Raw genomic sequence first — 57,671 nt, 5'->3', positions numbered from 1 at the left:
CGATCAAGTAGTAGAAGCTCTTTTCGGTTGCGATCATGATACGGTAGTTTCGTGAATTGTCATAGTCGATCAATGATAGAAATTTAACTGGTTCATTTGATTTTACTTCTTTCGGATATCCCGGGATATAGACTCCTGTCCTATCGATCATGTGTACGTGATGTGGAGTAGAGAACAAATACTGCAATTTGCCATTTTTATAATAATCCACTTGATACACAGGACTCGTCAACTGCTCCTCTATGAGTATATCCAAAACAACCTGATTCGTTGCAGAGATCAAATGCAAATTCCCCGTACTATCCTGCACCATCATTTCTAGGGTGCGGTCGTTGTGATTACGCACGGCATAGGGTTTAGAGGTCAGAGGCACTGCAAAATCCATCTCGGCAATCATATCAAATTGCTGTGGTTTTTGATTTTCGATCAGTCTACCAGGATGTTGAAAATGCACATTGGTATAAAACTTATTGTCTACCCCTGTGAACTGTATCGCTGCGTACTCTATCTGCTTCAGTACTGGCTTGTTATCCTCGATATAGCGAGACCAGTCTTCGTTGAGCGTTTGTCCTAATAGCCCCCACAGCCCCGTAGACTTGACGTATATACTGAGATTCGCCCCCTCATTGGTCGATTCCAAAAAGCCATTCGTTTTGATAGATTTCCTCCAAGTGTTCTCCGTATCGATCTCATCGATCATCACCTCCAGCGCGTGCTGACTATTGCCTATGAATACAAAATCACGGTTGACGAAATAGTAGCTCGTCGCAAACCCAGCAAACAAATCACCAAACATACGAGCAGGCAACTCATCTAACAATATCTCACCAATGATGCGATTGGCATACCTTTCATGATAGAATGAGGTATCTGGTCTAGAATCTCTCGCCAGCTCCTCCATATAGTTTTCGGCACGAATTCGGTCTTTGTGTTTGATACAGAAAATCTTTTCTCGATCAAGATTCTTTTTGGATTCTAACACAAAAAAGCCCATTTCATCTCCTATAAAATCGTAAAACTTCTGTACATCGAACTGATACTTGTTCTCTATCTCGCCGATGCGCGTCAACTGACTCGGCTGATGTTTTCTCCAGTAGTTTTTGAGGCCATTGTGCCAGGCATTGACATCCTCAAATGACATGTGCATCACCAATGATGAACGATCTGGGATCACATTTTTCATCTCAAACCCTGTCCCTTTTACTCCAACAAAAGAAGAGAGATAGTTAACATTGGCAGTATCAATATAAGAAAACCCCGAAAAATTGATATCATCTTCACCGATATTCAGATCTAAATAGAGCAGATCCGTCAGCCACTCGATGTTGCTCCCATCTATATCTACAGGATGGACGAAGTGATGAACCAACCGATTAAGTTCCTTCATATTGACATAAAGTCGCCCTTCCCCTACAGCTAACTGTTGGCTGGTCTTCTCCATGTTAAGGTTGCCAGTGTAGGGATTGTGTTTGCCGCTTTCTAGCGTACGTATCGCATCATCCACTAAAAATGGTGAAAAGCTTAGAATCAAATAGTTTCGAAAGAAAATATAGGCCAGTTGTGTCCCTGCTTTTTTAAACTCACTGATGGTGTAGCCCTGGTAGACTCTTTCGCTCTGGACAAATCCTTCCTCTTCGATGAGGTATTTGACCGCTTCCGCTAAAAAATCATGCTGAGACAAGTCTGATACTTCTAAAATATAGAGGTTAGCCAATGAGGCATTGGCTCCCTGATGTACCGAAATCAAAAGATCATTGGCAGCCACGACACGCTCAATATTATAGTCACCACCTATCAATGAATCCAAAGTATCTAACGATGCAGCGGTACGCTGTAGTTCAGGCAAGCTTTTTAGGTTGACCAAGATTTTTCGTTCTTCGTCGCTAGACAGCAGTTTGATCCAGTTGGTAGGCTGAAACACCATGATGGAATGCTGGGGCACAAAAGACCACTTCGTAAGATTGGCATATTGCCAGTGAAAATAAAAGTAAATACCGGATCCTATCAGTACCAGAAAAACAGGAAGGAGGATTAGAGTTTTTTTCACACGCGTTGTTTTCTGCAAATTATCCAGTGTACCATACTTATGCAAAAATGATTTGGGTTTCCCTATCAGTTATTTTCCAAGTAAAACAACAGATGTCCTAGAATGGCGATTTGATACAAATCAACTGCTCTTTCACAAGCACTTACTACGCTGCTTTTCGATTGAAAAGGAATCTCAATTAATCCTTTTTCTTCTTCAGTCTAGACATCACGTCACTCGGCTTATCTTCTTTTGGTTTCTCTGTCGAAAAACGCTGATCACTTGACTCCCTTGGTCTTTCTATCAACTCCTCTTTAGGCCCTTCGACTATAGGTAGTCGTTCCTTTGGTTTCACTTCTCTGGGGGCAGGGCGTTCTTCATCAGGACGTTTACTACCATCATACAGTTCGTACTCTAGCAATCGACAGTCGATCTTCGCATTTTGAAACTCCGTACGGCTTTTGGTTCGTAAGCCAATGGACTTGGCCAAACGAGAGTTCCCCGTAAAGATGTAGCCCATCTTACCCTTGCAGGACTGCTTGAAGAAATCTCCAATGTCGCTGTACACGGACTTGAGCATTTCCTCTTCACCGAGTCGCTCGCCATACTCAGGATTGAGCATCACTAGCCCTGGCCCCTCTGGAACCTGAGATTGCTCAAAAGGCACTTTCTCGAACTCGATCATGTGCTCCACACCTGCCGTTCTGGCATTTTGGCGTGCCGCCTCGATCGCGTCACCATTCCAGTCCGTAGCGACAATCTTTGACTTGATCTTATCCTTCATTTTCACTTTGGCCAGCGCATCTTTCCACAACTGATTGTCATAGCCTAAGATGTGCATGAAACCAAAGTTGCGACGCTTGAGACCCGGAGGCACATCTGCCGCCATCAAAGCTGCCTCGATTGCCAGTGTACCACTTCCGCACATCGGATTGATAAAGCTACCCTTGTCATCATTCCAGTCCGCTGATACGAGACATGCACTCGCTAATGCCTCTATCATCGGTGCTTTGAACGGAATCTTTCGATACCCGTGCTTGGCGATCGTCTCTCCAGATGTATCGATGTAGACATGCACCTTGTCCAAATACCAATAAAGATAAACGACGGTTCTATCTCGTTCCTTACCCGAATCTGGACGCTCACCATTCTCCTCCTGCATACGATCCACGATGGCATCTTTCAGTTTCAGATTGGCAAAACGCACATCTAGTATATAGTCGTTCTTCACAAAAGACTGTATAGACACATAGCCCTTGCCCGGAATGATCTTGTGCCATGGTATCTTCTTCGCCTCCTCATACAGTTTATCCGGGGTGTTCGCGTCGAAAGACTTGATCAACCACAGCACACGCGAGGCGGTGCGCAGGTGCAAATTAAGATCAACGACCTCTTTCCAGCCTCCCTCAACGGTAACACCGCTCTTGTCAGCTCTGAGGATACGATAGCCACGCCCTTCTACTTCCTTTTTGAGAAACGGTGCAATACTCGGCTGACAGTTGATGACTAATTTGGATTGACGCATGAATGCTTGAGTTAAAAATGAGAATGAAGAGAATGAAGAGTTCGAAAGTAAAAAGTGATAAAGTTGAAAGTCGCGAGCAAAAAACTAGTCTGTCCCTCAGTACACTTTGTCACTTTATACTTTCAAGTCCTTTTACTTAGAAAAATACTGATGAAACCAAGCGATCGTTTCGATCCCCTTGTAATAGTTGAATAGACCATAACTCTCGTTTGGAGAGTGGATCGCATCCTCGTCCAAGCCCATACCAAGTAAGACTGTATCAACCTTGAGTACTTCTGAAAAGAGCGCCACGATCGGAATACTGCCTCCATCTCTGGTTGGTATTGGAGTTTTGCCCCAAGCCTTCTCTATCGCTTCGCTCGCTGCTTTGTAGCCTTTGGCATCAGTAGGCGTCACGGCAGGGTTACCTCCGTGATGTGGAGTCACTTTCACTTTGACATAGTCTGGCGCGATGCTTTCGATATGATTTTTGATCAATTCCGTAATCTCGGTGTGCTCTTGATTGGGTACGAGACGCGTAGATATTTTGGCGTAAGCTTTCGAAGGCAAAACCGTCTTGGCTCCTTCTCCTATGTATCCACCCCAAATGCCGTTGACATCCAGTGTCGGGCGAATCCCCACGCGCTCTAGCGTCGTGTACCCATCTTCACCTTTGACCGCTTTGATCCCTAGATCATTCTTGTATGCATCGAGACTAAAAGGCGCTTTGTTCAAATCCTCTCTCTCTGCCTGCGTGAGTTCTACGACCTTGTCATAAAAGCCAGGTATCGTCACCTTGCCCGTTTCGTCCATCAGAGACGAAATCATCGTACAAAGTGTATTGATTGGATTGGCTACTCCTCCTCCATATACTCCAGAGTGGAGGTCACGATTTGGACCCGTCACTTCTACCTCTAGGTAGCTGAGTCCCTTGAGCCCTACAGTGATCGACGGGTGCTCATTGCTGATGATGCTCGTATCGGAGATGAGAATCACATCCGACTTGAGTTTTTCTTTATTGGCCTTGACGAAATCTCCGAGGTTGTCAGAGCCGACCTCTTCCTCTCCCTCGATCATGAACTTGATATTGCATGGGAGTTCGTTACACGCCACCATCGCCTCAAATGCCTTGACATGCATATACATCTGGCCTTTGTCATCGCAAGCTCCCCGCGCATAGATACGCTCGTCCTTGATCACAGGCTCGAAAGGAGGAGAATCCCATAGTTCATACGGATCAGCAGGCTGCACATCGTAGTGGCCATAGACCAGCACTGTAGGTTTGGCTGCATCGATAATTTTCTCTGCATAGACGATTGGGTGACCCGGCGTCTCACAGATTTCGACATTGTCCGCTCCGATCTTCTCAAAATTCGCTTTGAGATACTCCGCTGCTTTACGCACATCGCCTTTGAATTTGGAGTCCGCACTCACGGATGGTATTCTGAGCAAATCAAATAGCTCATCCAAAAACCGCTGCTTATTTTCTTCTAAATATTGTATTGATTTCATATCGGGAATATTTGTTGTTTAATTTCTGTTTGTCTCAATGCTAGACACTAGATACTCTGTACTAATAAAGACATTTCCTGTTGCAGCTTCAGTGCTTCTTCTCTTGCCTTCTCAGCAAAGTCCACACCATTGGATGCGTAGATGATACCGCGAGTAGAGTTAATCAACAATCCACATTGGCTATTCATCCCGTACTTGCAGACCTCTTGCAAGTCTCCACCTTGCGCACCGACTCCAGGCACTAGCAAGAAGTGATCGGGTATCGTCTTTCGAATATCCGTCAGATACTCTGGCCGAGTTGCTCCCACGACATACATCATGTTTTGATCGCTCCCCCATGCTTTGGAAGTCGCCATCACATGCTGATAAAGAGGCTTACCGTCAGCTTCGAGAAACTGAAAATCTTTTCCTCCCTCATTGGAGGTCACTCCGAGCAAAATCACCCATTTGTCCTTGAACTGAAGGAATGGCTTGACCGAATCTGACCCCATGTAGGGCGCGACGGTCACCGAATCAAAATCCATATTCTCAAAAAAGGCTCGCGCGTAGAGCGCCGATGTATTGCCAATATCACCTCGTTTCGCATCCGCAATCGTGAAAATCTCTTTCGGAATATAATCAATTGTCTTTTCGAGGGACTCCCAGCCCTTTGCACCCATTGCTTCATAGAAAGCAATATTAGGCTTGTAGGCTACTGCCAAATCCTTCGTGGCATCTACAATCTGTTTATTGAATTCAAAAATCGGGTCTTCCAACTCCAAAAGGTGAACGGGGATTTTATTGATATCCGTATCCAGCCCTACGCACAAAAACGATTGCTTCTGCTGAATCTGCTCGAAAAGAAATTCTTTGGTCATGCAGCAAAAATAAGAATACCAAAATCAAAAATTAGGGATTCCCTGTTCTAAATAAATCATCCATGGGGCAAACCACGAAGTGTAAACTTTCTAGTCAGCCAATTACTTCATCCCAAGGGCCTAGGAACTCGTCCGCCGTAGCGGAACGCGAAGGAGAATTAAACCCAAAAGGCTATCGCACTGCGATTAAAATAAGTAATTTTGCCCCGATGGATTCGATACTCATACAGCCAAAAGATGAAAATGAGCACAACTACATTCTAGAGTTGCTACAAAACATAGGTGCGCTTCACAAGACCATCAGTGAGGAAGAGACGGAAGAGTTTGAGATGGCCATGATGATGAAGGCATCTATTAGCACTACTGGAATCCTACGAGACGAACAAGAAGCAAGTATCCTGACCAAAGAGCAGATGAACGTCCTCAGAAGGAGTGAGCTAGACATCCAAGAAAAACTCATCATCACCGAATTAAAAATCCAAACCGAAGAAGCAGAATGGTTAAAGGCATAATCTGGACTCTAACCGCCAGACAAGCCCGTCAGGCGATTCTAGAAGATATCTACGCAGCAACAGGCGACAAAAATGAGTGCCGAAAATTCACCCTTCTCCTCAAGGTTCATTTGAAATATATCTCCAAATACAATTTTGCAGGGATAGAGTCCAACTATATCGCCATGCGCGAAACCAACTGTGGTGATTACAAAATCTTCTACAAAATCCGATCTGGCTCTATCAACATCACTGGGTTATTTAAAACCAATCAGGTATAGATAGTGCGCCTCATCCAGCACCCCATACTGTGCAACTACTACGTCACCTACCGCTGCAATGCCAAGTGTGGCTTTTGCGACATCTGGGAGCGACCTTCTCCCTACGTCACCATAGAGCAAGTCGAAACCAACCTTAGATCACTCAAAAAACTAGGGGTCAAAGTCATCGATTTTACCGGAGGCGAGCCACTGCTGCATAGAGATATCGATCATTTTTTCGCATTCGCTAAAAAGCTGGGTTTCATCACCACACTCACCACCAACGGGCTGCTCTACCCCAAACATGCAGAGGGATTAAAAGGCAAAGTCGATATGCTACATTTCAGTCTCGATACGGCTCACAAGGAGAAACATGACACGATGCGCGGAGTAGCCTGCTACGATCACGTCATGGAGTCCATCCAGATCGCCAAATCACTCGGCGAAAGACCCGATATTCTCATGACAGTCTTTGAAGATAATATCGGTGAAATCGAAAAACTGTACACAGACGTGTGTCTCCCCAATGATCTTATCCTAATCCTCAACCCTTCCTTCGAGTACAACGAAGTGGAAACAGGTTCAGGGCTTTCGAATCAATCACTAGAAACTTTGACACGCTGGGGCAAAAAGAAAAATATCTATCTCAATCAAGCATTTATCCAGCTCCGCCGAGACGGTGGCAACCAAACCGAAAAACCCGTCTGCAAAGCTGCTAGCACCACTCTCGTCATCAGCCCAGAAAACGAACTACTACTGCCCTGCTACCACCTAGGTACCAAAGGATTCGCTATAGATGGAGATTTAGAAAAAGTCTACCGCTCAACAGAAGCACAAAAACTAATCAAACTAGAAGGCCGCCTACCCGAGTGTCAAGGCTGCACCATCAACTGCTACATGCAACCCTCTTTTGCTGTAGAGATGAACAAATACTTTTGGCTCGCCCTGCCTAGTACCTTCAAATACAATTGGATCAAAGGCACTTGGAGACAGTTAGTCTAACTACTTCTTGGGCTTCCAAATCCAAATAAATCACCTCATTTGGAACCTTCCATTGTATCCATAGCATCTTCAATACGACCCTCTCATTCTCCATAACGAAGAGAATGTCCTATGAAGACAAAATCATTTACTCGGGAATCCCATTTCACTACTTACTTTTAGGATTTATCTCTTAACTATTCGGTATTAATTCATTTATATTTGTGCCCATAAAAATTGTGACGGAAAATTTAATTTACAAACAATGTCCTTTATCATATTTACTTCAATAGTCGCCTTCACCTTAGTGATTTTGCTATTGGTTTTTGTACTACTTTTTGCCCAATCTAAATTGGTGCAATCAGGTGATGTCAACATCACCATCAATGGTGACACGTCTAACCCTATCGTCACCGCTGCAGGATCTACTCTATTGAGTACGCTTTCTGGACAAAAAATCTTCCTCCCATCTGCATGTGGTGGTGGTGGTACTTGTGCCATGTGTAAGTGTGCCGTACTAGATGGCGGTGGAGACGTACTCCCTACAGAAGTAGGTCACCTCAACCGTACCGAGCAAAAAGAACACGTCAGACTCGCTTGTCAAGTCAAAGTAAAGCAGGACATGAACATCGAGATTCCAGAAGAAATCTTCGGGATCAAAAAATGGGAATGTGAAGTAGTATCCAACTACAACGTAGCTACATTCATCAAAGCCTTTATTGTAAGATTGCCAGAAGGTGAAACACTAAACTTCGAAGCAGGCGGATATATCCAAGTCGATGTACCTAAGTGTGAAGTAGACTTCAGTACTGATATAGACATAGCTCCAGAACCAAATGACCCAGCTGGACCAGACAAGTTCAAAGAAGACTGGGACAAATTCGGTATCTGGGATTTGAAAATGAAAAATGACGAGGAGATCTTTAGAGCTTACTCGATGGCTAACCACCCTGCAGAGGGGAACATCGTCATGCTAACGATCCGTATCGCTACCCCACCATGGGATAGAGCCAAAAATGCATGGATGGATGTAAATCCAGGTATTTGTTCTTCTTATGTATTCTCTAGAAAACCAGGAGACAAAGTAACGATATCTGGACCTTATGGAGAATTCTTCATCAAAGAGACCGAAGCAGAAATGATCTACGTCGGTGGTGGTGCAGGAATGGCACCAATGAGATCTCACCTATTCCACTTGTTCCACACCTTGAAAACAGGTAGAAAAGTAACTTATTGGTATGGTGGACGATCTAAGAGAGAATTATTCTACGAAGAAGATTTCAGACAAATCGAAAAGGAATTCCCTAACTTCCAATTCGAAATCGTACTCTCTGATCCACTACCAGAAGACAACTGGGTAGAGAAAAAAGACATGGATGACACGGAAGGTGACGGTTTCTTGGGATTCGTTCACAATGCAGTAATCGACCAACAGTTGAAAAAGCATGAATCTCCAGAAGATATTGAATTCTACTTCTGCGGACCTCCGATGATGAACCAAGCAGTTCTCAAAATGTGTGACGACTGGGGTGTTCCAGATGAGAATGTATCCTTCGATGATTTCGGTGGGTAAGCTTACCGAATAAAGATTTTCAAAGCCCAGACATTAAGTTGTCTGGGCTTTTTTTGTAGCTTTGATTCGACCATTAACATTATCTAACTCATGGATCTCAAACTCTTTTTCAATCCCATAGACGCTAGCCTCAAATCAGAACAATTCGATAGCGATTCGCTAATACAGTCGATCTATATCAACGAGAGCAAAATCCCGAGTCTGGAATCTATAGATATAGCCATCATAGGCTTGAGCGAGACCAGCGGCAGTGAGAGCATTGCTGACTCGGGACTGAAACACATCCGTCAAAAACTCTATGGATTAAAAAAAGGACAAGGAAGCTGTAACATCGTAGATCTGGGCAATCTAAGAAATGGCACGGAGCTAGAAGAGACCTACAAACGTATTCAAGTAGTGTGTCAACGTCTCATCGAAAAAAGAATACTTCCTATCCTAATCGGAGGATCACATGATTTAGATATCGGGCAATACCTCGCCTATCAAGAGGAAGAAAAAATGGTCAGTGTCCTCAATATTGATTCTCGCTTTGATATTACCAACAAACAAGAGCAAGCGCCCAACCTGAGTCATTTCCATAAGATATTCACACACGAGCCCAATTACCTCTTTAATTTTACACAACTCGGACATCAGTCTTATTTGGTCAATCCCTCTGCAGAACAAGTACTAACCCAACTCGGCTTTCATAGCCTCAGGCTAGGAGCCATGCGGGATGATTTCAGAAGAGTCGAACCTTTGATTAGAGAGGCAGACATGATCTCTTTTGATCTCTCAGCCATACAAAAAATATACTGTCCAGGCGGTGACCAATCGGTCGTATTTGGGTTGACGGGTGAAGAAGCGTGTCAAATCATGTGGTATGCTGGCATGAATGACAAATTGAGTTCAGTGGGCATCTACGAATACAACCACGAAAAAGACACCTCAGATCACCAGTCTGCCATGATCGTTGCTACGATGGTGTGGTATTTCATAGAAGGGTTTAAAAACAGAAAGGGAGAGAAAGGGTTTCAAACCAATGACTATGTCAAGTACGTCGTGGCACTGGATGTCAACCCTGAGACTATCGTGTTCTACAAAAGCAGACTGTCTGACAAATGGTGGATGGAAGTGCCGAACATGAATCATACGGGGGTTTATGACAGAAACTATATCATACCATGTGATCATTCAGATTACGAACTAGCTACCAAGGGAGAAATACCCGAACGCTGGATTCAAATATTCTCTAAGCTATAATGCTGTCTGGAGATTATGATTCTATATCTTCATTTATTTCTGTCTCTACTCCCCCTTTATCCTCTACATCGCTATGCAGTAGCGTAAAACGTTCCAAGCCACTCTTCAGCTCCTGCGAAACATCATTGAGCCAGTTTGATTTAAGAATATAGTTATTCATCCCTGCTGATAGTTCTGTTGCCGAACTGGATATCTCCTCTGTTCCTGCCGCAGTTTGCTCTGCTATGACCACTACTTCCTCCGTGATGTTAACCACTTTATTTATGCTTTCGCTTTGTGAATTCGTAGCTCCCAGAATCATCTCAGAAAAACTCAAAGTCTCTGTTGAGGATAATTCAATCTCTTCGAAAACAGATGCAGCTTTGCCAGAAGCCTCCACACTGGACTTAACGACTCCATTCATAGCCTCTATGACATCCGCCGCCTCTAATGTATCCCGCTGTACATCGGTCACTAGTTTTTCGATTTCACTCGCAGATTTTCTTGACCCCTCGGCTAACTTCCTAATCTCTTCCGCTACGACAGCAAAACCACGACCTGCATCACCAGCCTGAGCTGCTTCGATCGCAGCATTTAACGCAAGTAAATTCGTCTGAGAAGCAATGTCAGTAATCACGCCCAGCACACGAGAGATCTCTTTGGATCGCTCAGTCAACACACGCATCGAATCAGTCGTCTTTCCAGAATAAACAGATATCTCCGTCACACTATCTACGACGTACTTTGCAATCTTAGCCCCCTCTTCACTATTCTTTACACCTTTCTTAGCTGCTTCATTGATAGATTGAGATTTTGATCCCATTTCAGTAGAGTTTTGCATCATAACCTCCACCAAAGTAGAAGACTCATCCACACGCGACACTTGTGTTTGCGCACCATGACTCATTTGCTCAATGGCACTGGCAATTTCACGTGTACTCGAATTCATTTCTTCTCCCGAACTCAGCATTTCATAAGATGAATCCCCTATATCTTGGGCATTTTTTGCAATCTTCACCAAAAACACGTTCAAATTGTCTAAAGCGACATTTAGGTTATTGGTCATTTGCAGAATTTGACCTTTCGCTTCCAGCCTATAGCGCTGAGTCAAATCACCTTCCGCCATAGCATTCACTATTTTGTTGACTTCTAATACCGGTGTCACTATAGAAGACAAGAGTCCATTCACTGACTCACTTAATTCGCGCCATACACCTTGCTTCTCTCCCAAGACAATCTTGGCCTCTAAATTCCCTACTTCTCCTGCCTCTTTTACCACATATTTGGTTTCTGACACTACATTGGTAAGCTTTTCTCTTAACATCAACAGTGAATTACCCAAGCGGTCATTATCACTCAGTGCAGTAAACTTTACCGAAAGGTCTCCATCCCCCATTGCAGATGAAAAATTAGCAGCTTCTTTCAACTTCTCTAAAAAGAGATTAAGAGATTTAAAAAAACCACCTACTTCATCGTTTCTACTAAGGTCACGGGAGTCTATCTCCAAATCTATCTCTCCACTACGCAATTGGTCAAACACCCCATTAATACGAGACATTGGCCGCTCTATACTATTGCGTAAGACCCGAAAAGTTAAAAACACAGATAAAGTACCTATAGGAACACTGTATGTAAGGTGAATTAACCCAAAAGACCCGGTAACATAGGCCTCTGTAACTACGACAAACATCGTAGCGATAATCCATATTCCTGCTTTGTAAATGAATGATTTTCTGAATATCCACCAATTGATTGTGAGCAAAACTGGGAGGACACCTAAATAGATAACACAAAGAAAATAAATTAATTCTTCCATTTGTAAATAGCTTGATTGAAACAAATGTGACCAGTGGCATCACACTCAAAAATCAGTATATATATTAGAAATACAATAAATAATAAGCTTTATTGTATTTCTAATATCATGAATAAAATATTGAATAGTAGTAGCCACCTACATTATTTGTGTATTAAACACCTAATATACCGATAAATAGGGATTGGAACTCAGTGTCTTTATTACCAACTTTAATTTGAGATGAATTACGCTAGCCATAGGTTCTCCCTGTAATGGTTGCGTTATAACCACTTACTTAAAAGTTAATTATTGCACATAACTATAGGGGACAAAAAAACAACATTTATTATACACGTAGCGTTATACGCAATATTTACAGTCACTCCTTTGATTAATTAAAAATAAACCCTAATTTGTACCAAACAACATCAACACAACAACCTAATGTGATTCATACCATTTAAGTACTACAATCAAAATTTAACTACGCAAATCCTAATTGAATGGATTGAAGCGACCAAAGCCAATTTACTTTTTGGTAAAAGACTAACCGATCACCTCCACCTAATAGTGTTCGAACTCGCTCATTGGTCATGATACTGCCAATACTGATTAGAAAGACATTCTACTATTGCTAACAGCTATAGTTAGTACCTACTGATAGAAGACTGACTATAGCACAGATTACTTTCATGAATTTATAACTCTTTATATAAATCAATTAGCTATGAAAAAAACAGATATCGCCATCGTAGGGATTGGGTGTCACGTACCAGGACAAATCCATGGTCCCGATAGTTTTTGGGAGCAATTAACCAACGGCATCAATGGAATCACCGAAGTGCCCAAAGACCGATGGAGTCACGAGGAATTCTATGACCCTAATCCAGACAAGGCAGGAAAAATCAAAACCAACAAAGGTGGTTTTATAGAAGGAATAGATCAGTTTGACAATGAATTTTTTAAGATATTCCCCAAAGAAGCTGAAAGAATAGACCCACAACAGCGTCTACTACTCCAGACCACTTTCGAATCCATAGAGGACTCAGGAGACCGATTGGATCAATTCAAAGGCTCAAACACTGCGGTATTCATGAGTATGTTTACCAATGACTACTGGGATATGCAAGTAGACCAGAAAAGCAGATATGAAATTAGTCCTCACGTACCGATGGGGTCCTCTCTCACTGCGATCGCCAACAGAGTGTCCTATTTCTATGATCTAAAAGGCCCCAGCGTTTCGATCGATACTGCCTGCTCCGGCTCTCTCGTATCTATACATTTAGCATGTCAGGCGATATGGGATCAAACTGCCGACTCAGCTGTAGCTGGAGGTGTCAATATCATCATCAATCCTGAATCAACCATCATGATGTCCAAGGGCAATTTCTTGAGTCCTGATGGTCACTGCAAGTCCTTTGATGAAAAAGCCAATGGATATGTCCGAAGTGAAGGAGTAGGAGTTGTATACCTCAAACCAATAGACCAAGCCATTGCAGACAACAATAAAATATATGGCATAATCAAAAGTACTGCTTGCAACTCTGACGGGCATACTAGCGAAGGTTTCACTGTACCTAGCGAATCCTCGCAAACACGAATGCTTCGCAATGCATACGCTCTAGCAGGTGTAGACGTGGACAAACTCCAATATATAGAAGCGCACGGCACAGGCACCCCTGTAGGAGATCCTATCGAGACCAAGTCATTTGCCAATGTATTCAGTAAAAGAAGCGCAGAGCACCCGCTGATGATTGGATCTGTCAAAACGAACATCGGTCACTTAGAAGGCGCCGCAGGAGTAGCTGGTTTGATTAAGCTTGCACTTTCGATCAAAAACAAAAAAATACCTGGCAATCTCCATTTCAATAAAATCAATCCAAAAATAGATTTACAGAATTGGAAGCTTAAAGTCGTTAGTAAAAACACGGATTGGCCTGCACAACCCGATGGTAGCCCTCGCATAGGGGGAGTCAACTCATTTGGAGCAGGAGGCACTAATGCGCATTTGGTCCTTCAAGAATACATCCCATCGGATGATTCCCTAACTCAAACCAATATTGACACAGAAGAGAATCAATACCTCTTCCACACCAGTGCCGAAACGACCCTTTCATTGAACAACCTCCTACGTGAGTACAAAGACTACCTCTCAACGTCTAAAAACAGCCTGAGAGACATCTGCTACAACATAGGAAAACACCGGTCTGACCTCAAGCACCGCATCGCGATAGCGGGTAGTGACAAGGGTGATATCATCACCAAAATCGATGCGTACCTAGATGGAAACACACTCGCTGGTGTCGTAGTAGATGAAGTAGACACTCCTGCCCAAAAAATCGCATTCGTGTTCACTGGACAAGGTCCACAGTGGTATGCAATGGGACAAGAACTTATCGCTAACGAACCCCTTTTCAAATCCGTCATTCAAAAGATCGAAACCTATTTTCTAGAAATAGCAGGTTGGTCTTTGTTAGAGGAAATGAACAAGGATGAAGAAAACTCCAGAGTCAATGACACCCGAATCGCACAACCAGCCATCATGGCGATACAAATCGCACTGGTAGAACTTTGGAAAAAACATGGTGTCATACCAGAAGCAGTCGTAGGACACTCGATTGGCGAAGTAGCGGCAGCTTACACTGCTGGCTCACTAACCTTAGAGCAAGCGGTACAAGTGATCTTTCATCGAAGTAGAGGCCAACACGCCGCTACGGGCAAAGGGAAAATGCTAGCGGTCAGCCTCACGCAAAAAGAAGCCGAAGATGCCATTAAAAGTGTATCAGATGTAGTATCTATCGGAGCGGTCAACGGCCCAGCCATGACGGTGCTATCTGGAGATGAAGCACCACTGATCAAAATCGCCGAAGAGCTTGAGAAAAAGGATATTTTCAACAAGTTTCTAAGAGTAACAGTACCGTTTCATTCCCATCACATGGAGCCGCTCAAAGACGAACTCATCAGTTCTCTCGCCTCACTGAAACCGAGTCTATCCAAAACAGCACTTTATTCAACAGTGACAGGCCAAAAAGAAGATGGGTCACACCTAGTCAGCAAATACTGGTATGACAATGTTCGAGAACCTGTCTACTTCTCCAATGCACTAAGTGCTATGGTAGATGATGGATACGACCTATTTATCGAAATAGGTCCTCACCCCGCTCTGTCAGGCGGAGCTGAAGAACTATTTGAATCCAAAAACATCACCGCCTCTATCTTCCCTTCTATCAAAAGAAAGGAAAATGAGAAACTAAGGTTTCTTCAAACCTTAGGATCACTATATACCAAAGGCTTTGCTCTCAATTGGGATATGATATACCCTGAGTCAAAACAGGTTTTAGATCTCCCAAGATACCAATGGGACATGAAATCATTCTGGTATGAAAACCTAGAACACAAGGCCAGAAGAATAGGAAAAAAAACGCACCCTTTGTTGAATGGAAGTATACAGTCCGGAGCGCAAAAAGATCTTTTCAGCTTCGACTTGCTCCTAGACAGACGAGTAGATCCATACATCGATGATCATCGGGTGGATGATGTCATTATCTTCCCCGCGACGGGTCATTTGGAGATGGCTACTGCTGCTGCCAAAGAAGCCTTTGGTAGTGACTTTGGATTCCTAGAGGACGTGAATTTCGAAAACGCACTATTCCTGCCTGAGGATGGACATTTTCAAGAAGTCAAAATTGAAATGTACTCTGATGAAGAAAAATACTGGATACTCAGTCGGGATCGAAACAACCCCGACGCTGAATGGATCAAGCACTCTAACGGAAAAATGAACACCCTCGGAGATACTTTTAACTCCATGCCTGTAGATTTAGAAGCGATCAAAGAGAGAGTAAATGACCGACTCCCGGTACAACCCATGTATTTGGAATTGAAAAAAAGTGGGTTATTCTACGGCCCTACGTTCAAAGCCATCAAAAACATGTGGGTGATCGAGGGGGAGATTCTGAGTAAAGTAGAACTGCACGAGTCACTCAGCTACGGGATCGAGGACTACTACCTACATCCTTCTATTTTGGACGCATGTCTCCACACGATTTTCGCAGCGAAGATGAGTAATGATGACGAAGAACGTGGTGTCTACTTACCAGTACATATAGACAGATATAAACTCCACTCCAAGCCAACTACTCAAACGGTATTCAGCTATGTAAAAGTACATGAAAGCAGCTCCGAGTATCTCAAAGGTGATTTTTGGATCATTGATGAAGCAGGCGTTTTAATCGCTGAAATCCAAGGGTTAGATTGTAAATACATCGAAGGGTCAAGAAGCCAAGAAGGAGAAGTAGCTTATACGGGGTGCTACGAGTACGAGTGGATTCCAGTACCAGATACCCAATACAAATCAGCTAACAACGAGGTGCTATTCGTAGGGGAAGCCGACTGTAACACAAAAGCACTCGAAGAGCAGTTAGTGCAAAATGGATCAAAAATCACCCATGCGCCGATCAAGGATTTTTCTAATCGAGAAGAACTAAAAGCGGTCATGGTGCAAATCAAAAAAGACCATCCTACGCTAAATAGAATAGTGGTCACACTACCTCTATCTGCTAAAGGTCAAGCACTGGAGACAGGCATGAAAGACATGAGTTGGAAAACGCTCAATGTATTCAATGCCATCATAGAAGCAGAAATGCAATTATCTATATGGCTGCTCAACCAACAGGCAGATCTGGTAATCGCTTCAGATACAGAGATAGATTTATCTCAAGCCCCTTCTTATGGGCTGGGTCGGGTCATGTTCAACGAATACCCATTGGTGACGGTCAAAATCGCTGATCTGTCGAGCTTAGAGAACGAAAACGAAATAGCACATTTGGCAAAAATCATCTCCTCTACCTCCAACGGCGGTGAAGAGACTGATTATGCATTTCGTGATCAAGAAGTCCTAGTCAAAAGGCTACTCGCAATCGATAAATCCAAAGCACAGGAAGACGCCTCTATCAATCTACTCGCTTCTGGATCATACTATCAGACGATCTTGAGAGAAAAAGGCATCCTAGACTCTATTGGATTCAGACAAATAGCTCCGTTCCAATTGGGTGCTCATGATGTAGAAATCGATGTGAAAGCATCAGGGCTTAACTTTAAAGATGTCCTAAATCTAAACGGTCTACTGACTGAGGAAAGTGTAGCAGGTGGGCTAGTCGGGGCACAGCTCGGGCTAGAGTGTAGTGGTGTAGTTGCCCGTGTAGGCAAGTCCGTAACTCACCTCAAAATTGGAGACCCTGTATTGGCTTTTGCGCCAAATACATTCGCAGGAAAAGTCATCGCACCAGATCACTGTGTAGTTCCTAAACCCGAACACATTTCGTTCGAAGAGGCCGCTACGATCACTTTAGTATATTTGACAGCCTATCACTGTATGTTTAACCTCGGACAAATGGACGAAGGGGAACGTCTACTGATCCACTCGGCAACAGGTGGTGTAGGTATGGCAGCAGTAGCGCTGGCTCAGCACTTCGGTATAGAGATCTATGCAACCGCTGGCACCGAAGAAAAAAGAACGCTACTTCGTGAGATGGGCGTAACACACATCTACAACAGTCGTAGCACGGCATTTCACGATGAGATCATGCAAGACACCCACGGAGAAGGAGTCGATCTGGTACTGAACTCACTCAGTGGGAAAGCCATCATACAAAGTATCAAATGCCTACGTCCATTTGGACGATTTGTAGAGATCGGCAAAACGGACATCTACAACGACATGAGTTTGCATCTCAAAAGATTTGGTGACAACCTCAGTTACTTCGCAGTGGATATCGATCGCCTCATGGGACAAAAGCCTAAAAAGGCGAGTAAACTATTCGGGGATGTCATTCGACTGTTCGAAGACAAAGTACTGAAGCCACATCCATACAAGCAGTTTTCGATCAACGAAATCGGTGAAGCCATTGACTTCATAGCCAAAGGCAAACACATCGGCAAAGTCATCGTCTCTATGGACGGAGAGCATGTCAATGCCTTGCCCGCCGAAACACTGACCTTATCCGCTGACCACAGTTATTTGATCACTGGGGGTGCAAGTGGCTTTGGGCTAGAGTTGGCTAAATGGTTAGCCAACAAAGGCGCTAGGCATCTCGCGCTAGTGAGTCGAAGTGGACCAAAATCCGAATATGATCACAGCTGGATAGAAAAGCTCAGAGGAGATGGGATTAATATCATGATCGAAAATGTAAATCTATCATCTACCAACCAAGTAAATGATATGGTCTCAAGAGTGAACCAAACCGCACCACTAGCCGGTATCATACATGGTGCTGCAGTACTACAGGATTCGACGATTCAGCGAATGGATCAAGAGATATTCGACAGGGTATTTACCCCCAAAGCTATGGGAGCTTGGAACCTCCATCTCGCTACGACAAAAATGCAATTGGACTTCTTCTTGTCATTGTCGTCCATCTCTGCGGTATTTGGTCTACCGGGACAAGCCAACTATTCGTCTGCCAACAACTTCTTAGACAAATTAGTCAACTACCGAAAATCATTAGGCCTGCACGCGCAAAGCGTCAACCTAGGAGTACTCGGTCAGTATGCAGGGATGTCCAAAGAAGGTGGAAACGTCCTCAACGTATTGGAGAATCAAGGCTGGCTACCACTAACCATGAATCAGGTCACTAGCAAAATCGAACGGATATTACTCGAAGGTGATATCGTACGAATGGCCGCCAATATCGATTGGTTGAGATTCAGAGAGTTTTTCAGTCACTTGAGAAATGATGCCAAATTTAAGGATCTCCTTTCAGACGACACGTTGAAAGTAGGTTCGGCCAAAGCCGGCAATGACAGCTTGCGTGACAAGCTCATCCAAGCCAACGGAGAAGGAATCACACTGCTCACTGGGCACCTCAAAGAAGCACTTGCTAGAATACTCGGCACGACTCCTGACAAGCTGGACGAAAGCAAATCTGTATCAGCTATCGGTCTAGACTCTCTCATGATGAATCAACTGAGAAACTGGATTCTACAAAAACTAGAGTTCAACTATCCGCTCATGAAGCTATCCAAAGGGCCTAGTATCGTAGAAATATCCGCTCATATTTTGGAGAGTATCAAAACAGCTACTAGCGAAGTAGAACAAGATGAGTCGGGTATCACTTCAGAAAGCGATATTGAAGTGATCAACGAGTGGTTCGTGCACAAAAAGTCTGATGACAATGAGTCCCTTGGCAAAACCAAACTCTTCATGTTTCACTCCATGGGAGCTGGCGCATCGATGTTCAACGACTTCCTCTACGAGGCACCAGAAGGCACTGATGTCTACGCAGTACAACTACCAGGGCGCGAAAACAGAAAAGACGAACCGATCTATTCTGACTTTAGTCAGCTACTGTTAGATATAGAGACAGCTATGCTACCCCTGCTGGATGGATCGTTTGTAATCTACGGACACAGTTTTGGAGGAATAGTAGCCTTCGAGTTGACTCGTGCACTGCGCAACAAGCATGGCAAAGAGCCGCTGCACTTCTTTAGTTCAGCGACCATGGCACCACAGATGACCACCACTTGGAAAAATCGTGATGTCCTAAAACAATCAGCCATCTCCGCTAACTCGGAGCAAAAACTGATAGGACTGATGACCTACATCGATGATTTAGACTATGTCAAAAAGATCCTTCCGATTTTGAGGCTTGACATGGCTCTACTCGTGGACTATGACTATGCCGATGATGCGAAGTTCAACTGTCCGATCACTGTTTTCTCAGCGATTGAAGATGAAGTCACCTTGCCTGAGGAGATGGCTCCTTGGGAGGAGCATACGGCATCTGAGTTTAGACAAGAGCTCGTACATGGTGATCACTGGTTTGTGAGTCGAAACAAAGACTTCATTCGCCAGCAAATCACGCAGGACTTGAGTCTTTCATTGCAAGAGTAACAAAAAGAAGCCTGCACATTTCATCCGAAACCGTGCAGGCTATACTGTAAACCACTTCCTTCCCTCTATGACAGGAGAGAAGGAAGTTTTCAATCACATTAATCTGTCCTAGGGCTCTTTCTAATAATACATTAGAACAGAGCCCTTTTTACCAGCTATCTTTTTCATGATCAACCTCTCTCTACCAGAAGGTGTACATTCCTCATTTTCTGATTTATCACATACAACAGATGTACTATTCGAATCAGAAAAACATATTACTCAAGACTATGACCCCAAAAGACTTCAGGAATTTTGTAGCGGTAGGTATTGTGCACATCAGTGTCTAGACCGTTTAGACACCCGAAAACCAATACTAAAAACAAAAGAGGGAGTTCCTATCTGGCCCAAAGCAGTCACAGGCTCTATCAGTCACTCAACAAAGCTATCAGGTGCCATAGCTTCGTCTACCAAAACGATAGGTGGTATTGGCCTAGACATAGAAACCATAGGACGTATCTCCCCAGACATGTGGGCAATACTTTATACCAATAATGAAATTGATTTACTCAAGCGTACAGCTATGCCCGAAGTTGATTTTTTAAGCACGCTAATATTCTCTATGAAAGAAGCATTCTACAAAATGCAATTTCCGATCAGCGGACTCTTCATGGATTTTCAAGATTGCGAGATAACACTCCTAAACGAAAAATGTCATATCCAACCTCTCCTCAGTTTGTGTTCTCCACTCACTGACCCAGCTCAATATGACATTGGATACCTTAGACTAGAAACAGAGGTAATAACCTACGTACTGCTCCGCCCACTCGAAGAAATTAGGATCTCATAAAAAAGGTGTTGGTTCAAAATGTTTGCTATCAAGGCATACGAAAGGGAAAAAGCGGAGTTTCCTTTCGGAAATGAGCATCCTTCCGATCAACATGACGCTAAAAGCGGACAGTATGGACGAGACCCAATTAATCCGGCATGATGAACCAAAGCACTAGATATACTATCACCCCAGGAAACCCTATGGACATGATAGAAAGTAAAACATATGCTAATCTGACCAAGGTATGATCCCATCCTAAGTAGTCTGCTACTCCACCTAATACGCCTCCTAATACTCTATCGCTTGATTTTTTCAAAATACGTGTCATTTTGTAAGTGTTTTTAAAGTTAATAATGAATTGGCTGAGTAGCCCATGATATGACTGGCTAAATTCGAACTGCTACTTAACGAACGAGAAGGCGGCACTAACTTACCTGAACTATACTCCTCCAAACCTGTCCCTGTCGCATTGTATCCGATCACTACTGCTGCTAGGATGCCTAGCAGGATCAACAGGACTCGGTTTTTACGGATGTTAAGTTTGGTTATCATGGTCTCAGTGTTTATTTATTTTGAGTTTTGACCTTGATACTAAATTGACAAAGGTTATGCCAAAACACATAAAACACTGATAACCTAACAGTTACGCAAAAACCACTTTAACAACATGTCCAATAATGTACACTCCCCCCTCTAAAAGTGTCCGCTTTGATCAACCTGCGATTTCGGATAGCTCTAGCCAGCGCATCTCCTTTTCGTCGACCGTATCATTGATCGTCTGAATCTCCGAAGACCACTCAGTTAAGATCACATGATCGGACTCTCCAGAGTTCAAGAGTTCTTCCAGCTCAGCCTTTCTAGCATTTAGCTTGGCGATATCCTTCTCCAGCAGGCCAAACTCCTCTTTTTCGCTATAGGTCAACTTCCGCTTACCTTCTTGCTTTTGCGTGTTAGCAGGTTCAGGTGATGGAGTAATCGACGGCACTTTCTTGGCCGATTTCCCTGATTTTTTCTCATCCTGAATCTCCCTAAAGTCCGTATAGTTGCCCGGATAGTCCTGAATCTCATCCGTCTGATCAAACACAAACAAATGATCCACTAACCTATCCATGAAATAGCGATCATGCGACACCACCAACAGACAGCCAGGGAAGTTATCCAAATAATCCTCCAGTACGTTGAGCGTGACAATATCCAGATCATTGGTAGGCTCATCGAGGATCAAGAAGTTAGGATTGGCCATCAGTACCTTTAGCAACTGTAGGCGGCGCTTCTCCCCCCCACTCAGCTTCGACACCTGCGAGTATTGCGTTTTAGGAGGAAACAAAAATTGATTGAGTAGCTGAGAAGCGGTGATCTGACTCCCGTCATCTAGTTCTATCGCATCGGCGATCTCAGAGATCACATCGATGACCTTTTTGCCAGGGTCTTCTTCTATGGTATGCTGATGATAGTACCCAAAAGCGGTATTAAGCCCCTGATCAATCTCTCCAGTGTCTGGCGCTATTTCACCAGTAAGTACGTTTAGGAATGTAGATTTTCCAGTACCATTCTGACCAACGACCCCTATTTTTTCTCCACGGGCAAACACATGCGAAAACTTAGTAAAGATCGCTTCTCCTCCCCATGACTTTGAGATATTCTTTAGCTCCAGAATCTTCTTGCCCTGTCTACGTCCAGCCAATTTGATCTCCATATTAGCCTTACTCAAATCGACTTTTGCCTTCTTCTCCGTTTCGTAGAATGCATCCACGCGATACTTCGCTTTCGTCCCCCTTGCCTTAGGTTGTCGCCTCATCCAATCCAGCTCTTTGCTCAGGAGGTTCTTAGCCTTTGCTTTCTCAGCATGCTGGATTTCTTCCTGTTCGGATTTTTTCTCTAGGTAGTAGGCATAGTTCCCTTTATACTTGAATATCTGTCCACGGTCGATTTCGATGATCTCATTGCAGACACGATCGAGAAAGTACCTGTCGTGCGTCACCATCAGGATTGATAGATTTTGCGAAGCGAGGTACTCTTCGAGCCATTCGATGATATCTAGATCGAGGTGGTTAGTTGGCTCATCTAGGATGAGAAACTCAGGCTCGTCGAGCAGTGCCTTTGCTAGTGCGATACGCTTTTGCTGTCCTCCAGACATACTGGAGATGGTCTGGTTGAGGTCATTGATTCCTAGTTTGCCTAAAATCTCTTTGAGCTTATACTCATAGTCCCACGCATTCCTCTCATCTATCGCTGAGACGAGATCTTGCACCCGTAGCTGATCATCCATCGTAGGGTCTTCTTTCTCTACCAGATCCCAGTATTCTCCCAGCAGTCTGGATTCAGGATGTGTGGGATCAAAAATAGAATCCAATACAGTCTCAAAACCGCTCAAGTCGGGCGACTGAGCAAGATAGGATACTTTGATATCCTTTTGGAATGAAACGCGGCCTTCGTCTTGCTGATCCTTGCCCGCGATGATATTGAGCAACGTGGATTTACCACAGCCATTGACACCTACGAGCGCCACTTTCTGACCTTGGTCTATTCCGAAAGTGATCTCTTCGAATAGTTGCTTTTCGTTAAAACTCCGGGTTAATTTCTCTACGGATACGGCAATTGGAGGCATAGCTTACTTTTTAGAACTGTGATATGACCCCAACGAAGGCTCGTTGGGGAGGCAAATGTATGCTAAGTTCCGAACAGCACAACGTGTACTCCTGACTATATAGAGGGTAGATTTATCCTTTTTTCTTGAAGGCAGCCTCTGCAGCCAACTTGATTTCGTCTGCAGCACTAGAAAGATGGTTTTTGATCTCCACCCACTTGCCTTCGTTCTTTTCTTTAAACTCCGAATACTCTGTCTCTAAGTTCTCCTTTTTACTCTTCAGGTCGCGAATTTTATCTTCCACCTCATCTCGGATCTCATCTTTGGCTCCTCTAGCCTCTACGATCAAATCATCGATTCTTTTTCCCAGTTCCTTTAAAATTTTTTCTACTTGACCTTGGTGTTCTGCGCTCATAATACGGTTTTTAGATATTTTGATTAAATATAAAGACTAAGAAGGAGTTAATATAGTGAACTGGGATAGCATTCTCGGATTAGAAAGTTAATTTTGCGATTTCAAAATCAAAATCTCTTGTGATTTGAAGATTTCAAACAACACCCCATACATTATCGGCATCTGCGGCGGCAGTGCATCTGGCAAGACCAAGTTCCTCTGCGACCTTAGAAACTCATTTAGCGATGAGCAAATAAGTGTCCTGTCATTAGACAACTATTACCGTCCCTATGAAGAACAGTTCATCGACGAGAATGGCGTGGAAAATTTTGATATCCCTAGCTCGATTGACCTGATCGCGTTTGCCAAAGATTTGGAAAAGCTCAGAAACGGCGAAACCATCTCCAAACCAGAGTACACTTTCAACAATCCTAACATCATCCCAAAAGAGATCATCACCAAACCTGCGCCGATCATCTTGGTAGAGGGGATTTTCATTTTCCATCAAAAAGAAATCACTGATCAGCTAGACCTACGCATCTTCGTAGAAGCCAAGGCACATTTGATGATCAAGCGCCGGATCAAACGAGATGCTATCGAACGCAACTACGACATGGATGATGTGCTCTACCGATTCGAATATCACGTGATGCCTGCCTACGAAAAGTATATCCTGCCCCATCGGGACACCTCGGACATCGTCATCCCTAACAACGGCACCACCTTCGAAAAAGGACTAGCAGTCGTCAAAGCCCACTGTAAAAACACGCTCCCCTCTATCAACTAAACCTCGGCCAGAAGAAAATGAGGCAGCCGACAAGAAAAGGACAGCCTCTCGCCAAAAAACGTATGATAAAACTGATGCGATGAGCCGCTGCAACTTGCAGGAAGCTTTCGCACCCATGCGATGAGCCGCTGCAACCTGCAGGAAGCCGTCGCACCCATGCGATGAGTCACTGCAACCTGCAGGAAGCCATCGCGCCCATGCGATGAGTCCCAGCAATCTGCGGGAAGCTTTCGCACCGATACGGTGGCTCGCAGCAAATAGCCTGAAACAACTACAACGCTACTATTTCTTAAACAAAGGTCTACCGTATAGATCGAATGGCTCTGCATCTGTGATCTCCACATCCACAAAGTCACCAATGCGTAGATAGTTTTCGTCTGCCTGCACGAGGACTTCATTGTCCACATCTGGAGAGTCGTACTGGGTACGCCCGATGAAGTAGTCCCCATCCTTTCGGTCGATCAGTGTCTTGTGAACTTGTCCGATTTTCTTGAGATTCTTCTCTAGAGAGATTCCTTCTTGGAGCTCCATCAGCATGTCTACACGCTCGTTTTTGACCTCCTCAGGCACATCGTCATTCATCGTACCTGAGTGTGTGTCCTCCTCGTGCGAGTAAGCAAACACCCCAAGACGGTCAAACTGACTCCTCTCGACGAAGCGCATCATCTCTTCGAAATCCTCCTCGGTCTCACCCGGGTGTCCCGCGATCAGTGTCGTACGAATCGCAATATCTGGAATCTTGCTACGGACATCGTCTAGCAGTTTTTGTGTCTTTTCTCTATCCGTACCACGACGCATCAGTTTCAGAATCTTAGTCGAACCATGCTGTAGTGGGATATCGAGGTAGTTGCAGATGTTAGGCTTGGCCTTCATCACATCGAGTACATCCATCGGAAACCCCGTAGGGAAGGCATAATGCAGACGTATCCACTCCAGTCCCTCGACATCAGAGAGTCGCTCCATCAGTTCTGCCAGATTTCTTTTCTTATACAGATCCAAACCGTAATAGGTCGAATCTTGTGCAATCAACAAAATTTCCTTTGCGCCTTTACTCACGAGATTTTTGGCCTCCACGACCAGTTCCTCCATCGGTCGTGAGACGTGTTTGCCACGCATGATAGGGATGGCACAAAACGAGCACGGTCTATCACATCCTTCGGCGATTTTGAGGTGCGCATAGTGCGTATCAGAGGTCGAAATACGCTCGCCCAGCAGCTCGTGCTTATAGTCCGCCTTGAACTTGGCCAGCAGCCCCTTGAGATCCGTCGTCCCAAAATACTCATCTACATTAGGGATCTCTTTGCGCAGGTCGTCCTTGTAGCGGTGCGAGAGGCAACCCGTCACGAAGACCTTCTCGATATGCCCCTGCTCCTTTGCATCCACAAAATTGAGGATCGTCTCGATAGACTCTTGCTTGGCATTCTCGATGAACCCGCAGGTATTGATGATCACAGTCGTCGCATCATTCTTCTTCGACTCATGCACCGCATCGATATCATTGCCCTTCAACTGCGTCAAAATCACTTCCGAATCCACGATATTTTTCGCGCAACCGAGCGTCACGATATTGACCTTTTCTTTTCTTCTGCCTTTTGTTTTCAAAGTATCCCTCTTAGATGAACCGCAAAGTTAGCGCATCAGGCCATCAAAGTAGAATGGAGTGGTTTAAAGTTTGGGTATACCTTACCAACCCGTCATTCGCTGAAGCGACGGAGGAGCTATCAGCGAATGACTCACGGTATGCACTACACTAGCCAGCCCTACATCCTGCCAGACGAGGGGGATACCCCGATCTCACGTCGGGGTATGACGAAAGGGGGGGGGAGAGCGGGGTATGACGAAGGGGGGAAAGGGCGGGGCATGACGGATGGGAGAAGGGCCGGGCATGACGGATGGGAGAAGAGCGGGGTATGACGAAAAATGGAAAACCTGTCAGTTTTTAAGGAATCAAAACATAGAATTCTCTTCTCTCCCCCTCCACTATTAGCCAAAAGCTATCGTCAATCAGAAAATCGGTACTATTTTTGGAATGATTGCTTCAATCTATGAGAAACATCATCCTTACACTTACTATGCTATTGGTTTCCCTAGCGGGAAAATCACAGGTTGCGGATAGTCTACCCGCACTGCTCACCGATATGAACGTACAGATCGAGTCTACCGAAGGGATCAACTCGATGTACAATTTTGATTTCAAACGCGCCGATAGTCAGTTTCGCTGGATCAAAAGCAAGTACCCTTGGCATCCACTCCCGGATTTTCTACTCGGCCTCAGTCAGTGGTGGCGCATCATGCCCAACGTCCTCAACGAACAATATGACGAAGAATTCCTGTTTCACATGGATAGCGCCATCGTCAAGGCAGAGCAAATCTATGAGCGAGGTAGTATCATCGAAGGGTCGTTTATCCTGGCAGCCGCCTATGCCTTCAAGGGGCGACTCTATGCTGAGCGCAAAGACTGGGGCAAAGCAGCATCAGCAGCCAGTAGTGCCATGGGCTACCTCGAAGAGTGCCGTGGCAAAGAAGAATTCAGTCCCGAAATCCTATTCGGTGACGGCCTATACAACTACTACATCGAGTGGATTCCCGAGAACTACCCCATGCTGAAGCCCATCATTATGTTCTTCGAAGATGGAGACAAAAAACTAGGCATACAGCAGCTCAAAGACGCAGCAAACAACGCCTTCTACACACGCACCGAGGCACAGTACTTCCTCATGCGTATCCAAGCCAACGAGCTAAAGGATCAGCAAGCAGCTCTGTTCACCGCAGACTATCTACACAAAACCTATCCCAACAATGCCTACTTTGAGCGCTACTACGCCCGCATCCTGTACTCCAACGGTCAGTACCGTAGATGCCAACAAGTAGCCCACGACATCCTCCACAAAATCGACAGTGCATATCTAGGCTATGAAGCCAATAGCGGTCGCTATGCTGCTTTCTTTCTCGGAGAAGTATATAGTGCCAAAGGCGATTATGAGACTGCCAAAAAGTATTTTGAACTGAGTATAAAATATGGTGATGAAATCGGTGCGCAAGAAATGGGCTATTACATCTACTCCGTCCTCAACCTAGGCGAAATCGCCATGAAAGAAGGCAATGAGGATGAGGCCAAAGACTATTTTAAGCGAGTCAAAAAGCTATCCGACCGAGGTGACCGCTCCAACAAGCTCGCCAAGCGGTATCTTAAAGAGATGTAACCTTATTGATTTTAGATCCTAGATTTTAGACTCTAGAACCTAGACAAAACAAATGTCCTACCAACCTTCATTCTCTGAAGCGACGCAGGAGCTATCAGGGAATCTCCAGCGGTAAGTGCTGCGCAACTCATACAACCTGCTAGACGAAGGAGATACCCCGATCAAGTCGGGGAATGACGGTGACGGTGACAGTGGGACTAAACATCAAACAAAGACAGGAAATTAGCGGTATTGGATGCTACAGAGAACTGCTCTACGACGGTCTTTCTACCCTGAACGCCCATGTCTCGGCGTATTGACTCATTGAGTAGCAAGTCTCGTAAATATATCTCCCAGTCTGCCAATGTTTCACAATGATAGCCAGAAATGCCGTGTGCCACGATCTCTGCATTGACACCCACGGGAGTTACCAACACAGCCTTTTCGAGCGACATAAACTGCAGTGCTTTGAACCCGCACTTGCCCTTGGCCCACTCATCGACCTCTAGCGGCATCACACCTATATCGATGCGGTTGAGGTCTTGGATTTCCGTCTGGTCATTCCATGGGAGGAAAATAAAGTCCTCAATCTCAGAGACTGGCTTTTGATCCGCTATCACAACAAAGTCAAAGGCGATTTCTTGCCTTAGGCTATTGATGACCGGGGCGATAAGCTCCAGATACTTGAGTGTCGAATGCGTCCCTGTCCAACCGATCACAGGTCTGTCAGTAGACTTTTGCGGAGCGGGTACATGCCGACGCCCCGTATCCAGTGTCGTCGGGTTCACGACTACTCTATCACTGTACTGGCGGGCATAGCTAGCGAGGAACTCGTTACCCGCACTCACACGGTGGCTCCATCGACAGATTGTAGCAACTTTACTAGCCCACTTGAGCCTAGCAATGAGGCCATTGGCATCAGTGGTATTTTCCTTCCAGATCGCATCATCAAAATCGTAAATCACCTTCTTCTTCAGCACCCTTGCTAGTACCCATTCGAACACGGGAGGTCCCAAAGGAGCGGCTTCTCTGTGGATAAAAATAAAATCATAGCGACTCGCCTTGAGCAACATCCACTTTCGTCTAACAAAGCCCTTGACGATTCCTAGTATCTTTTGGAGTCCGTGACCGGGTAGATATAACACAGCCCAGGTCTTGTCATCGATAAAACTCTGACGATCTACCTGCACACCTTTTGCTTCCAAGAAAGGAATGTACTGCTCAAAGCGAAAACGCTGCGATCCAGCCGTGTCTTGCGGGTAGGGTGTAATGAAAAGGACTTTTTTGGTCATGAAGGGTCTTTGATCCAGTTGGGAGGCAAATTCTTATATATTTCGATCTCATCAAACTTTTGGCTAGATTTCACACCTTCTTTTTTTGCCCATTGTGCCATAGCGGCGATCCCCTCCGCGAGAGGCGTAGCTGTTGGCAGTTGATAGTAGCGAGCCAATTTGTCATGGCTACAGTGGGCATGTTTGACCTCCTTTCGTGCCTCTAAGAACCGAATCTCCTCTGACGACCCGAAAGCAGCCTGTATCTTCTCTGCCAACTCTAGTACGGTACAGGTCTCATCTGCCCCGATATTGAATACCTCCCCATACATATTGGTACGATGTGCTGCCTCGGCAATCACGGGAGCAACATCATCCACATGACTAAAAGCACGTGTCTGGCTGCCATCTCCATAGATCGTCAGTGGCTTCCTCTCCATGATTTGCTTCATAAAGATTCCGAGGACATTGCGGTAGGGATCGCCTAGATTCTGGCGTTCGCCATATACATTGTGCGGACGAAAGATCACATAGTCCTGCCCAAACATCTCCTTCGACACCTTCAGTTCCATCTCAAAGGCATATTTGGCTATCCCATAAGGATCCTCGGGACTAGGCACCAACTCCTCAGTCATTGGAGTAGGCTGTGTGCCATAAACCGCTATCGAAGAAGCGAAGACGAAGCACTTGACCTCATGTTTGATGGACTCGTTGAGGAGATTGACACTGCCTGTCAAGTTGTTTTGGTAATTGAATCGCTTGATGAAATGACTCAGTCCCTCCGCAGCATAAGCCGCCAAATGATAGACATAGTCAAAGTGATATGTATCAAAAAGGTCCGCCAACAAGACGTGATCCAAAATAGACCCCTGCACAAAGGTCGCCTGCCTAGGGACATTCGCCACGAAACCACCACTCAAGTCATCCAATACCACGACCTCATGCCCCATATCTATCAGCTGCTCGCTCACATGACTCCCAATAAACCCGGCTCCTCCGGTCACTAAACTCTTTGGCATACTTTTTTAAACATTTAGCACTTCCAATTCAGAATAAAGGCTATTAAAAAATTTCATCCCTCTTTTTTCAAAGCAAAACCCTGAGTTCAATTTCAACTTTCATTAAAATATTGTCTGAAATGCATCCTCCACACTTTGTCTTCAAGCCAGGCCTATCTGCGGGATGGTATAATAGACCTGCACGATTTATTACGGTCTCAGTTTCTAGCAAAAAACGCTTTGATTTTCGTGCAAATATAATCGACCTCCTCGTTTTCCAGTTCAGGAAAGATAGGGAGAGACAAAATCTCTTGACTCCATCGATGCGCCACGGAAAAGTCATCAGCGCTGTAATTACACGCTTGAAAAACAGGCAAAAAAGGCAGTGCCACGGGATAGTGAATATCGGTCTCTACACCCTGCTCCCGTAGATAGTCAGCCAAAGCATCACGTTTTTTACACCGGATCACATACTGATGATAGACGTGGTAGTTACCTACGCGCTCATGCGGCAGAGCCAGTCCACCTAGAGTACTCAACTGGTGACTGTATGTAGCAGCTATGGCTCTTCTCCGCTGATTCCAATGCTTAAGATGAGGCATTTTCGCTAAGAGAATCGCGGCTTGCAGTTCATCCATTCGGCTAGTCATCCCCGCCACCGTATGCTCGTGACGCTGAAGACCTCCTTGATTCGCTACCCGTCTACAACCCTCCGCCAGTTTAGCGTCACGGGTCAAGATCATCCCTGCATCTCCTAATGCACCTAAATTCTTCGTGGGATAGAAACTATAAACCACCGCATCCGAAAAAGTACCTGGAGCTTCCTGCTGTTGCAGTGCACCATGTGCCTGTGCAGCATCCTCCACGATCGCCACCCCCCTATCTTTACACAACTGACTCAGGGCAACCATATCTACCATCTGCCCATAGAGATGCACTGGCACCACAGCTTTGGTACCTGCAGTTATTTTGGCTTCTACCTTTTCCAAATTCATCAGATAATCGCTATCCACATCCACAAAAACAGGCTTAGCGCCCAATCGAGTCACACAGCTAGCCGTCGAGACCCACGACATGGCAGGGATCACCACTTCGTCACCAGCGGTCACACCCAGTGCCATCAATGCCACCGTTAGTGCATCCGTTCCATTACCGACTGCTATCCCGTGAGTCTGAGCATTCAACGCTCCCCAATCTTGCTCCAAAGCGCTGACCTTGTCCCCGTGCAAGAAGCGTCCTGACTGGATGACTTCTTGTATCGCTACATTGAGCTCGTCTGCTAGTGCGGTATTTTGTCGAGTCAGATCAAAAAAAGGAATATGCATGGTGTAAGGGTTAGTAGTGGTTTGGGATTTAATGCCGTTTAGTTAAGCCATTTTTAATCTGCCTAGGTTCGTGTCTCCACAAATCCCATCTGTATGATCGTGAGAACACGATCACGGGTGGCTATATTTGGTCTCTTCAAGCTTAACTAAATGGCATTGATAAAAGAGGTCAAAATTAAAACAATAGTTTGAAAGCTGTGGTCGCGGATATCTTTTCATCCGACACGGTTTCCATCAAAACACTATCCCAGAGGAACAAACCCAATGGCAAAGGTATTTAACCTCTCGCCTGACAGGATGCAAGGGCAGCACAGTGCTTACCGCCGGGGGATTCCCTGATAGCTCCTCCGTCGCTTCAGAGAATGGCGGATGAAGGGAGCGACGAGCAGGGTTTTAACCTACTTACTGATTTCCTCAATAATGACCAACTTAATTAAAGGGATCTGGTTTAAATGCGTTTGCCATGAAACAAACACTTCCAAATCCTCAGAAATCAAAGTAACTTCGACCCTCAGAAAACAAACAAAAACACCCTAGTAAGATAGCCAAACCTTGACGTTTCAGGATTTTTTCATAACGCCCCTATACCTCATCCTATTCCTCATAGGTGCCTACGTCATTCGTCCCTATGCAACCAACGCACAGACCAGTCCCTATTTCATTCCGGGGTTAGCCATCAAATTTGTAGGTGCCATAGCACTCGGCATGATCTATCAGTTCTACTATGGTGGCGGGGACACCTTTACCTACCACAGCCATGGCAGTCGCTGGATCTGGCAGGCATTCATGGATGATCCTGCCGTTGGGCTTGACCTATTGTTCCAAAAAGCAGGAGACTACAATGGCAAAACTTACCCTTACACCAGTAAAATGTGGATGTTTAGAGATGCTGCCTCTATGTTTATCATTCGTATGACTGCTGTCATTGACCTGTTTACGTTCCAGACCTACAGCGCAACAGCTCTCTTCTTTGCTGCTTTTGCTTTTAGTGGACATTGGGTCTTATTTAGCCTATTCCAAAAACTCTCTCCAGCACAAACGAAACAACTAGCGTATGCTACTTTATTTATCCCCTCTGTCGTTTTCTGGGGTTCGGGTATCCTCAAAGACAGCATTACCCTCGCAGCACTCTGCTGGATGACTTACATCGTACTTAGGATTAGCATCTTCAACCGGCTATCCTTGAGCAATATCTTGTTGTTTCTGCTCATGGGATGGGTCATCTATTCTATCAAAATCTATATTCTCCTCTGCTTTTTGGTCGGCGTATCGATCTTCCTCTATCTCCAGTACATCTCCAAGGTGCGTAGTTTTGTGGTGAAGCTGATGATCGCTCCTGTACTCATCACGGTGTTTATAGGAGGTGGCTACTTTGCCATGCAAAAAATCAGTGAGGATGACTCTCGCTACGCGCTCGACAAAATCGGAGAAACTGCCATGATCACGGCCTATGACATCCGCTATGGCTGGGGCGCTCGTCAGGGAGACAACTCTGGTTACACCCTCGGAGAACTAGATGGCAGCATAGGCAGCCTCATCAAACTCGCCCCTCAAGGCGTCATCGTGACGCTATTTCGTCCCTGGCCATGGGAAGTAAAAAACCCACTCATGTTATTATCAGCCATGGAGAGTTTAGGTTTTCTAATCCTGACCATTCGGCTGTTCTCCACTCAAAAATGGAGTATAATAATAAAGAAGCTAAACACCCCCATTATCCTTTTCTGTCTTAGTTTTGCCCTTATGTTTGCCTTTGCCGTAGGCGTAAGTACTTTTAATTTTGGCACTTTAATGAGATACAAAATCCCTGTAATGCCTTTTTATGGGCTGTTTTTGGTTTTATGTATTAAAAGACCGAATCATTTAACACCATAAGCAGAAACCCTGACAAAAAAACCATAATACTACCTACTCACAAAAAAGTCACTATTTTTAGGAGTAGCCTACTTAATCTTGTTATCTAACTTATGAAACAAAAAACAAGAACCCTTTTATCTAAAATTCTATTCAAACTACGATTTATTTTATTAGAAGTAATTCAGCACGCAGAAAAAGAACAAATAGCAACTAAGAATGAAATTCTTCTTTCTAAAATCCTCACAAAAGGCAAGGGTATTAGATTTAACGGAAGTATTACAATTACACACCCCCGACTAATCACTTTAGGGTCAAATGTCCATATTGGCAATAATGCCTATATACATTCAGATGGTGGAGTTATCATTGGAGACAATACACATATCAGCAGAAATTTCGTGCTCTATTCTAGCAACCATCAATATGAAGGAGAAGCTCTTCCTTACGATAATAAAAGGGTGTATAAACCTGTCCACATCGAAAAAAATGTCTGGATAGGCATGAATGTCTGTATTATACCAGGTGTTACAATTGGGGAAGGCGCTATCATTGGGTTAGGCACTGTTGTCACACGTGACGTTCCACGACTCTCTATTATTGGGAATCCTCCAGAACGAATACTAAAATCAAGAAATGAGACTCTATATTCTAATCTTGAAAACAAAAAAAAATACGGGGGTATAAATGGAGATTTATACAATCAGTCTGGCCGTACAGTTATGGAGATGGAAGACAACCTCTTCTTTATAGTAGGTACTGGAAGGTCTGGGAGTGAAGCAATAGCAAAAACGCTCAATGAGCATCCAGACATCACTTGCGCCCATGAACCAAAAGGCGAATTGATAAAACTTTCCACTGATTATGCGCATAAATTAATCAGCAAAGACGAAGTTAAAAGTAGAATCATTGCACTATATAAATCCTCGTCTAATATCTATACCAAAATTTATGGTGAATCGGATCAAAAAATTTCTAACCTAGTAGAAATCTATGCTGAGATTTTCCCAAAAGCCAAGTTTATTTGGTCTATAAGAGAGTCCAAAAAATTTATCATGTCTGCCTATGGACGTGGATGGTTTGATGATAGAGAATTTGAATACCCATTTAGGGAAAAACTTTCTGTCCCATCTTTGTTTGCTTTACCTATTTACCGCGAAAACAGAATAAATGGTGGTATATGCGACCCTCGGATAGACATAGAAATCTGGAAAAAAATGTCTCCATTTGAGCGCAATTGCTGGTATTGGGAATACTGGAATAGTTTAATTGAACAACAACTAGAAACCATCTCAAATGAGAGCATCTCCATTAAACTAGAGTCATTCAACACAAATGTTTTGGATATACTAACGTTTTTAGATGCGAATGACATTAGACTAAAACCAAAAACAACAAATATTGCAGCGTACCCTATACAACAAAACTTAACCCTAGAAGAAGAAGCTCATCATAACAAGTGGTGTCTCAAAAAAATGAACAAATGGTATGGAATCAAATAACCCATTAGTATCAGTCATCATCCCTTCCTATAACCGGGAGGCACTCATAGCAGAAACACTGCAGTCTGTACTGAGTCAGACCTATCCAAACTGGGAGTGTATCATCGTGGATGATGGATCAACTGATAACACCAAGGGTGTCGTTCAACAGTTCATAAAAAAAGACAAGCGGTTCAAACTGTTTGACCGTCATCGAGAGCCAAAAGGAGCACCTACTTGTCGAAATATAGGAGCGACGAAATCCAAAGGAGAATACTTGATTTTTTTTGATTCCGATGACATCATGCTTTCAGACATGATTAAAATAAGGGCAAACTGTATTGATGCAAATAGTAAATTTGACCTCTGGATAAGTGCCGTTGGCGTATTGAAACAAAACGACACTTCACCAAGGGTACAAAAAAAAACACTTCCCATCTCCGACAAGATAACCTTAGAGGAGTTTATGCTTCCTTGTCCTCGAACTCCTAAATGGAATACTCCAGCGGTTATTTGGCGTAAAGCTTCATTTTTAAAGTTACTCTGGAATGAGTCTATTCCCATATGGCAAGATATTGATTTACATATTCGTGCAATTGATCAATCCTTCAAAGTGTACTCTACACAGTACCTAGACTGTCTTATCAGAATCGACAATAATGACACAAACAGAATATCAAATCATAGGTACAGCTTTACCAAACTTGAAGCAAAAAGAAATATTGCACTGGCTTTGACAGAAGTCCTCAACAAAGAGAACATACCTTGGATGAAGAAAATTTTAGCACTTGAAATTTTTCAAGGTATTGAAGATTCAATTGTAACTGGTCAAATGAAAAAACACACATTAACTAATTACATACGGCTGTTTGAAAACATACTTCCCTCCAATACATTGTTTAACTTGGTTCAAGGTTACTTCTTTGTACTAAATGTTCTTAGACAGACCAACCTGCCATATGTAAAAGGTATCCTCATACGATTACAACATGACGCACTAATAAATAAAATTCTAAAATGAACGGTTTTTTATACATAGCAACGGGCAAAAAATATATCGATGAGGCTGAGCAATCTGCACTATCTCTACTAAAAGTGATACCCAACGCTCATATTTCCTTGGTCACTGACACAGAATATAAATCAGACGTTTTCACAAATGTAATTATTGAAAAAATAGACCTAGAAACAAAGGATTGGAAAGACGGACTCTTATACAAGATAAGAGGATTCTCTCTAAGCCCGTATGAAAACACTTTTTTCGTAGATTCGGACACCTACTTTTGCGAAGACATTTCTTCCACTTTTGACCTTTTAGATCACTTTGATCTTTTAGTCTGCAAAGACTATTATGACAAAGAAGAAATACAAATAAATGAAAAGTGTCTCGTTGGCTACTTCCCATATAACACAGGTGTTGTCGGGTTTAACAGTAGACCAAGAACGAATCGATTCATTAGCAACTGGCATAGCTCTTTTCTAGAAAATAAAACCACCATGTGGAGTGATCAGCCTGCCTTCATGAAAGCACTAGCAATATCAGACATCAAACTTCACTGCCTAGACTCAACATACAATTTTCGATTCTTAAACAACGTAGCATTCCCTGACAAAGAAGCTATAAAAATAATTCATGGTCGCTGCTCTCAAGATGAATTCAAAGGGATAGAAAAAAAAGTAAACACTCACCTGTCTCAAAGAGTTTGGGTTGCATCCAGAAGGAAATGCTATTCGTGGGAAGAAAAAAATTTCCCTCTTAAATTGTCTTATAAAATTTACTCGTTTCTACGAAAACTATTAAAATGAAAACAGTAATATTCGCAGGAGGACTTGGCTCACGCATTTCAGAAGAGTCGCACCTTAAACCCAAGCCAATGATCGAGATCGGTGGCAAACCGATCCTTTGGCACATCATGAAAAGCTACGCGCACTACGGCTTCAATGAGTTCATTATTTGTTTGGGGTACAAGGGGTATGTGATCAAAGAATACTTCATGAACTACTTTATTCACAATGCGGACATTACCGTAGATTTAGCCGACAACTCCACAACTATACACAAGGATCATTCTGAAGATTTCAAAATTACTATGATTGACACGGGACATGACACCAAGACGGCAGGTCGACTAAAAAAAGTCGCTCCATATATCCAAGATGAGCAATTCATGCTAACCTACGGAGATGGCGTCAGTAATATTAATATCAAGGAATTGGTTGAATTTCATCAAGAACATAATAAAATCGCCACCGTCTCCACCGTACAACCTGCAGGGAAATTCGGTGTGATAGACATGGCAAATGATGGATCCGTCAATGGATTCATCGAAAAACCGAAAAGTGGAGGATCATGGATCAATGGAGGTTTTTTTGTGCTCAATAAAGAGGTATTCAATTACCTAGACGGAGATATGAATCAAGTCATGTGGGAAGAGGATCCTATGAAAAAATTAGTGGCCGACCATGAGCTAGTAGGCAAACAGCACCACGGTTTCTGGAAATCCATGGATATCCTAAGAGATAAAGTAGAATTAGAAGCTATGTGGAAAAATGAACCAAAATGGAAAACTTGGAAATAAGTCTAATTAACCAATTCAGAGGAAAAAAAATATTCTTAACTGGCCATACAGGCTTCAAGGGTAGCTGGATGCTCTGCTTACTTCAACATACAGGCGCTAAGGTAAAGGGCTATGCACTAGAAGCCGACAATCAGAGTCTCTATAATCAAATTGAAGGAAATAAACTTTGTGATTCTTTCATTGGTGATATCAGAGATGCTGCTCTATTAAAAACCGAAATCGATAGTTTCCGTCCTGATTACATCTTTCATTTTGCTGCACAGCCATTGGTTATAGCATCTTATGATGATCCCAAGTACACCTTTGACGTCAACGTGGGTGGCTCTATCAATGTCATGGAGGCTTTTCGCTCTTTAGATTACACTTGTACACTCTTGGCGATCACGACTGACAAGGTCTATAAAAACAAAGAGTCCGAAACGCCTTATCGAGAGGCAGACGAACTGGGAGGGCACGACCCATACAGCAGCAGTAAAGCAGCTATGGAACTAGTACTACAATCCTACGTTTCTAGCTTTGGCTTAAATGAACATACCAAACGAGTAGTCATAGGTCGAGCAGGCAATGTTATCGGCGGGGGTGACTGGGCCGAAAACCGAATTCTTCCCGATATAGCTCGTTCCTTGCTGAACGGCGATACCCTCCAACTCCGCAACCCAAATTCAATCCGTCCATGGCAACATGTATTAGATGCTCTCGTGGGATATTTGAAAGCTGTCGTTTATATAGAGCAACCTACAAATGCTACCTCCCCTTATATCTTCAACTTCGGTCCTGACGTGCAAGAAAAAATCACGGTGGAAGAACTATCCCAAATCGCAATAAGCATCATTGGGAAAGGGAAATACGAAATAAGTCCAGTAAAAGAAGCACACGTAGAAACCACTCAGCTCCTTCTGGATAGCAGCAGAGCTAACCAAATCCTAGGCTGGCACCCTAGATGGAATGGAAAACAAGCCATTCAAAAATCCATTGCATGGTATCAACAACACAGCAGAGCCAGCAATAACCTCCAGTTATGCCAGTCAGATATCAAAGATTACTTTCAACGCTAAGCCCTTCTTCATGTCCAACATTGCCATCATAGGAGCTACTTCTTTTTTAGCCAAATCCATCATTCAACAACTTGTATCACAAGAAAAACACTTTATTGGCTTTGATCAGCAGTCCTACTCTTTTCCAGAAAAGAGTTTTTCATCTGAGTTCCCTTTAGCAGACTTGCTCGAAATGAACGTCATCTATTATTGCGCTGGCCTTGGCATCCAGCCCAAAAACAAAGACCCTGAAAATCTGATCTATGAACTGAACGCCTTTGAACCCATTCGCCTTATCTCCTATTTACTCAACTTTGGATTCAAAGGAAAAATAGTAACTTTCGGCTCTTATTTTGAATATGGAGATGCTACGAATCCTACTCCGTTCAGCGAGGCACAACTAGTCAAAAACACTAACCCTAAACCGAACACCTATTGTCATTCAAAGGCTTTGTTAACAGCCTTTGTCCAAGATCAAATCAATAGCAGACATGATCAGCTTCTCCATTTTATTCTCCCCAATATCTACGGTGCAGGAGAAAATGAACATCGACTATTCCCGTATATAGCGAAATCTGTAAAAAATGGAAAAACCATGACTTTCACCGCAGGTACACAACTGAGGCAATTCGTCCATGTGGATGATGTAACGACTCTCGTTACTTCTCAGGTACTTCAAAACCACTCGGGCATCTATCAATTGGGAACGAATGCTCAAACAGTACGAGAAGCCATAGAAGAGGCCCTCGCGGGGTTAACTGCAGTCAAAGAAAACGTCCGTTTTGAATTCACTGCCATGGAGAGAAAAGACACCTCAATGGAATATCTCGTCATGGACGACAGTAAAGCCCGTCATACGTTTGGCTGGAATCCCAAAAAGAAAATTGGCATGGAAATTTTAAAATACACATGAAAACTATTCAAACCCTAACAGGAGGTTGCCTGCTTCTTGGCTCTCCGCATTTTGAAGACGACCGAGGTAGCTTTATCAAGTTTTTCAATCACGATTCCCCTTTAGAAAACTATCAAATTGCCCAGGTCAACTTCGTACAAAACAAACAAATAGGCATACTCCGAGGACTACACTACCAGCAAGGGTCTCATACCGAGTCTAAATTTTTTCGAGCGACCCAGGGCAAAATTAATCTCGTATTCCTAGACCTAAGACCTGACAGCTCTACCTATCAACAGGCCGATTCCGTCATATTGGATAAATCAGATGTAGGTTTGTGGATCCCTACGGGATTTGCGACAGGCTATGAAGTCCTAGCTATAAATACGGATATCCTATACTTTTCGAATCAAGCCTATATTCCCGAATCAGAAAACGGCATCAACTGGCAGGACCCTATGGTACATGAGCATTGGCATACGCCAAACCCTATCGTATCAGACAAAGACCAAAACTGGCCTCTATGGAAACCCTAATAGACATCCTAATCCCTACCTACAACCGTTGTGCTGATTTAGTCAAGAATATAAAGGGCTTGACCAAGCAAATTAAAGAAGAGCACCTTGCAGACAAAGTAACCATTATCATATCGGACAATTGTTCGCCTGACGATACGAAAATTCAGGTCGAAGACCTCATGACTGCCCACCCTGAGCTATCCATTACATATTTTTGTCAAGCAAAAAACATAGGTCTCGAACCTAATGTCGTAGACCTCATGGGTAGGGCGACTAGTCCCTATGTCATGTGGATAGGTGACGATGATTATATCGTGTCAGGCTATTTGACATTTTGTATCCAACAAATCGAAGAAAAACAAATAGGCTGTATAATCCCTGGTCTCAGCAACCTCTATGAAGATGGTACCATCATAGAGAGTCGGCTAGAAAATTTCGAATATCAAGCCTACCCCGCTGGCTACAATTCACTGTTTGAAGTTTCGCACCTGGCACATCAAATGTCTGGATTATTACTCAACAGAGAAGGGCTAATAGACCGATACCTCCGAGATCCCGAATTTCGAAACCCTTATTTATTTATATTCTGGACAGCAGACTGCCTCTATAGAAAGGGAGGCATATATGCACCTCATTTCAAGACACTCGTTAGCGTTTTTAATGTAAAAGATTGGGGATATAATGAAGTAGGTCTTTTGGATGACGTCTTCAAATCATACTACTTTTTCAAAAGAGACCTGACACCAATACAACTTAGAGAGTTGCTCCTTCGTTTCTCGAAAATGCACTCCTACCGCTACAACATCAAAAAAAATGAGCCCTTTAAGCTTCTAAAAAAATATAATATTCTCAGTACCAAACCACCAATGAGTTTGCCTGGTTTTAAATACCAATTGGCTATGCATTTGATCAAGGATTATATCAAAAGTTACAGGTAAACTGTATCAGTGTATTGTAGCCCCAAACGCAAAACGGCCTCACATCGTGAGACCGTTTCATTGTGTAGTATTCAACATTGCATTTGCTTTTTATGACTTATACTTTGTGAGTATTTATTCGGCTACATCGGAGGATGTACTGGCCTTTTCAAACTCCAGATTTTTCACCGTCTTTTTGAGTTTAGCACCTGGACGAAACCTGATTCTACCAGCTATAATGTTCGCAGTACGAAAATCCTCCTCGGTATCTGCACCTTTGCTACTCAGTGTCAAAAAGAGAGTACCTAGATTGCTAAGTCTCACCTGTCTACCGTGGATGAGTTGCATCTCGATCACCTCTATCAAGGTGGCCAATGTTCCTACTACAGAACCATAGTTGAGATTGGACACCTTGCTGATAATCCCAGCCAACTCATCAAAACTCACATCGTCCCCATTGACGATTCTTGCATAGTACTTTTTTGGGAGCGACAAATCCCTTGGATCTACGCGCTCAGTTACTTTATATGTTACAGACATAATTGATAAAATTTAAAAAATTAAACATTTATTGATTTGAAATCCTAACCGAGCGCTCTGTGGGATTTGGCTTGTACAAAGCCATTATAATGCCAAATAGGCGACATTAAATACTAAAAAACGTTAAAAAACACACCGTATTGAAGAAGTCTTGAAGAGGTTGAGCAACCAAAGGGTAAAGGGTGTACGACAAACCCTCCGAGGTTGCGCAACCAAAGGGCAAACCATGTACACCCTTTGACTAAAGGTTGTACACCCTTTTTGAAATTGTACCGTTTTTCACAATCATCATTGCCTGACAAGGTCTATCTCCTACTAATCGCAGAAAGACAAAAGAGCCAACACCTGAACTCGCCGATAGAGATAGCCTGATCTCACGTCGGGCTATGACGAGAAGAAAAATGGGTAATGACAAAAACAACCAAGGCTAATTTTCCCAAAGTTTGGAACTTTTGTAAAGTTTGAATCACCAAGTAATATTTATCTTGCAGCTTGATGAAACTCAGAGACCAAAACATCCTACTGATCTCTCCCGAACCTTGGGATCATATCTTCGTGTCGAAGCATCATTATGCACGACACCTCGCGGAGCGGGGCAACCGAGTAGTGTTTGCCAACCCGGCCGGGGACCGCTGGCAGTTGAAGGACTCTGGTGTTGCAGGCTTACAGGTGTTGGATTATCCCAAATTCGTCAAGGGACTGAGAATACTCCCGGCTTGGGTGAGTCAGCGACTCATTCGTCACAAGTTGAAACAAATCGAAAAACACTGTGACCTGACATTTGATCTCATCTGGTCTTTTGACAATTCGGTATTCTTTGACTTTACCCTGCTAGACACCTACAACATTTCGCATATCGTCGATTTGAATCAGGATTTCGAAACCGCCAAAGCCGCTCGTACTGCTGATATATGTTTCTACACCACCCAACATATCGGTGACCGCCTTTCGCAGTTCAATCCCAACACTCACTTCATCAACCATGGCTACAATGCCAAGACCTCACCCAGTCCCAAAACGCTACCAGGTGCGCACGCCACCAAGGTGCTCTATGCAGGCAATCTCAACATGCCCTATTTGGATTGGCAACACATGTATGAGGCTATCATCCAAAACTCCCAAGCAGACTTCATCTTCCTAGGCCCCTTGGTCAAAGAACAATCCAACCAAAATCCAACCTGGAAATACCTGACTGACCTACTCCACCACGAAAGAACATACTTTTTGGGCAAAGTCCCTGCTGACGAACTCCCCGCCTACTATGCCGCAGCAGACATCCTAACCATCTGCTACCAAGAAAAGCATCACGATGATCAAGCCAATCCCCACAAAATGATGGAGTATCTCGGCACAGGAAAGATAATAGCTGCCACACAGACCGCCACCTTTGCGGAGTATCAAGTACCATTGATTTCCATGAGTAAAAGTAATACGGCGTTTGCAAAAAAAATAAGTGACTGCATCCGTCACGCCAAAAAATGGAACAATGACATGTGGCAAGAAAAACGCAAAGCCATCGCGAGAGACAACACTTATGAGAAGCAAATCGAAAGAATAGAAATTATTATAGCAAATGTATAAATCTTGTATAATCACACACCGTCAAGGATTTTGGGCATACGACACTTTACTAGCGTGTCCAAAACTCGATTTTTTCGGATTTCATGATACAGCAAATCTATTCTCTTCGGGTGTCAACCCTTACCAACTCGAGCCAGCAGAGGATTTTGATATTATTTTTATCGGCAGCCATCCTTTACGATATTTAGTTCCTAATGGAAAAGAAAAAGAGGTTATAAAAGCATTAGAAAAAAAATGCAAAAAGCTAGTACTCATTGACGGGTGGGATTCTTTTGACCTAAGCGTACCTCCATCAATAGTCGATCTATTTGAGACTGTACTAAAGGTAAATGGTGTATATAAGGATAAAGATCTGTATAACTGGAAAGTCGGCTGTGACTACCCTGGGGTCAACTGGACGAATAAAGAAACAAAGAAAAATCACATATACACCCACGAGCAATTAGACAAAATAAAGCTTAGTTTCCCCTGTCAAGTTGGAATCGTACCAGAAGTAAAAAGGCGCTTAAGAAAACATAATCCTACTTTAGGGTATTGGACTACACAAAGCAGAAACATAGTCGACCAGATGTTTAAACAGGCATCTGTACTAATGAAATATCGCTTTGCTAATCAACTCACCTCATTTTTAGGTGATCTTGGACATATTCAACGACTGGAACTATTACATCTTCTACACGACAACCACATTGACGGAGATTACGGTGTATTTAGAGTACTTGAAAGCATGGCTGGGTTAGAACAGAGCCTGTGCCCAGAGCAAGTTAAGAAACATAAGGAAGAGCTTGAAGCCCACAAACTCTTAAAAAAGAAGAAAAATAGAATCCAATATTTATATGATTTCAGCAAATTCAAATCTATCATCTCTCCTGTAGGCTATGGCGAAATGTGTTTTAGAGATTTAGAAATCATGCAAATGGGCAGATGTGGTATTAAGCAAGACATTAGTCATGTAGACCATCTTGCTCCTTTCGTCCCAAATGAAAATATCATCTTTTGCAAACCTAATTTTTCCGATCTAGTCGAAATATTGCATAATGTAGATCGCCGAGAGATAGATTATAAACAAATAGGAAAAAATGCCTACAAAGCGGCTCGATCATGGGAACAAAACATTGATCAAGTATTAGAGACCTCCATAATTACTCCCCTCTTTCCTCATGCCTAGTCTAATCTCGATCATTACTCCGGTACACAATGCTGAGTCCTATATAGCCGAAACTATCCAATCTGTACTTAATCAAAGTTATAGCCATTGGGAGCTTTTGGTTATTAACAACGCCAGTACTGATGGCTCTGAAACAGAAATACTGAAAGCCAAAGATCCTAGAATCAAGTACTTTTATGAAGGCAAGAAAGGTGTTGGATTTGCGAGGAACAAGGGATTAGAAGAAGTTAAGGGCGAATTCTTATGCTTTTTAGATGCTGACGATATTATGCCAAAAAACTCTCTGAGCTCACGTCTCCAAATATTTAACAACAACCCTCAATTGCAATTTGTAGACGGGGCAGTTCAGTATGTTGATCAAAACCTAAAAATGATTGATAAAAAATATAGTCCTTCTTTTAAAGGATACCCCTATAACGAGTTGCTAAGACTCAATGCAGAGTGTTTATTTGGCAATACTTGGATGATAAAGTTACAACCAAACCGAATATATAGATTTGACACACAGATGACCCATGCAGAAGATCTCTATTTCTATTTGACTATTTGTGAAGGAGGTCTATACAGCTATACCAATGAAACAATTTTACTTTACCGCCAAAGGCCAGGTTCAGCCATGAAGAATCTCAAAGGTCTTGAAAAAGGATACATCAAATTGATACAAAAAATAAATAGATCCTTAAAAATTAAGAATTGGAGGCTATCCTTTCTAAAATTGAAAATTGCAAAGATAATGTTCCTATCACATACATTCGATGGCCGTGACTTTATCAGTGGTTTTATGAGTATCTTTAAAATATTAGCTGCTAAATGAAAAAGCCCACCCACATATTGATCTTCATTTATAATAGCTACAAAGACCCGTTATTTCAAAACCTACTGCTGTCCTATGTCAAAACACTGAAGCAAAAGGGCAACTATAGATTTGACTTAGTTACTTTTGAACAATCAGAGTACCATTTATCACCTCTGGAAACGGAAGAGGAGCAGCAACTATTACTACAACACAACATCCATTGGCATCCTCAAAAATTTCATACTGGCAAATGGCTACTGCTAAAAAAAGCCGTTGATGCGGTTCAAACTATTCTGGTAGTTTCTAAAATCAAGATCACTCATCGCCCAACATACATATTTGCCTTTGCCAATGTAGCAGCTGCATACTCTATTATGTTATCAAAATTACTCCATATGAAGTTGGTTGTTTATTCTTACGAGCCTCACAGTGAATTCATGAAGGAACTTGGACTATGGAAAGAAAAAGACTTGAAATACAAAGTTCTCAGTTGGCTAGAAAAACAAGCTGGCATTTATGCTCATGTAGTACTAACAGGAACAAAACATGGCGTTAATTTGCTAAAAGAGTATAAATCTAAAGCCACATTACACAGAGCTCCTACGGCGGTAGATCCAGATAAATTCTTCTTCAGAGAAGACGGGCGTAGCAAAATCCGAACTCTATATGATATTGAAAACAAAGTCGTATTTTTGTATCTAGGTAAATTTGGCGGGTTATACTATCAAGAAGAATTATTCGAGGTGTTTTCTGAAATTTTAAACCACAATCAGAATGCCTTTTTATTAGTGGTTAGTTCGTTCGATCATGAATTGCTTAAATTATGGGCTGACAAATACGGCATCCCTATGGCCAACTACTCCATTACATCACGCTTGACTGATGAAGAAGTAAAAGAATACATCTCAGCAGCCGACATAGGTATTAGTGCCGTCCCCCCCTCTCCTTCACAAAAATTCAGATCTCCTACCAAAGTCGCAGAGTACCTACTATGTGGCTTACCATACATCACCTGTCAGGGGGTTTCCGAAGATGATGATTATGCTAGAGATCATGGAGTCGGTGTAGTTCTTGATCATTTTTCTCGCGATGAAATCCGCAAAGCACACCCTAGAATTAATCAAATTTTAACATCCAATAAAGGTTCGCTTAGAGAAAAATGTAGACAAATAGGGCTGGATTATAGATCTAAAGAAAGAGTAGATCGCCTATTACTAACTACCTTCAAATAAGCCTGATGACTAATCCATGAAAAAAATAATCATATTTTCCTATCATGCCTTACCCTTTAATGTCATCGCCTCCTATCGAGCCAATGCTTATTTAAAACATTTTCACAAATTCGGCATAGAACCAACTCTGGTTACACATGACTGGGGAGCTCCTGAAAGTAAAGAAATAAGAAATGAAAAGCACGCCTACGGCCAAGTCATTAGAGTCCCTAAAGGGTTAGAATTAACCCCAAAATGGAGAATCCAAATTGAAAAAACACCTATCTTAAATAAAATAGGAATCCTTCTTAAATGGGCTAATGGATATCTAGATAATAATCCTAGAATGATAGGGAATTACAAATCCTATTTGAAACACTGCAATGAGATCATGTCAAACAATCACTTTGACTATATGATGGGAATTTTCTCACCTCATCACCATCTAATGCTATGCCATACGTTACATGAAAAATTCAAAACCCCATACATCTTAGATTTTAGAGACCTATGGCACAATCGTATCATTCACAAAAACTACCAACCCAACCTCACTGAAAGGATACAGGACATGATCACCAAATTCTATTGGAAAAAATGGCTATCCAAAGCTTCTTTTTTCTCTATCACGAGTGAAGATTGGAAAAATAAACTCAACGAACTCACTTCTACAAAGGGAGTAGTCATCCACAATGGGTTTGATCCCGAACTGTTCGAAGGTCTTCCCACTATCAAGAACAGAGACGAATTTACAATCATCCACGGGGGATCATTATATGAGCATCAAAAACTAGACATCTTCCTAGATGGTTGTAAGCAATTCATCGAACAAGAAAAACCTTCGAATTTCAAGGTGAAGTTCATAGGAGGAGACAGAGATCACGCATTGCCCAATCAAATCAGTGGCTTTATGTTCCAAGCAAAAGAAAGAATACATTCCATATTATCTACTGAGTACTGTGAGGTAACCCAAAGGATACCTAAAACCTCACTGGCCCTAGAAATCGCACAATGTCAATTACTACTATTCCCTGGTCTTCCTGACTCCCCTGGCACACACTTGGGGAAAATATTTGACTACATCGGCAGTAAGAAAAACATCCTCATGACTCCAGACGATCATAGTGTAGTTGGAGAGATGATGAGAGAGACTAAGACAGGTTATATTTGTAATTCTTCAGAGGAAGTTTGTAACCTACTCATGACTACCTACAAAGAATGGAAAAAAAATGGAAAGCTGAACTACAATGGTAATCAAAAGACCATCGATCAATATTCTAGAGAAAGTCAGGTAAAGAAGATGGCTGAGCATATTATGAACTCCTTACTACATGAATAGAGTAACATAGTCTTGAGCTAAATTTACTTCTCCTATAATGTACTACCTCTGTCTCATTCGCAAAATAAATTAGCATAGCTTGACATCAATCAAATCAGTCGCTCTCTCAGGCATCAAATGGACCTTTGGTAGCCAAATCCTACTACAGTTGGTTGATCTTATCGTGACTGCCATACTGAGTCGTCTCTTGGCACCCGATGATTTTGGGTTGTTTGCAGTCGTATTTACTACACTCAACCTATTCAATAGCTTAAAGAATATGGGTTTTGGTTCGGCGCTCATTCATAAAAAAAAACCGAGCCCTCTTGCAATCACATCTTTATTTTGGCTCACTGCAGGTATCGGTCTTGTATTTTCATTGACACTATACATCAGTAGTGGCTATATCGGTACTTTTTTCAACAAAGAGAGTCTGCCTTATCTACTTCGCTTGGTCTCTGTGGTGTATCTCATACAAGGTGTTAGTTCCATCCCAAGTACCTTGATTCAAAAGGAACTACAATTCAGAGCTATTTTCAAAATGAATACAATCTCCATGGTTCTCTCCAATGGAGTTGCGATATTCGCCGCATATCAAGGCTATGGAGTATTGGCTCTCGCCTTCAAAATGATCACTAGCTCATTGGTTGGGTTAGGACTCAGTTGGTATGTATCACGATACAAACTATCTTTTGCATTCAATTGGTCAGTACTCAAGCCTTTCTTTAGTTTTGGCTGGCCTATATTCTTAGACGGAATTCTGGGGTATGGACTTAGAAACCTCGACAACATCTTAATTGGTAAATATTTCAACGCTTCTACCTTGGGGTATTACAACAAATCTTATCAACTCATGGTATTGCCCATGAGCAACATAACCAAAGTACTCTCTAGGGTTATGTTCCCTACTCTGTCTAAAGTCAACGATGATGCTATTCTAAAAAGAACTTATCTAAAATCTATCTCGCTGGTGTCGGCTATTACATTTCCAGCCATGTTTGGTCTATCTGTGTTAGCCGAGGAGGCAATCATGATCGTATATGGCGATCAGTGGCGTCCAGCGATCCCCTATCTACAGATACTCTGTATTACAGGTGCTTTCCAACCCATGGCCTCACTAGCAGGTAACTACTATTTGATCAAAGGGAAAACTTTCCTATCGCTCAAAGTTTCTGTTTTGTCTAGGCTGTTTATGATTGGCTCCATAATTCTTGGTCTTCAATATGGTCCACTGGGAATCGCAATTAGCTATACAATCTCGAGTTTGATTGCTTTTATGCCAGAACTGTACTTTACGAGCCGATTGGTGGGTCTACACTTTTTTGAACCCATTAAAGCTTTCAGTCTCAATCTATTGATCACACTTGTGATGGTTTCGACTGTCTTTGTGATAAAAAACCACACCATAGACCTAGGAGACCAACTGCTCATTAGAAGCCTTTCTCTCCCTCTCATAGGGATATTCACTTACTTAACACTCTCCTTCCTGTTCAATAAAAAAATATGGAAAGAATATGTCTCTATATTTAAAAGTATAAGTCATGGACAATAAAACTGTGCTCCACTTAGGGTCAGATTCACACAACTATGACTATGTAGTTTCCTCATTGAATCGGTTAGGGGTAAAGAATCAATATTATTTGGTAGACGTAGGAGAAGACAGGCTGACACCAAAAAAAATCAAATCCAAACAAATCATTGGCTTCAAGCCTAACTCGATCCAATTTCGAGCCTTTGTAGAAGAATTACCCTCGCTCCAAAAAGTGATCATCCACTACTACACTGCTGCATGGGCCAAATTCATATTGACGCTTCCTCCATCCGTAGAGGTCACTTGGGTGTTCTGGGGTAATGACGGCTACCTACTTCCCAAAATGAGAAGCTCCATCCATTCGGCAAAAACAAAAGAACTACTTCAACCTTCTTCTAGCCACCCTATAACTCGAAAGCTAAAAAAGTTAAAAAGATGGCTAACTAGAGAAAAAACAGATCGTCAATACTTAGAACTTGGGCTTCCCCGTATCAACACCTGTGCAACTTGGGTAGAAAACGATTGGCTTAAGATTAAAAAAGCATACACAATAAATCCACAATACTGCTATTTTGCCTACTACTCCATAGATATGCTCATAGACACCAACCTAAGGAAGAAAGAAAACGCAAAGTCAATCTTGGTCGGTCATAGTGGAGATCCGGCCAACAATCACTTGGATGCGTTTGATTACATTATCAAAAACAAATTAGAGTATGACAGGATTGTATGCCCTATGACTTATGGCTTTAGACCAGACTATGGAAATACTGTGTTGCAAAAAGGTCAAGAGCTATTTGGTGACCAGTTTTACCCTTTGCTAACTCACCTCCCAATCGAAGAGTACAACGAACTACTTACCTCCGTACATATAGGTTTGGCTCTACACAATTATCAAAAAGGAGCTGGCAATACGCTTAGTCTGCTATGGACGGGAGCAAAAGTCATCATGCGAGAATCTAACACGCTATACCAGACCTACAAGTCATGGGGGATCGATGTGTTTTTAGAAGAAGAAGTCGATCAAATGTATCAACCTAATTGTTTCAAAAATCAAGAGATACTAGGTACACAAATGAGCCAATCAAAAATAGATGCAGGGTATCTATCTTTGGTTCAATAGGACTATTGAAAATAACTACGAATCATCTCGCATATATAGTCTACCTCCGAATCCTTCAGTTCGTAGAATAACGGGAGCCTGACCAGTCTATCTTCAAAACCAACAGCATTCGGCAGATTTACCAACAGGTGCTCTTTTAAATAAAATTCGCTTTTGTGTAAACATAAGTAATGAAATACAGCATGTACTTCTTTTGATCTGAGGAAAGCAATAAGTTCATCCCTTTCTACTACAGACTTGGTCAATAAATAAAAAACATGTGCATTGTTGCTTGAACCATGCGGTACTTTTGGCAGCAAAATCTCCCCACTATCCTCCAATGGCTCAAGTTGCTCTTGATAGGTTGTCCATATTTCAAGCCTTCTACGTTGAATATCTTTGAGATTCTCTAACTGCGCATATAAAAATGCCGCCGTAACCTCCGAGGGCAAAAATGATGACCCTACATCTACCCACCCATACTTATTAATCTCGCCACGACTAAAGGCAGACCGATTGGTTCCCTTCTCCCAAATAATTTCTGCTCTATCAGCCAGCTCTGGATTATTTACAACTAACAGCCCCCCTTCACCAGCAATAATATTCTTGGTTTCATGAAAACTAAAAGTAGACAAATCACCAAAGGAACCTAAAGGTTTGCCCTTGTAAGTGGCGTCAATGGCTTGCGCAGCATCCTCTATTAGATACAAACCATGCTTCTCACAAATTGCTAAGATCGCCTCAATATCACAGGCCATCCCTGCATAATGTACAATCACAATGGCTTTGGTTCTCTCTGTAATCAAACGCTCGATTGATTTAGGGTCAATATTGGGATGATCCTTACCCGAATCTGCAAACTTGACCTCTGCTCCTCTGAGGATAAAAGCATTGGCAGTAGAGACGAAAGTATAAGTAGGCATGATAACCTCATCCCCTAATTGAATCCCCACCAATAGCGCACTCATCTCCAGTGCATCGGTACAACTGCTCGTTAGCAAGCACTTTCCAAAACCATAAGTATCCTGAAAAAAAGTGTGACACTTTTTAGTATAAAGTCCATTGCCTGATATTTTTTTTGACGCAACTGCTTTTATCAAATATTCAGTTTCTTTGCCTGTGAGATAAGGTTGATTGAATGGAATCATAATAGGATTAAGCCTCAAAATAAAATGAAAATATTAATAACTGGTGCAAATGGCTTTTTAGGGTCTCACTTGCTTCGCAGACTAAAAAGTAAAGGTAAAAATGTTTCTGCGCTGATTCACCAGAATCAAGACAATATACCTACAGATACTCCTCTATACAACTATGAATCGATACAAAAATGTTCAATTGACTTTGATGTAATTTTTCACCTAGGCGCTTTTATACCTGCCTTGCCAACAAATGATTCTCAATCCTCGACTAACGTCGAAACAACAAGAAAGCTCATCTCATTATACCCAAATACTCACTGGATATATAGCTCGTCTGTCAGCGTTTATGAAAACTGTATCGAGCTCATATCCGAAAGTACTGCTGCTAACTTCACTTCCGAATATGCCAAATCTAAATTTCAAACCGAAGAGCTAGTTACGAAATTAAATCAATTCAAAATCATACGTTTTTCTTCTCTCTATGGCACAGGTATGCGACCAAATTCAATCATTCCAAGATACATAGCACAATCTCTCCAAGGAAATGTCATCTCTGTCTATGGGGAAGGGGAGAGGCTTCAGGACTACCTATATATTGAAGATGCGCTTGACTACCTAGAATCTCTATTAGATGCCCCCAATGGGATTTATCTAGGTGTCAATGGAACACCCGTTTCGAACAAATCACTCGCTCATATTACAGCACGCCTGTTCGGTTCGAATATCGATTTCCTCAAGCATAAAAATGAAGGCACTTCCTACACTTATAATAACCATAAGACGAAATCAATCTTAAAAATAAATAAATTGGTCTCCATTGAAGAAGGAATAGCCGAAATGAACAAGAATCAAAGCGCGTGAAAAAAATATTAATAACAGGCATAGGAGGTAATGTCGGGCAGGGAGTATTGATGAATACGACTAATCTCCATCAGAATTTAATAATAATCGGTGCTGACATCAATCAAAATACGGCGGGTAATCACCTATGTAACAAAGTGTACAAAGTCCCATACGCTTATACTAAAGATTACATCCCTTCTATTAAGGCTATATGTTTGGGTGAAAAAATTGACTTAATAATACCCACCACAGATTTTGAAGTCTACCATTTGGCCGAATTTGCCAAAGACTTGCCGACTATACTTGGTAACCCTTTTGATACAGCTAGAACCTTCTTGGACAAATACTTGACTTGGGAAAAATTTAAAACTCTAGGTATTCCGTTTGCAAACAGTTGGACGCCAGAAACTTTCGAAACAAGCTATACCAATGACATCATCGCAAAACCAAGGAAAGGAAGAGGTTCAAGAGGGATTGTTGTTAATCCAAAAAAACCAAAAAATCTTGGTCAAGACTATATGATCCAAGAGTACATTCAAGGTATAGAGCTAACCTCTGCAATCTATGTCACCAAGGATAAAAAAATTATCGGCCCTCTTACATTCGAACGGGTATTAGAATCTGGAGCCACCCAAAAATGCTGGGTAAACCACCAATATGACGATCAAATTTCATCCATTTGTCATCAAATTAATTCTGCTATAGCACTAGTCGGGCCGCTTAACATTCAATCCAGAGTCACTTCTGAGGGGAGAATAGTTCCCTTCGAGATTAATGGCAGATACTCTGGAACCAACTCTATTCGTTCACAATTAGGGTTCAATGATGTCGAGATGGGGATAAATGAGCACTTGTTTGGAATCAGTCCTGTTAACCAAAAGAAAATAACCAAAGGAGTGGCGGTTCGCTTAATCAAAGATGTCGTATACCCTGACTTTTCATCTATTGATGAGATCAATAACAACACCGATCATTTCTACCAAAACTAGATATGCAGATAAAGTTCATCTACTTTGACGTGGCAAACACGTTGCTACACAAACCACAGCTTTGGAACAATATCCAACAAGTTTTACGAACGCACCACTACTCCGTCGACAAAAATCTACTGCAACAACGCCACAAACTACTAAGTGAAATCATCGACTTCCCCATTAAAACATCGCGGGAATTCTATGATGATTTTAACCACAAACTACTACTATCTCTTGGGATCCCTTCAAGCTCAAGCCTACTAGAAGAAATACACGATGCATGTGTAGGACTTAAATGGGAAACATTCCCTGATGTAGACATCCTCAACCAATTAAATATCCCTGTAGGTATCCTATCCAACTGGGACACTTCTCTGAAATCCAAATTGGCTTCTTTTTTTGACGTGCAATTTGACCAAAAAATCGTGTCTGGTGATTATAATATTTCTAAACCAAACCCTAAGATTTTCGACATAGCTTGTGACAACCTTCCTCAATATACTCGTAAAGAAATAGCATTTGTCGGTGACTCTATTAAACTAGACACCCTACCAGGAGCTAACGCAGGCATGACTACTATACTCTTAGATAGAGATGATACGTACCCAAGCTATCCTAAACGGAGAATAAAAACCCTTTCCGAATTAATCAACATAACCACATGAAGAAAATAGCGATTATAGGAGCAGGGGACTTAGGCCAGCTCATTGCCAAAAACATAGTATGTACTAACGAAACCATAGCTGGTTACTATGATGATTTTGCTCAATTGGGCTCTCAATCAACAGATTATCCTATCCTAGGGAGGACGGACAGTATTCTAGACGACTACAATAAGGGAGGGTTTACGCATTTAGTGATTGCAGTAGGCTACAAACACATGAATTTTAGAGCAAACTTATTTCAGAAATTCCGCAATGACATCCCTTTTCACAATGTTATTCATCCTTCTGTGTACATAGACAAAACCGTAACACTCGGACAAGGAATTGTCATTTTCGCCAATTGCACTATAGATTTTGGGTCAAGTATTGGAGACAATGTACTACTCAACACATCAGTCAACATCTCTCATGATTCTATGGTGGGAGACCATAGCTTTTTAGGTCCTTGCGTTGCGATGGCTGGTTTTGTCACTGTGGGACGGAAATGTTTCATCGGGATTAACACTACAATCATCGACAACCTAACCCTCTGTAATCAAACTCAAACTGGTGGAGGAACCGTACTTATCGAATCAACCGAAGTATCAGGACTATATGTAGGAAATCCTGCCCGCCGAGTAGAGCACCGTTAGATTGATTCAATATCATCTAGCTCAACTGTCATCGCCCCATTGTCATAAAAAACCTCTCCCGCTTTGATCCATGGGGAATTCATTTGTTTATGAAGAAATCCCTTTTCCCATCCTTTTGGGGCATCTATTTTCTTCACCACTATGTCCAAATTCAAAGTCAATTTAGACATACCTTCAGAGTGTATCCAAAACATCACATATCTAACAATTGAAGATTTCAATTTATAATCCTTTACTTGAGCCCCGCACGCTCGAAATGTCCAGTTAACCCAGATGTTCCCATTCAGGTAATCTCCTGGCATTCCCGCTTCAGTTATTATAGGCAAAAATGTATTTGATTCAGTATCTCTAATTGCCACCACATGCTGATACTGGTTAAAATGGCTATCCATAAAAACGCCATGATTTGTAATCCCAAAAAATGGCCGTGAGTAACCTTCTACCAATGATGTCCCCCACTTAAGCACGTCGCTTTTGACAAGTCCTCTTTGAATAAAAGAATTTATTGTTACTACTAATTGAGACACCAACAGTACACTAACAATGGGCTTCCAAATAATCGAAATCATCTTCGGATCAAAAACCTCATACTTAATAAATGACACTCTCACAGAGCTATTCCAAAGTTTTGAAAGGTTACTCCAAAAGCTCAATGGAACAAGCAGTAAATAAAAGGCAACTGCACCCATGGCGAAATAGGGAATTGGAAAAGCAAAAAGTATCCCCAGATGAAGTACTACACCAAAAATCAATGTAATTAATCGCAGCTTTTTTCTCCAAAAAATAAAGCAGAAAACAAATTCAAAGAATATTGTAAACCACCCAAGAAACTTCACTAATAATTCATGATCTAGTAAGCCTGAAAAATCAGTACTTGCTACAAAAGGTAAAGATGAGGGAAGCCAAACGCCCAAACCACTTAACCACATTGGGCTCGTAAGCTTGTAAACTACAGAATCTATATACACCACACCTAGTCCAAAAAATATCAATACAAAATAATGCCATTTAAGTGCTCTATTTCTTGGCAAACTCATCAGTGAATCAATAGAAAAGCTATTAGACATGGGGAATAATACTTGCAAAAAACTCATTCCAACAAATGCATAATGCATATGATATTCAAAATCCTTCAACGAAGAAAAAAAGACTAAGGCAAAAACATAGTTCAACAAAGAACTCAACTTACTCTGAAAGCCAACCATTAAGCATACAACCACAACGATCCAAACTAGCAGTGCTGGTAAAAAATCAACCCCAAAGCTCATATATGGGATTTCATCAAAAATCAGATGCCGAAATCGCAACAAATGAATTACCTCAAAAAGTAACACCATATTAAAAAAAAACCGGAACACACCCAACCCATCCCCACTTACAGGTTTTAATAAGTCTTCAATAATTTTCTTCATCATTTAGCGTTACTTTTGTCAGTACTTTTTTTATATGAAATATATCTTTCTAGTCTGTATAAATCTAATACCCATTCTGTTCTCTTATGGGCAGTGTCCAGTATCAGAATTTAGCCTTGATCCTCTTCGTTGTAAAAATAACTCTGTTTCCTTATCGAACAACTCTACAGATGCAATTACTTATCACTGGGACTTTGACGCAGGAGACTTATCCAATACCCCTCTTGTATATTCGGTCATAGATAATATTGGCAGCTCTACTCCTACGAATATAGAAATAGCGTCAGATGGGGGCAACTGGTACGGTTTCGTCAGTAGTAGGGGGAACAGCAAAATAATAAGGCTTGATTTTGGAACAGACCTCTCTTCTACCCCCACAGTTAGTGCACTTACCATCACTGGACTAAGCACACCAGAGGGCTTTCAATTATACCAAGAGGCAGGCAACTGGTATGCATTAGTACTAAACAGTGGTAGCTCTACCCTCTCTAGAATTGATTTTGGTTCGTCATTAGCCTCGGATAACCTCACAGCTACTGGCCTAGTCACTGCAGGGGCTATCAATAGCACCATGAACCTCGTTCAATCTTCAGATAGTTTGATTGTGACTTTAACAAATTTCTCTAGTGAAACGATCTCATTTATCCCTTTTGGCAATAGCATAACCAATACGCCTACTTCCGATGAAATCTTCACAACTACAGCGATCAGTGGATTAACTGACATTATTGGTTTAGACGTTTTTTATGAATGCGGAAATTGGCACGGAATAGTCAATGGTTTTACAAACAAGGCAGTATTGAAACTAGACTTTGGTCCAGATCTATTTTCTAACCCGACAACAAGCGTCCTCGCTAACAGTACGCTCCTAGGAGGGAGCAATCCAATCCGAACCAACATAGAACGAGAAGGAGGAAAATACATAGCCATCGTTTCATCACGAAATGGCCACATCTACCGATTCGATTTAGGTACTGAAAACAACATTAGCTTAGTTGACTCAGAAGACTTGGGTAGTTATTCCACGCTAGACAGACTCCATGCTTTTACATTAATCGAGGATGAATCGAAATGGTATGCTTTTGGAGTAAATACAGCCACAAATGCACTCTACCGCATTGATTTCCCTAATCAATCCTCCCAATCCAGTCTAACATCAACGCTAACCACCCCTACTTTTTCTTATGAAGAAGAGGGGGGATACACTGTCCAACTAAAATCTATTGATGCAAATGGACAAATCTCTTTTAGCTCCAAGACTATCACTATAGATGACGGGCCTACGGTAGAATTCAATAGTACGGGGCACTGTGTCAATTCCTCAATCTCTTTTGCAGGTAGCTCTAGCAATACGATTACAAATTGGAGTTGGAATTTTGGAGACGGCTCACCACTATCAACAGGGGCTACTACAGATCATACTTATACTACTGCGGGGGACTACTCTGTCACCTTGACAGCCACACGAGAAGACGGCTGCAGCAGCGAACTAATCAAAACAGTTAGGGTTGTAGACGATACGCCAACTGCAAACTACAATTACAGTTCCTCCGATAATTGTAGTTTTACAGACTTCACGTTCACCAATGATACCAATGACACAGGAATAGAAGACATTGTCTCCTACCTATGGGATTTTAATGGAGAGGCTACCTCTACAAACAAAAACCCAACCTATGCTTTCGCTACTCCTGGTGATAAAACCATTACACTAACAGCCACAATACCGGGGTGTAGCACCGATACATATTCTGAAAATATCACCATTAGCGAAGGACCGAATGTAAGCTTCGACTATACCAACAACTGCTTTGGCAAAGACATACAATTCACAGACCAAACAACGGGCAATAACATCACGAGCTACTCTTGGAATTTTGGAGACGGAACCCCTACCAGCACTGACCAAAACCCTACTCACCTCTATGCTGCTACTGGAGAATATGACATTACATTAACGGTCGCTAATGATGGGGGGTGCCAAAACGCCAGCTTGCAATCCATCACAGTCTCCGATG

47 protein-coding genes (1 of these 47 running past the window's edge) are annotated in these 57,671 nt (G+C 42.5%); 31 read left to right on the top strand and 16 right to left on the bottom strand.

Annotated elements, in window-relative coordinates:
* From BGP76_RS17470 to pyrF, 4 genes are all read right to left on the bottom strand, one after another.
* Positions 1-2,047 carry the 5' portion of a hypothetical protein gene (locus BGP76_RS17470; protein WP_147407511.1) on the bottom strand. Its footprint begins 686 nt before the window's first position, so the window shows 2,047 of its 2,733 coding nt (coding positions 1-2,047); the start codon lies at positions 2,045-2,047; its stop codon lies beyond the left edge, outside the window.
* Positions 2,048-2,225: 178 nt separating this feature from the next.
* A complete protein-coding gene (locus tag BGP76_RS17465) occupies positions 2,226-3,551 on the bottom strand; it encodes a class I SAM-dependent RNA methyltransferase (RefSeq protein WP_119845649.1) in 1,326 nt (441 codons plus the stop codon).
* Between the two features lie 132 nt (positions 3,552-3,683).
* Entirely contained in the window at positions 3,684-5,042 is a 1,359-nt protein-coding gene (locus BGP76_RS17460; protein ID WP_119845648.1) for a dipeptidase, read from the bottom strand.
* Positions 5,043-5,089: 47 nt separating this feature from the next.
* Positions 5,090-5,899: an orotidine-5'-phosphate decarboxylase gene (pyrF, locus tag BGP76_RS17455; RefSeq protein WP_073125185.1), complete on the bottom strand. Its 810-nt coding sequence runs from the start codon at positions 5,897-5,899 to the stop codon at positions 5,090-5,092.
* Between the two features lie 62 nt (positions 5,900-5,961).
* Here pyrF and BGP76_RS17450 point away from each other — a divergent pair, with 62 nt between their 5' ends.
* From BGP76_RS17450 to BGP76_RS17430, 5 genes are all read left to right on the top strand, one after another.
* Positions 5,962-6,411, top strand: a complete 450-nt coding sequence (locus BGP76_RS17450) for a hypothetical protein (RefSeq protein WP_147407510.1) — start codon at positions 5,962-5,964, stop codon at positions 6,409-6,411.
* Positions 6,396-6,671, top strand: coding sequence for a hypothetical protein (locus tag BGP76_RS17445; RefSeq protein WP_073125191.1), 276 nt, complete (start codon positions 6,396-6,398; stop codon positions 6,669-6,671). The genes BGP76_RS17450 and BGP76_RS17445 overlap by 16 nt, the downstream gene beginning before the upstream one ends.
* 3 nt (positions 6,672-6,674) lie before the next feature.
* Positions 6,675-7,652 (top strand): radical SAM protein, encoded by a 978-nt coding sequence (locus BGP76_RS17440; protein ID WP_119845646.1) that lies wholly within the window; start codon positions 6,675-6,677, stop codon positions 7,650-7,652.
* A gap of 244 nt (positions 7,653-7,896) precedes the next feature.
* On the top strand, positions 7,897-9,204 hold the full coding sequence (gene nqrF / locus BGP76_RS17435) for an NADH:ubiquinone reductase (Na(+)-transporting) subunit F (protein ID WP_073125193.1): 1,308 nt from the start codon (positions 7,897-7,899) through the stop codon (positions 9,202-9,204).
* A 90-nt stretch (positions 9,205-9,294) separates the two neighbouring features.
* Positions 9,295-10,446 carry a formimidoylglutamase gene (locus BGP76_RS17430; protein WP_119845645.1) on the top strand — a complete coding sequence of 384 codons (1,152 nt, stop codon included), beginning with the start codon at positions 9,295-9,297 and terminating at the stop codon, positions 10,444-10,446.
* A 13-nt stretch (positions 10,447-10,459) separates the two neighbouring features.
* On the opposite strand, the gene BGP76_RS17425 is transcribed toward BGP76_RS17430, so the two are convergent.
* Positions 10,460-11,983, bottom strand: coding sequence for a methyl-accepting chemotaxis protein (locus BGP76_RS17425; RefSeq protein WP_221409905.1), 1,524 nt, complete (start codon positions 11,981-11,983; stop codon positions 10,460-10,462).
* Positions 11,984-12,950: 967 nt separating this feature from the next.
* Here BGP76_RS17425 and BGP76_RS17420 point away from each other — a divergent pair.
* Both BGP76_RS17420 and BGP76_RS17415 read left to right on the top strand, forming a co-directional pair.
* The gene (locus BGP76_RS17420) at positions 12,951-20,114 is read left to right on the top strand and encodes a type I polyketide synthase (RefSeq protein ID WP_119845643.1); all 7,164 of its coding nucleotides are present in this window, start codon (positions 12,951-12,953) and stop codon (positions 20,112-20,114) included.
* A gap of 166 nt (positions 20,115-20,280) precedes the next feature.
* Positions 20,281-20,943: a 4'-phosphopantetheinyl transferase gene (locus BGP76_RS17415; protein ID WP_119845642.1), complete on the top strand. Its 663-nt coding sequence runs from the start codon at positions 20,281-20,283 to the stop codon at positions 20,941-20,943.
* Positions 20,944-21,070: 127 nt separating this feature from the next.
* Here the strand turns inward: BGP76_RS17415 and BGP76_RS17410 are convergent, their stop codons facing one another.
* From BGP76_RS17410 to BGP76_RS17400, 4 genes are all read right to left on the bottom strand, one after another.
* Entirely contained in the window at positions 21,071-21,241 is a 171-nt protein-coding gene (locus tag BGP76_RS17410) for a PspC domain-containing protein (RefSeq protein WP_245816882.1), read from the bottom strand.
* 8 nt (positions 21,242-21,249) lie between these two features.
* On the bottom strand, positions 21,250-21,477 hold the full coding sequence (locus BGP76_RS20185; protein WP_139281100.1) for a hypothetical protein: 228 nt from the start codon (positions 21,475-21,477) through the stop codon (positions 21,250-21,252).
* A gap of 160 nt (positions 21,478-21,637) precedes the next feature.
* Positions 21,638-23,533: an ABC-F family ATP-binding cassette domain-containing protein gene (locus tag BGP76_RS17405; RefSeq protein ID WP_073125199.1), complete on the bottom strand. Its 1,896-nt coding sequence runs from the start codon at positions 23,531-23,533 to the stop codon at positions 21,638-21,640.
* Between the two features lie 112 nt (positions 23,534-23,645).
* Positions 23,646-23,927, bottom strand: coding sequence for a hypothetical protein (locus tag BGP76_RS17400; protein WP_073125200.1), 282 nt, complete (start codon positions 23,925-23,927; stop codon positions 23,646-23,648).
* Between the two features lie 124 nt (positions 23,928-24,051).
* Here BGP76_RS17400 and BGP76_RS17395 point away from each other — a divergent pair, with 124 nt between their 5' ends.
* Positions 24,052-24,693 carry a uridine kinase gene (locus BGP76_RS17395; protein WP_215976228.1) on the top strand — a complete coding sequence of 214 codons (642 nt, stop codon included), beginning with the start codon at positions 24,052-24,054 and terminating at the stop codon, positions 24,691-24,693.
* A 282-nt stretch (positions 24,694-24,975) separates the two neighbouring features.
* Here BGP76_RS17395 and rimO read toward each other — a convergent pair whose 3' ends face one another.
* Positions 24,976-26,295, bottom strand: a complete 1,320-nt coding sequence (gene rimO, locus BGP76_RS17390; protein ID WP_119845641.1) for a 30S ribosomal protein S12 methylthiotransferase RimO — start codon at positions 26,293-26,295, stop codon at positions 24,976-24,978.
* A gap of 14 nt (positions 26,296-26,309) precedes the next feature.
* On the opposite strand from rimO, the gene BGP76_RS20350 reads away from it, so the two are divergent.
* A complete protein-coding gene (locus BGP76_RS20350) occupies positions 26,310-26,447 on the top strand; it encodes a hypothetical protein (RefSeq protein WP_158584321.1) in 138 nt (45 codons plus the stop codon).
* Between the two features lie 291 nt (positions 26,448-26,738).
* Positions 26,739-27,896, top strand: a complete 1,158-nt coding sequence (locus BGP76_RS17380; protein ID WP_119845639.1) for a lipopolysaccharide assembly protein LapB — start codon at positions 26,739-26,741, stop codon at positions 27,894-27,896.
* 197 nt (positions 27,897-28,093) lie between these two features.
* Here BGP76_RS17380 and BGP76_RS17375 read toward each other — a convergent pair whose 3' ends face one another.
* The 3 genes from BGP76_RS17375 to BGP76_RS17365 all read right to left on the bottom strand — a co-directional run bounded on the left by BGP76_RS17375 (position 28,094) and on the right by BGP76_RS17365 (position 31,469).
* Positions 28,094-29,167, bottom strand: a complete 1,074-nt coding sequence (locus tag BGP76_RS17375; protein ID WP_119845638.1) for a glycosyltransferase family 4 protein — start codon at positions 29,165-29,167, stop codon at positions 28,094-28,096.
* The gene (locus tag BGP76_RS17370; protein WP_119845637.1) at positions 29,164-30,165 is read right to left on the bottom strand and encodes an NAD(P)-dependent oxidoreductase; all 1,002 of its coding nucleotides are present in this window, start codon (positions 30,163-30,165) and stop codon (positions 29,164-29,166) included. The genes BGP76_RS17375 and BGP76_RS17370 overlap by 4 nt, the downstream gene beginning before the upstream one ends.
* A gap of 197 nt (positions 30,166-30,362) precedes the next feature.
* On the bottom strand, positions 30,363-31,469 hold the full coding sequence (locus tag BGP76_RS17365; protein ID WP_119845636.1) for a DegT/DnrJ/EryC1/StrS aminotransferase family protein: 1,107 nt from the start codon (positions 31,467-31,469) through the stop codon (positions 30,363-30,365).
* A 552-nt stretch (positions 31,470-32,021) separates the two neighbouring features.
* Here BGP76_RS17365 and BGP76_RS17360 point away from each other — a divergent pair.
* From BGP76_RS17360 to BGP76_RS17320, 9 genes are all read left to right on the top strand, one after another.
* Entirely contained in the window at positions 32,022-33,341 is a 1,320-nt protein-coding gene (locus BGP76_RS17360) for a hypothetical protein (protein ID WP_119845635.1), read from the top strand.
* Between the two features lie 92 nt (positions 33,342-33,433).
* On the top strand, positions 33,434-34,822 hold the full coding sequence (locus BGP76_RS17355) for a DapH/DapD/GlmU-related protein (protein ID WP_119845634.1): 1,389 nt from the start codon (positions 33,434-33,436) through the stop codon (positions 34,820-34,822).
* A complete protein-coding gene (locus BGP76_RS17350; RefSeq protein ID WP_119845633.1) occupies positions 34,809-35,822 on the top strand; it encodes a glycosyltransferase family A protein in 1,014 nt (337 codons plus the stop codon). The genes BGP76_RS17355 and BGP76_RS17350 overlap by 14 nt, the downstream gene beginning before the upstream one ends.
* Positions 35,819-36,607, top strand: coding sequence for a putative nucleotide-diphospho-sugar transferase (locus tag BGP76_RS17345; protein WP_119845632.1), 789 nt, complete (start codon positions 35,819-35,821; stop codon positions 36,605-36,607). The genes BGP76_RS17350 and BGP76_RS17345 overlap by 4 nt, the downstream gene beginning before the upstream one ends.
* On the top strand, positions 36,604-37,380 hold the full coding sequence (gene rfbF, locus BGP76_RS17340; protein ID WP_119845631.1) for a glucose-1-phosphate cytidylyltransferase: 777 nt from the start codon (positions 36,604-36,606) through the stop codon (positions 37,378-37,380). The genes BGP76_RS17345 and rfbF overlap by 4 nt, the downstream gene beginning before the upstream one ends.
* The gene (rfbG, locus tag BGP76_RS17335) at positions 37,362-38,435 is read left to right on the top strand and encodes a CDP-glucose 4,6-dehydratase (protein ID WP_119845630.1); all 1,074 of its coding nucleotides are present in this window, start codon (positions 37,362-37,364) and stop codon (positions 38,433-38,435) included. Before rfbF ends, rfbG begins: the two co-directional genes overlap by 19 nt.
* Entirely contained in the window at positions 38,326-39,327 is a 1,002-nt protein-coding gene (locus tag BGP76_RS17330) for an NAD(P)-dependent oxidoreductase (RefSeq protein WP_119845629.1), read from the top strand. Before rfbG ends, BGP76_RS17330 begins: the two co-directional genes overlap by 110 nt.
* Positions 39,324-39,842 carry a dTDP-4-dehydrorhamnose 3,5-epimerase family protein gene (locus BGP76_RS17325; RefSeq protein WP_119845628.1) on the top strand — a complete coding sequence of 173 codons (519 nt, stop codon included), beginning with the start codon at positions 39,324-39,326 and terminating at the stop codon, positions 39,840-39,842. The genes BGP76_RS17330 and BGP76_RS17325 overlap by 4 nt, the downstream gene beginning before the upstream one ends.
* Positions 39,830-40,762, top strand: a complete 933-nt coding sequence (locus BGP76_RS17320; protein WP_119845627.1) for a glycosyltransferase — start codon at positions 39,830-39,832, stop codon at positions 40,760-40,762. Before BGP76_RS17325 ends, BGP76_RS17320 begins: the two co-directional genes overlap by 13 nt.
* Positions 40,763-40,876: 114 nt before the next feature.
* Here the strand turns inward: BGP76_RS17320 and BGP76_RS17315 are convergent, their stop codons facing one another.
* Complete coding sequence (locus BGP76_RS17315) at positions 40,877-41,281, bottom strand: HU family DNA-binding protein (RefSeq protein WP_099599925.1); 405 nt, start codon at positions 41,279-41,281, stop codon at positions 40,877-40,879.
* 495 nt (positions 41,282-41,776) lie between these two features.
* Here BGP76_RS17315 and BGP76_RS17310 point away from each other — a divergent pair, with 495 nt between their 5' ends.
* The 7 genes from BGP76_RS17310 to BGP76_RS17280 all read left to right on the top strand — a co-directional run bounded on the left by BGP76_RS17310 (position 41,777) and on the right by BGP76_RS17280 (position 50,009).
* Positions 41,777-42,862: a glycosyltransferase gene (locus tag BGP76_RS17310; protein ID WP_119845626.1), complete on the top strand. Its 1,086-nt coding sequence runs from the start codon at positions 41,777-41,779 to the stop codon at positions 42,860-42,862.
* Entirely contained in the window at positions 42,855-44,030 is a 1,176-nt protein-coding gene (locus BGP76_RS17305; protein ID WP_119845625.1) for a glycosyltransferase family 1 protein, read from the top strand. Before BGP76_RS17310 ends, BGP76_RS17305 begins: the two co-directional genes overlap by 8 nt.
* Positions 44,023-44,844 carry a glycosyltransferase family 2 protein gene (locus BGP76_RS17300; protein WP_119845624.1) on the top strand — a complete coding sequence of 274 codons (822 nt, stop codon included), beginning with the start codon at positions 44,023-44,025 and terminating at the stop codon, positions 44,842-44,844. The genes BGP76_RS17305 and BGP76_RS17300 overlap by 8 nt, the downstream gene beginning before the upstream one ends.
* Complete coding sequence (locus tag BGP76_RS17295; RefSeq protein WP_119845623.1) at positions 44,841-46,058, top strand: glycosyltransferase; 1,218 nt, start codon at positions 44,841-44,843, stop codon at positions 46,056-46,058. The genes BGP76_RS17300 and BGP76_RS17295 overlap by 4 nt, the downstream gene beginning before the upstream one ends.
* 16 nt (positions 46,059-46,074) lie before the next feature.
* Positions 46,075-47,376 (top strand): hypothetical protein, encoded by a 1,302-nt coding sequence (locus BGP76_RS17290; protein ID WP_119845622.1) that lies wholly within the window; start codon positions 46,075-46,077, stop codon positions 47,374-47,376.
* A gap of 79 nt (positions 47,377-47,455) precedes the next feature.
* Positions 47,456-48,907, top strand: coding sequence for an MOP flippase family protein (locus BGP76_RS17285; protein ID WP_119845621.1), 1,452 nt, complete (start codon positions 47,456-47,458; stop codon positions 48,905-48,907).
* Positions 48,897-50,009, top strand: a complete 1,113-nt coding sequence (locus tag BGP76_RS17280) for a TDP-N-acetylfucosamine:lipid II N-acetylfucosaminyltransferase (protein WP_119845620.1) — start codon at positions 48,897-48,899, stop codon at positions 50,007-50,009. Before BGP76_RS17285 ends, BGP76_RS17280 begins: the two co-directional genes overlap by 11 nt.
* A 2-nt stretch (positions 50,010-50,011) precedes the next feature.
* On the opposite strand, the gene rffA is transcribed toward BGP76_RS17280, so the two are convergent.
* A complete protein-coding gene (gene rffA, locus BGP76_RS17275; RefSeq protein ID WP_185146858.1) occupies positions 50,012-51,136 on the bottom strand; it encodes a dTDP-4-amino-4,6-dideoxygalactose transaminase in 1,125 nt (374 codons plus the stop codon).
* A gap of 24 nt (positions 51,137-51,160) precedes the next feature.
* Between rffA and BGP76_RS17270 the strand changes: the two genes are divergently transcribed.
* The 4 genes from BGP76_RS17270 to BGP76_RS17255 are packed head-to-tail and all read left to right on the top strand — an operon-like array spanning position 51,161 to position 54,241.
* Positions 51,161-51,988 (top strand): NAD(P)-dependent oxidoreductase, encoded by an 828-nt coding sequence (locus BGP76_RS17270; RefSeq protein ID WP_147407509.1) that lies wholly within the window; start codon positions 51,161-51,163, stop codon positions 51,986-51,988.
* Positions 51,985-52,959, top strand: a complete 975-nt coding sequence (locus tag BGP76_RS17265) for an ATP-grasp domain-containing protein (RefSeq protein ID WP_119845618.1) — start codon at positions 51,985-51,987, stop codon at positions 52,957-52,959. Before BGP76_RS17270 ends, BGP76_RS17265 begins: the two co-directional genes overlap by 4 nt.
* Positions 52,960-52,961: 2 nt before the next feature.
* Positions 52,962-53,609: an HAD family hydrolase gene (locus BGP76_RS17260; RefSeq protein ID WP_119845617.1), complete on the top strand. Its 648-nt coding sequence runs from the start codon at positions 52,962-52,964 to the stop codon at positions 53,607-53,609.
* Positions 53,606-54,241, top strand: a complete 636-nt coding sequence (locus BGP76_RS17255) for a NeuD/PglB/VioB family sugar acetyltransferase (protein ID WP_119845616.1) — start codon at positions 53,606-53,608, stop codon at positions 54,239-54,241. The genes BGP76_RS17260 and BGP76_RS17255 overlap by 4 nt, the downstream gene beginning before the upstream one ends.
* On the opposite strand, the gene BGP76_RS17250 is transcribed toward BGP76_RS17255, so the two are convergent.
* Positions 54,238-55,656 (bottom strand): HTTM domain-containing protein, encoded by a 1,419-nt coding sequence (locus tag BGP76_RS17250; RefSeq protein WP_119845615.1) that lies wholly within the window; start codon positions 55,654-55,656, stop codon positions 54,238-54,240. The genes BGP76_RS17255 and BGP76_RS17250 overlap by 4 nt on opposite strands.
* A 31-nt stretch (positions 55,657-55,687) precedes the next feature.
* Here BGP76_RS17250 and BGP76_RS17245 point away from each other — a divergent pair.
* A partial coding sequence (locus BGP76_RS17245) for a PKD domain-containing protein (protein WP_119845614.1) occupies positions 55,688-57,671 on the top strand: 1,984 nt, incomplete at its 3' end.

Origin of the sequence: Reichenbachiella sp. MSK19-1, from assembly GCF_003590315.1 — a bacterium.
Lineage (GTDB): Bacteria > Bacteroidota > Bacteroidia > Cytophagales > Cyclobacteriaceae > Reichenbachiella > Reichenbachiella agariperforans.
The sequence above is the reverse complement of the archived record's forward strand: the minus strand, read 5'-3'. Positions and strand labels throughout refer to the sequence as shown.

Excerpts from the sequence above, each read along its gene's own strand:
- BGP76_RS17280 (WP_119845620.1), top strand. The coding sequence starts at position 48,897 with ATGGACAATAAAACTGTGCTCCACTTAGGGTCAGATTCACACAACTAT.
- BGP76_RS17445 (WP_073125191.1), top strand. The coding sequence starts at position 6,396 with ATGGTTAAAGGCATAATCTGGACTCTAACCGCCAGACAAGCCCGTCAG.
- pyrF (WP_073125185.1), bottom strand. The coding sequence starts at position 5,899 with ATGACCAAAGAATTTCTTTTCGAGCAGATTCAGCAGAAGCAATCGTTT.
- nqrF (WP_073125193.1), top strand. The coding sequence starts at position 7,897 with ATGTCCTTTATCATATTTACTTCAATAGTCGCCTTCACCTTAGTGATT.
- BGP76_RS17310 (WP_119845626.1), top strand. The coding sequence starts at position 41,777 with ATGAAACTCAGAGACCAAAACATCCTACTGATCTCTCCCGAACCTTGG.
- rffA (WP_185146858.1), bottom strand. The coding sequence starts at position 51,136 with ATGATTCCATTCAATCAACCTTATCTCACAGGCAAAGAAACTGAATAT.
- BGP76_RS17300 (WP_119845624.1), top strand. The coding sequence starts at position 44,023 with ATGCCTAGTCTAATCTCGATCATTACTCCGGTACACAATGCTGAGTCC.
- BGP76_RS17375 (WP_119845638.1), bottom strand. The coding sequence starts at position 29,167 with ATGACCAAAAAAGTCCTTTTCATTACACCCTACCCGCAAGACACGGCT.
- BGP76_RS17250 (WP_119845615.1), bottom strand. The coding sequence starts at position 55,656 with ATGATGAAGAAAATTATTGAAGACTTATTAAAACCTGTAAGTGGGGAT.
- BGP76_RS17355 (WP_119845634.1), top strand. The coding sequence starts at position 33,434 with ATGAAACAAAAAACAAGAACCCTTTTATCTAAAATTCTATTCAAACTA.
- BGP76_RS17380 (WP_119845639.1), top strand. The coding sequence starts at position 26,739 with ATGAGAAACATCATCCTTACACTTACTATGCTATTGGTTTCCCTAGCG.
- BGP76_RS17370 (WP_119845637.1), bottom strand. The coding sequence starts at position 30,165 with ATGCCAAAGAGTTTAGTGACCGGAGGAGCCGGGTTTATTGGGAGTCAT.
- BGP76_RS17430 (WP_119845645.1), top strand. The coding sequence starts at position 9,295 with ATGGATCTCAAACTCTTTTTCAATCCCATAGACGCTAGCCTCAAATCA.
- BGP76_RS17450 (WP_147407510.1), top strand. The coding sequence starts at position 5,962 with ATGGGGCAAACCACGAAGTGTAAACTTTCTAGTCAGCCAATTACTTCA.
- BGP76_RS17345 (WP_119845632.1), top strand. The coding sequence starts at position 35,819 with ATGAACGGTTTTTTATACATAGCAACGGGCAAAAAATATATCGATGAG.
- BGP76_RS17425 (WP_221409905.1), bottom strand. The coding sequence starts at position 11,983 with ATGTCTCGTATTAATGGGGTGTTTGACCAATTGCGTAGTGGAGAGATA.
- BGP76_RS17270 (WP_147407509.1), top strand. The coding sequence starts at position 51,161 with ATGAAAATATTAATAACTGGTGCAAATGGCTTTTTAGGGTCTCACTTG.
- BGP76_RS17260 (WP_119845617.1), top strand. The coding sequence starts at position 52,962 with ATGCAGATAAAGTTCATCTACTTTGACGTGGCAAACACGTTGCTACAC.
- BGP76_RS17460 (WP_119845648.1), bottom strand. The coding sequence starts at position 5,042 with ATGAAATCAATACAATATTTAGAAGAAAATAAGCAGCGGTTTTTGGAT.
- BGP76_RS17315 (WP_099599925.1), bottom strand. The coding sequence starts at position 41,281 with ATGTCTGTAACATATAAAGTAACTGAGCGCGTAGATCCAAGGGATTTG.
- BGP76_RS17400 (WP_073125200.1), bottom strand. The coding sequence starts at position 23,927 with ATGAGCGCAGAACACCAAGGTCAAGTAGAAAAAATTTTAAAGGAACTG.
- BGP76_RS17320 (WP_119845627.1), top strand. The coding sequence starts at position 39,830 with ATGGAAACCCTAATAGACATCCTAATCCCTACCTACAACCGTTGTGCT.
- BGP76_RS20350 (WP_158584321.1), top strand. The coding sequence starts at position 26,310 with ATGAACCGCAAAGTTAGCGCATCAGGCCATCAAAGTAGAATGGAGTGG.
- BGP76_RS17365 (WP_119845636.1), bottom strand. The coding sequence starts at position 31,469 with ATGCATATTCCTTTTTTTGATCTGACTCGACAAAATACCGCACTAGCA.
- BGP76_RS17305 (WP_119845625.1), top strand. The coding sequence starts at position 42,855 with ATGTATAAATCTTGTATAATCACACACCGTCAAGGATTTTGGGCATAC.
- rfbF (WP_119845631.1), top strand. The coding sequence starts at position 36,604 with ATGAAAACAGTAATATTCGCAGGAGGACTTGGCTCACGCATTTCAGAA.
- BGP76_RS17415 (WP_119845642.1), top strand. The coding sequence starts at position 20,281 with ATGATCAACCTCTCTCTACCAGAAGGTGTACATTCCTCATTTTCTGAT.
- BGP76_RS17330 (WP_119845629.1), top strand. The coding sequence starts at position 38,326 with ATGGAAAACAAGCCATTCAAAAATCCATTGCATGGTATCAACAACACA.
- BGP76_RS17405 (WP_073125199.1), bottom strand. The coding sequence starts at position 23,533 with ATGCCTCCAATTGCCGTATCCGTAGAGAAATTAACCCGGAGTTTTAAC.
- BGP76_RS17290 (WP_119845622.1), top strand. The coding sequence starts at position 46,075 with ATGAAAAAAATAATCATATTTTCCTATCATGCCTTACCCTTTAATGTC.
- BGP76_RS17350 (WP_119845633.1), top strand. The coding sequence starts at position 34,809 with ATGGAATCAAATAACCCATTAGTATCAGTCATCATCCCTTCCTATAAC.
- BGP76_RS17465 (WP_119845649.1), bottom strand. The coding sequence starts at position 3,551 with ATGCGTCAATCCAAATTAGTCATCAACTGTCAGCCGAGTATTGCACCG.
- BGP76_RS17295 (WP_119845623.1), top strand. The coding sequence starts at position 44,841 with ATGAAAAAGCCCACCCACATATTGATCTTCATTTATAATAGCTACAAA.
- BGP76_RS17420 (WP_119845643.1), top strand. The coding sequence starts at position 12,951 with ATGAAAAAAACAGATATCGCCATCGTAGGGATTGGGTGTCACGTACCA.
- rfbG (WP_119845630.1), top strand. The coding sequence starts at position 37,362 with ATGGAAAACTTGGAAATAAGTCTAATTAACCAATTCAGAGGAAAAAAA.
- BGP76_RS17255 (WP_119845616.1), top strand. The coding sequence starts at position 53,606 with ATGAAGAAAATAGCGATTATAGGAGCAGGGGACTTAGGCCAGCTCATT.
- BGP76_RS17325 (WP_119845628.1), top strand. The coding sequence starts at position 39,324 with ATGAAAACTATTCAAACCCTAACAGGAGGTTGCCTGCTTCTTGGCTCT.
- BGP76_RS20185 (WP_139281100.1), bottom strand. The coding sequence starts at position 21,477 with ATGATAACCAAACTTAACATCCGTAAAAACCGAGTCCTGTTGATCCTG.